This window comes from bacterium (genome assembly GCA_030697645.1).
GTDB lineage: Bacteria > Patescibacteriota > Minisyncoccia > Phycocordibacterales > VMGT01 > JAUYPI01.
This window is the reverse complement of record JAUYPI010000004.1, coordinates 1-55988: the sequence shown is the minus strand read 5'-3', so window position 1 is coordinate 55988 and position 55988 is coordinate 1. Positions and strand designations below refer to the sequence as shown.

Genomic DNA, 55988 nt, shown 5'->3' with positions numbered 1-55988 from the left:
TGTGAGCACTTACTCAACGAACCCTTGCGCTCGAGAATATTGCGTGCTTTACTTTCGACGGACTGAAGATCCCCGACAGAGGACCAATGTCTCACTCTCACACACAAGGAGTTTCGCGATGCACTACAATATGCAAGATCGCCTCCCAGGCGAAGGAACGATAGCGCTCTACCGCTATAGCGAAAAAACAGACTTTGACCACTATCTCGCACTGACCAAGCCGCCCGAGACGCGGCGTTTTCTTGATCCGGTGCACAGTCACAATAGTGTGGTCGAGGAACTCCAATTCCTCCACCGCTCGGCAGACGATCTACACACGATGATCTATACCATCGTGCGGGAAAGTGACCACACCCATGTCGGCTCGGTCATGCTCACCAGCATTGATGCCGGCTACCACCACCGCGCAAAGGTAAGCCGCTTAATCATCGCACCCAGCGAGCGAGGTAAGGGCATCGCGCAGGAGGCGCTCCGGTCGCTCTCGCGCTTTGCCTTTAGGCATCTCCGTCTGCGTTTTCTCTACTGCTACGTCTTCGAGACGAACGTACATGGCCGGAAGCTTTTTTCTAAGTTCGGATTTGAAGAGTACGGCCGTCGCCCCGAGTGGTCATGGGACGGCACGAACTACGTTGACGAGTTCGAAATGCGCCTCACCGCGGAGCGATTCCACGAAATCTACAGATCGGGCGCATAGCGTTTCTCCACCACTTGCACATGCCCCTAACGCCCCGGAAGTTTACCGCTTCCGGGGCAAAAAACTGTCAGGAATCGAATGCGGAACATCAACTGCGGGACATCGGATGTCCCCCGCCGTGAGAAAACCCCAAGCTCCAAAAAACCCGTCTCCAAACAAATCACAATACTCAAAATTCAATCTCCAAACACGACGTGCGTGTTTGGGATTTTGGGGCACGCCCAAACCGAACCCTCCGGCGTTTGACAGACCTGTTCCCCAAGTGGCCTGCCTCCTGTCAAGTCTTGCCGCTCTCGGCACTCTCGAGCACAATGGTGCTGCGATGCCCAAGGTCCTCCCCCTCAACCCGCCCCACGCCAGGAGCTGCGGCCCCATCTGCATCAAAATGGCGGCCGATTACTTCGGCCTGCCTTATTCACTCTCATATATTGACCGCCTCACGCGCGCACGGGAGCGCGGCGGGCTCACGAACGATGAGCTCCTCCGCACGCTCCGCCGCCTCGGGCTCTCGGTGAAGACGCGAAAACGCGCCTCCTGGCAAGACCTCCGACGGCTGAACACCGAGCGGCGGCTCATCATCCTTGCATGGATGCTCGAAGGGCATCGCGGGCACTTCAGTGTGCTCGACCGCGCCACCGCCGAGCACATCTACATCGCAGACCCTGAAGTGAGCAGCGTGCGCCGTCTGCCGAAGCACACGTTCATGCGTCTCTGGTTCGACTACGACAACATCTACTACCCCCGCACGCTCTCAGACATCTCGCTGCGGTGGATGGCAGTCGTATCACAGTCCCCGCGTAAACAAAAATGCTGAACACTATTGAACACTCGGTGTTGCACACAACGACGACTGTACCTGAGTAGTTACATAATGACGAAAAATTAGGAGGCTTCAATGGACTTCAATAGAATGACGGGCATTTGCCGCTCCGTAAGCAGCGCGATAGGATGGGCGTTATGCGACAGAGCGAGGCACTCGACATTCTGAAGTTGGGACACAATGTCTTCCTCACCGGCGCGGCCGGGAGCGGCAAGACGTATGTGCTCAATGCCTACATCTCCTATCTCAAGGAGCACGACGTCGCACTTGGCGTCAGCGCCTCGACCGGCATCGCCGCAACGCATCTCGGCGGGATGACTATTCATAGTTGGTCCGGCATCGGCGTCAGCGATGTGCTCGCCGAAGACGAGCTCGAGCGCATCGCTGAGCGCAGCAGGGCGGGGCCACGAATCCGCGATGCGCGCGTCTTGATCATAGATGAGATCTCGATGCTCCATGCGCACCAGCTCGATCTCGTTGACCGCCTCTCTCGTCATGTGCGCCGGACAGCACTTCCATTCGGGGGCCTCCAGACCGTGCTCTGTGGCGACTTCTTCCAACTGCCGCCGGTGACGCGTGACTCTGCACCGGCGCGCTATGTCTTTTCGGGAGAAGCGTGGCAGAGGGGCAACTTCCTCGTTTGCTATTTGACCGAGCAGCATCGCCAGGGCAATGACCCGCTCCTTTCTGTCTTGAACGATATTCGGAGCGGCACAGCAGGCGAGCACACCAAAGTACCGCTCCGCACACGCTACAGGCGAGAGCCGCACACTGGCGCGGTACCGACGAAACTCTACACGCATAATGTAGACGTTGACGCTCTGAATGCCCACGAGCTCGCGAAAATCGAGGGAAAAAGCGAGCGCTACACCATGAGCACAGCGGGCCGCAAGCGGCTCGTCGAAAGCCTCAAGGCAGGCTGCCTTGCTCCGGAGGAGCTTGAGCTCAAGCGCGGCGCCGCGGTGATGTTTGTAAAAAATAATCCCGAGGCGGGCTATGTGAACGGCACGCTCGGCCGCGTCGAGAGCTTTGAGCAAAAAACAGCGCTGCCGCTCGTGCGCACAAGCGATGGACGGAGCATACTCGTCCTCGAAGAAGAATGGCGACTCGAGGAAGACGGCCGCGTCTTGGCAAAGCTCGAGCAAATTCCCCTGCGACTTGCGTGGGCGATCACGGTACACAAGAGCCAAGGCATGACGCTGGACAGCGCCGAGATTGACCTCTCTCGGGCGTTCACGCCGGGCATGGGCTATGTTGCGCTCTCGCGCGTGCGTTCGCTCTCCGGTCTGAAGCTCATGGGTCTCAACGAAGTCGCGCTCATGATCGCCCCCGACGTGCTCACCTACGACACGACGCTTCGCTCACTCTCCGATGAGGCTCGTCGAGCGATTGCGGAATATAGCGAAGAAAGTAAACGCGCGGAGCAAGAGCGAATTCTCGTTGACGTGCTCGGCGGAAAGAAACGCACTGCGCGAGACACGGGAGATGTCCGCGCCCGCGCAGACCTGCGGCACACGCATGGCGGGCATGGACGCAAAACGCAGAGCCCGGGGTCCACACTCGTTGAAACGCGCAGACTGCTCGAGAAAAAATTTTCGATCAAAAGGATCGCCACAGAGCGCGGCCTTGCCGTCTCGACCATTCTCGCCCATCTCGAGCGCATGAAGACAGGAGACGTACTGCCGGATATCACGCACCTCGCGCCGCCTGCCCTCGATCTTGCCGCGATGACCGCAGTGCTGTCTCAATCAGATGGTATGCGGCTCGCACCTGCTCGCGAGGCGCTCGAGGAAAAGTATTCGTACGAGGAGTTACGGGTTGCACGGCTGTTTTTGTAGCAGCACGCATCAAGCGACAAGCACCGTGTCGTACGCTTGCTGCCTACTGCCTACTGCTCAGTGCTCGCGCCTTCTCCACCGACGCCGCAAACGCTTTTACAAACTTTTGAATGTCACTCGCGCGCGTTCCCCGACCGAGCGAGATGCGGATGGACTCAAATGTCTGCTCCTTTGAAAGGCCGCACGCGAGGAGCACGTGCGAGGGCGTGAGCTTCAGTGCACTGCATCCTGAAGCGACGGAGACTGCAAACCCGCGTTCCTCGAGCGCAAAGAGGAGCGCTTCGCCAGAGACTCCAGGGATCCGCGCGTTGAGGATATGCGGCACGCGCATCTCCATCTCGCCGTTGAACACCACATCGGGAACTACCTGCCGCATCAGCTGGATGAGCCGGTTCGAGAGCTCGAGAACTCGACGACTCTCCCGCTCCCGTGCGCGCTCGGCGATAGCGGCCGCCTCGGCAAAGCCAACGATAGCGGGAACATTTACTGTTGACGAGCGCCTACCGTCTTCGTGTCCCCCTCCGTGGAGGAGCGGCTCGATCTTAATACCACCCCGCACATAGAGGAGTGCCGCGCCTTTTGGCCCGTAAATTTTGTGCGAGGAGCAGGTGAGAAGATCAACACCGAGCTCGCGCACGCGAACCGGTAACCGTCCGAAAGTCTGCACCGCGTCAGAATGAAAAAACGGCGGCGTAAGCCAGTTACGAGTTACGAGTGACCGATCCCTCGTCGTTCGTGACTGTCTATCCAGTGCAGCTGGCTCTCGCCTCGCTCTCTCCTTTTGCACCAGTCTCGCTATCTCTTTAATCGGCTGCATGGTGCCGATTTCGTTGTTCGCGTGCATCACTGAGACGAGAATAGTATCGGAGCGAACCACAGCAGCAACTGCTTCCGCGCTCACGCGCCCGCTCCGGTCCACAGGTACAACGGTGAGCGCAAACCCTTCACGCTCAAGCGCGCGGGCAGCTTCGAGCACGCATGCATGCTCAATCGCCGAGACGACGATGTGCTTGCCGTGCTCGCGGTACGCACGGGCGACCCCCTTCAGCGCAAGATTGTTGCTCTCGGTGGCAGAGCTCGTAAACACAATCTCGTGCGGTTCGGCGCCGAGGATCAGCGCAAGCGAGCTGCGCGCCTGCTCGAGCGCAACTTTCGCCTCGCGTCCGGGCGCGTGGAGTGACGCGGGGTTTGCGAACCGTGCCGCAAAATAGGGTGCCATCTTTTTTAAGACCTCTGTGTCAACTGGCGTCGTGGCCGCGTAGTCAAGGTATACGAACGATGCGCGGCGTGAGTTTTTATTCCGGTGATTTTTCATAAAAAAATCCCGAGTCATCTCGGGGGTTTACATCTGTATGGTGTATGTTGTATCTCGCATTTTCGCAATACAAAATACACGCTACAAAATACACGCTCCTTACAACGCGCTGAACCGCACCATGATCGGACTGCCGGTCTCGTCGGGGAGATGCGCGTCCAGCTTTGCGTCGAACAAATCATCACCATCGTCAGTGTGAATCATGCCATAGTAAACGCCGCCGGATTCCGTGCTCCGCAAGAGCTCGACGGGTACATCTGCGTGTACGCCAGCCAGAAAGCGGCCCGCACCGAGAATCCGTCCCGGTCTCCCCCGCTCGTCTTCGTGGATCACGACCCAACCCCGCTCGCCGAGCACCAATCGCTTGATTGCGACCGTTTCACCTGCTGGCTGACTCTCAATCGTGATCGCGCTCGGACCAGAGACGATCTCGCCGCTCGGCTCTACTGTATCATTCTCTTCTGTGGCGACGCCGTCCGGCGCCGGCAAGCCACGCGTGTCGCTCTCGAGCGGACTCTTGTCAACTCCTGAAGTTAGCTCGCGGGTACGATCGTTCGTCGCGCTGCCGCCCGGTGGCTCGGTAAGGAAAGTTTGCGAGACGGCAAAACCTGCCACAAATCCTAGCACGAAAATAACGATTACTTTTGTCGTCGGATTATTTTTTGGTTCCATGGGCATAGACTGATTCGATGATGGTTGGTAGGAGATGTTTCGCGGCCCACTCTCAAACGGCGGCCGCACTGCGCCCTCTCGTCTTTCAAAATTCCGCTTGTCCCTTTCGTCTGCCATAATAACCATAGTGTAGCAATACAAAACGCGCTGTCAATAGACCTCTTACATAACCCGTTTCGTGGCGAGATTTTTGATTTTTGAGCGAGACGAGGAAGACAAGCAAAATGGTTCGACGGCGTACTTGTTGTACGGCGAGAACCATTTTGCGAAGTCCGACGAAGTCGCAGCCAAAAATCAAAAATCGCAGCAGGAGCGGGTTATGCAAGAGGTCTAATACGCCGTGCGCCATGACGAGCCATGGGCCTATGCCCGGGCGCCAGAAGGACGAGTGAAGAGCAGCATGCCAACAAGCACAAGGACCAAGAGAAATATCGGCAAAAATATGGATGCCGGAATGGGGAGACTCGCGAGAAATGCCGCTGCCGCGTGCGCGAGGCCAGAGAGGGGTGTAAGCGACCCCTCGTCTCGCGAGGTGAGTGCTCCCGATGTCTCGCTTGCTGGTTCCGCGCCCGTAGAGGACAGTGTAGGAAGAATCCGCTCCCGGGCGATACCGCTCTCTCGCACCGCCGCGCGGGCGGCACCTGAATCTTCAAAATCTTCAAACGCCGGAGTGCCACTTGGCGCAGGGAGGGTGGCCCCGAGCAAGGCGGGCGAGAAAGGCGAGAGCGCCGCGGCAATGGGATTCGTCGGCGCTGGCGCTGCTGCGATAGCCGTCGCTCTGAAGGAGGTCGCTCGCGGAGTGGTGGTGGGCGTGCTGCTTGTGGTCGCGCTAGTCGAGCTCGCGGTCTCGTTCTGGGATAGCGGCACGGGTGCCGCGGGTGGCGGTGTTGTGCCCGTCGAATTCGTGTTTGTTGTATTTGTCGTCGTCGTGTTCGCGCCTCCACCTCCCGTACCAGAGGAGCCAGACGAAACCGAAGCGCTGCTGATCTCAACCGTGCTTGTCACCGTCGGAGAATCCGCGGCAGAACCGTAAAATGGATCAAGCGAGGGATGGCCGTCGTAGGCCTTCACGTAGGCGCTGTTCGTGTAGGTTCCGGGAGCGGTATTCAGGCTGAACTCGATCGTATACTTCACCGTCACCTCCTCGCTTGGATAAATCGTCTCAAGTGACCAACTCTCCTCGTGAATCACCGTGCCGTCTTTGTCTTTCAGAACATCGACCAGCACGGCGTGGTACGCCTCGCCGAGGCCGTCATTCTGAATCACTACGGTGTAGTCCACCGAGCTTCCGGCGGGAACCGGTGAGGTCGCGCCGTTGCGCTTTTCTATCTCTAAGTCCGCTGGCGGCGTATAGTAAATGCCGCCACCCCCTCCTCCAGAACCACCTGAAGAGGCGCCCCCGCTGCCGCTTTGACTGCCGCCGCTGCTGCCCCCTGTGCTGCCAGTATTCCCGCCGGAGTTTGTATCGCCTGTGCCAATACCACCGTCACTACCGCCACTGCCTGAACCGCCGCCTGCACTCTCGTCTGACGAGCCCCCGCCTGCACTAACGTCCGAACCGCCACTGCCCGCACCACTTCCACTCTCCCCGGAACCGGAACCCGCGCCGCTGCCGCTCTCGCCGCTGCCGGTACTGCTACCCGTCGCCGGCGCCTCGCCGCCAAATGCAAAGAGCGAGAGTGTCTCCGTGTTGTCGGCGCGGTTCGTCTCCGGCTCGTAGCTTGCGATCGCGAACGTATGGTCAATCGTGTGCCTCCCGAACGGAAGCGGCGTATCGAGATGCCCCGTGAGCGAGAGCTCCCGCACATCGCCGGGCGCGAGCGTACCCAGATAGAAATGCGCGTCGCCGAGCGAATCGGTAAAGCTCCGATCAAACGCAATGAGATCGCCGGTGGCTCGCGCATTGAGCCACACGTTGCTTGCGCGCGCGTCGCCACGGTTTGCGACCGTAAAGTGATACGTGAGCTCGTCGCCGGCCTCTAGGGGACTCCGCGGCGCGTCAACAGTCGTGCCTATCCAGAGGTCCGGCTCGCCGAACGAGAGGTTGCCGCTCCAGTCGCCGAAGATATTGACGAGCGCGAGCATCCAGTTCGCACCGATCACGTTCGTGTTTGCGATGTTGAGGATGTTCGCCGCGGCAAGCGCGTTCCCGCTCGTGATGAGTGAATCGCCAACACTTTGCGCTCGGTTCTCTCCGGTGAGCGCGAGGACTTTCACGTTGTTGGCGATTTCCGCGACGTTTTGGTGAAGAATCTCGGTCGTCGTGGTACCGCGACGCTCCTCGTCCGAGGCGTCGCGCGCTGCGCGGCGCGCCTCGCGGTCACCGCGCGAAACGGTGAGCTCCGAGAGCGGCACGAGAGCGTCTTCGATTACTCCGAGACTGCCCTCCTCTCCCTCGCTGGAGCCGCTGGTACCCGCTCCCACCGCTCCTCCCGCATAATTCGGATCATTCCAAATCGCGACTCCCCCGGGCGTCCTCTCCCAGAGAATCCCCTCGGGGACGTTGAAGAGATTACCCGCCCAGTCGCCATGTATCTGAAGGAGTACAAGCATCGAATTCCCGCCGATGATGTTCTGATTGAGCCGGTTCACCACCTGAGACAGCGCGGCCGAGGAGCCGGTCTCGATTTCGGCGCTCCCGAGAGTCGATGTCGCGGCGTTCCCGCCCGATCGAGCGTCAACGTCGAGTTCATTCTCTACTCCCGCGGTGTTCGTACTTGCGATCGTTGTACTCGCGACGAGTGAGTGCGCTTCGCTGCCTTCTTCGTCCTCCTCGATGTCGCCAGACCCGCGAGCCCCGCCGCCAAAAATTTGTTTGAAAAAATCACCATTCGGGAATACGAGGTCCCCCGCCCAGTCGCCGAAGGCGTTGAGGGCAAGCAGGAGATAGTTTGAATTGACGATATTCGTGTTCGCAACATTGACGACGTTCGCTCCGGCGAGCGCATCGCCGGAATCAATGCGTGCGAGCTCGCCACTCGTCGTTGCCACATTCTGCCCCGCGATCGAGCGTACGATGATGTCGTTTAAGATCCGCGCGGTGCTCGAGGCGTATATCCGCGTCGAAACATCGCCCGCGCAGCCACTGAAGGTGCACGTGCCGATCGAGGGTTCTCGCTCGCCAAAAATGCCGCCCCCGATAAGCGCATCATCTCCTCCGAGCGCGGTCCGGAGATCAAGCGTGCCGAGCGAGCCGAAAAGACTGTTGAAGAAAAGCATGAGGCCGCTTGAGTTCACCAGGTTCACGTTCACCGCGTTGAGTATATTTGCAAATGCGGTTGACGTGCCGGTCGTGACGCTGACCGAGCCGCTTCCACCCGCGCTGTTTAAGCCGCTCGACGCCAGAGTCTCATTCTCGTTTGCAACGGTGATATCGTTTTCAGACTCGATGATGGTCTCAAGCGATGTCGTTGTCGCACTGTCACGTGGCCGTTTATCGAGCACTTTGCTGTCGCGGCGGTCGTCGCGCGTGTGCGCATCAGCATCATCAGCAGCATCATCAGCAGCAGGTGGGGTCTCGGACCCGGAATCTGTGGTGCCTCCACCGCCACCGTTTGCGCTCCCGCTCCCATCAATGTTGCCGCTTCCGTCCTCGCTTAGAGCCTCTGTGTCGGTGCTATTCACGTTCCCTTTGGTCGTTACGTCAGTCACGGCCGTGGCAGCACCAGTCGTGATGCTCGTGTCCCCTTCGCCGCTCGTGCTCTGGTTGCCCGTGTCGCTTGAAGAAGTCCCGTCCGCGCCGTCTGGAGTCTCCTCGGTACCCGTGCCATCCTCGCCGCTCGTCCCGTCTCCAGGGGATGTGCCTTCCGTGCCACTCTCATCCCCGCTCCCATCCTCGCCGCCCTCGCCCGTGCCGCCGTCTTCTCCATCGCTACCATCTCGCGTCCCACGCTCGCCGCGATCGCGACCGTCCGCGCCGTCGGTGCCATCTGTCCCGTCAGTCCCTCTCTCACCTAGAGTGGCCTCGGTCGCGACAACATCCCCGCCTCCGTCCTCGGCAATCACTGAGAGCGGTACCGCGCTCACCATAAGGAGAGCGACAACCATCACGCCCGCGAGCACGCGCCGCACGAACGCCGTATTAAAAAATCCACTTGAAAGAAAAGACATACGCTATAAACTTGAACGCTCTTTTGAATAATGACCTCTGCGCCGCTGATTCCTCATTACTCGCTCCGGCGGCAAAGAGCGAGGTGGTTGCTGCGGACGATGTGGCTGCCGCGGTTCTCGTTGCGGCAATCTGCGCTTCTGCCGTCGCGGTGGCATTCGTCGAGCTCGAAACAGTGGACATCGGCTGTTCCACGGTACTGCGGGACATCCGATGCCCCGCACTTTTCGGATATCCAACACTATTTTCTAGCGACACATGCGTCTCTACCGAGCCATCCTCACTCTCGAACGAATCGTTAAACTGCTGCGTGTGTAGGTCTGCTACCACCGCACTCTCCTCAACGACTTTTCTCGAATCGTAGCTCTCGACAACCGCGCCGTTGACCCGTGTCTCGACAAAGACCTCGCTCTCCGCTTTTCCCTCCACGATCTCGCCCTCCCGTGCCACATTCCCGCCGCTTGAAGAAAAAACCGAGATTATGTTTTGAACGGATACACTTTTCGCATCGGCAACATCTGACACGAACGCCAATCCAAAAATACCGAGAATCGTCAGAGACAATTTTGTATTTTGCATTGGCATTTTAATTTTTGATTTTTCCATTTTGCATTCGCCTTCCACAGCCCTTTTTCAAAAAGGGCTGTGGAAGGCGGGAGTCACAAGCTCCGCGCCTTCGCCTACGAGCCGACGAGAGTCGTCGAGTCGAGGACTTTAAACTTCACCCTTGCGTCAACACTATTTGCGTGTGATGCGGGTGATGTTCTGGTTCACGAGATTAACGACTGCTGCGAAAATGCCCGAGTTGCCCGTGGTGACAGAGCCGCCCATGGCGCCATTGCCACCGGCGCCGCCAGCGCCCGAGTCTCCAGTGTCGCCACCATTGCCACCCTCGGCACCCATGCCACCCTGGCCGGCATCACCGCCATTGCCGCCGGTGTCCTCAGCGCCTACGTCATTCGCATCGCCGCCATCGCCACCGCTGCCTGCCTCGCCACCCTCGCCACCGTTACCACCCTCGCCTGCTGAGTCGCCGCTGTTACCCGTCTCCCCGCCTTCTCCACCTTCACCGCCATCAACGTCGTTGTAACCGGTATCGGCATACACAGCACCCTCAGTCCCCACCTCTGCACCGTTGACGTTCGTAACGTCAATAATGTTTTCTTCCTCAACGGCGTGTGTGGAATAACTCTCGGATGCCGCCTCCCAGTGACGGTCGTCATCTTCGCGCATCTCCCATGAAGAGCTCGCGTCCTCCTCGAACGATGGGTCATCGCAACCGCACTCGTCGGTGATGTCGGTGTCGTTGAAGTTCACATCGTTGAGCACGGTCACATCGGCTGAAGCGTCTCCTGTCGTCACCGAACCGCCGTCACCGCCCATGCCGCCCATCCCACCATTGCCGGTGTCCCCGGTATCGCCACCGTCACCGCCTTCGGCGCCGTCGCCGCCTGTGCCGCCCATGCCACCGTCGCCACCCCAGTCACCATCACCATCGCCGTTCGCATCGCCGCCTGTGCCGCCACTGCCTGCGTCGCCGCCCTCACCGCCGTTACCTGCATCACCGCCGTAGTTGCCGCTCTCCCCGCTGTCACCTGCCTCACCGCCGTCACCGCCCATGGCTGAATTAGAGCCACTGTTGGCAGAGACGTAGAGTCCGGTACCCACCCAGGCAGAGTTCACGTTCGTGACGTGGATCTGCCTCGAGAGGGTTGCGGCATCCGCGCCGGGAACCGGCGCTGCGACCGCTACGACCGCGAGTGCGAGAAGGAATACTCCAAATTTCTTGATCATAGAGAAATTACGTGTTAAAACAATAAAGCCGGAACATCTATTTCCTCCGTCCCATATGGTAAACGGAAGAAACCTCCGGTATCGACCTGTGTGAGCTCCTCGGCAGAGACAACATGACGTCGCAAAACTCCATGTTGTCTCCCGGAGCCCACACGTTGGCGCGTCTCGCTTACATTTTATGAATACCGAGACGCGCCAACGTGTGGGCTCAAAAAACAAACCCGTCACGCGGCAAAGAACCGCGTGACGGGTTTGTTTTTCACCTCCACTCCCTGTGCGCCCAAAAGAAAATCGCGAGAAAAACTGGTCTGCATAGCATTCGTCTGCTATGCACCCCGGTTTCCCCCGCGAGATGCAATTTTAGTAACAGGTAACTGTTACCTCGTCACTCGTAATGTTCATACTACGGACGTGCGCTCTTCTCTGTCAACGCATAACTCATCAAAAATACAGTTACGAAACAAAGCGTACTCGCTGTAAAGCGTCGTTAATGTTTTGTCACTCCGCACACAGCGGTAGACAATCCCATGCCTCTGGCGGCAGCGGCCCCCAGTGTATATCCTGAATGTAGGTCTTCGGCTGATCAATAATCATACCGAGGAAAAAAATAAAGTTCAGGCTGATCGTGGGATGCTCTAAACGAAGGACGTAGCGTCCCAGAGGAAGATTCTGGTAGCTATAGTGGCCGTCCGCATCAACGCTGGTCGTCGCGTATTGGTAAACACGAACGCCGACCGGCGCCGCAAGCAGGGTGGACGACGCGCCGACTGCGGGGATAATCGGATCATCAGGTCTGATTTGGTAGGTCACGGTGCCGCGAAGCTCCGCGAACTCCTCGGGCGAAGGCGGAGGGGGGACGATGAGCAAAGCGAGAATGTCCTCGACGATTTTGTCTTCGCTCGCCGCACTCGCCTTGAGATACGTCTCCTTGAACCCATGGCACTTCCAGTCGTCCTCGCAGGAGAAGTCGGAGCCGTTCGTGAGGTTTGAGGGAAGTGAGAGCGGAATGGCGGCGATCAGCTTGTCTTCATCGAGCGTCGTGTAGGGGCCGCCATCTGCCACGCTCACCGACGGAGTTGCGGCAGCGACGATGTGGAAAGACGCGCGCTCTTCTGGGGTAAGCTTTTCCCATGCTTCGTTCGCATAAAAGTTTCCTTGAGAGTGTGGGACAGCGATCACTTTGCGGCCTACGGTGATTTCGCTGCGATAGGCGGCGAGGTGCTCATCAAGATCGGCGTCGATGAGGTATGCTGGCGGGTCAATAAGGGTGACGGCGTTATAGAGTGTCGCGAGGAACACGTCCGATGCGCCAGCGACTCTACCGAGGAAGAGCCAAAACGTGACCATAAAGTCGTCCACCTCCGCCATCTTCTGCTCCCACGCCTCAACCCAGTCGAGAAAAAGGGGTTCGTTGTGATTGTAGGCGAGACCCACTTGAACGCACTCCGGCGTGACTTCGGCATGTGTGTAAAGATGGTCTGCCAGAACCTTCGTAGATTGCCGCGCTTCCTCACGAGTGTTGCCAATCCCGTTTACGAAAAAGATTGACATTGTCGGTTCAGCGCACGCGGAAGCGTGCGCTGACTGTGCATAGCCGAAAACAAGAAGCAGCGCAACGACGATGGGAAACAATTTCGCCGTCATAAAGCCAAAACTACTGAATCTCAAAGGAGCAGTCGCCTCGTAAAATTTCTTCATTCGTTTCTAACACAGAAACGAGACCGCTCAGTTGTTGATTAAACATGCTCCACTGTCGTGTCCGAGCAACTGTGTTGAACATTTGTGCTGTCAGTATCGAACTAGCGGTGTTGCCCTCCTCGGTGCCGCGTACTGCCCAAAGACAATTCTGCGCTTGATCCAACTCTTCCCCTTCCGCTCTCGCCTGCACTTTGTCTGCGGCGTTCATCAGCCCCTCCTGCGCCGCCCCTGCATATTGGAACAGCGCGTTCCTTGTATTCTCGTGCTCTGGAGTGATGTCGTTATAGGAGAAGACGATGAAGCGCTCGACATCGTCGCGGACGCCGTTTGTGTTCACGTCAATCCCCGCGATCGTCTCCTTCCCTGCTTTACCCGGGTCAGGCGGGACGGGAACGGTCGACACCGTGAGCTCCACCGCAAGGTCGGGCGCAAAAAGGAGCGGCAGACCATCCTCGCCGTAGCGCAGGGTGAGTGTACCCGGGTAGCTCCCAACGACAGCGCCGAGAGGAACGCGCACCGCGAGCCGCACCGGAACACTCGTCCCGCCGCGAAGCGTGTTCCCTGTCTCCGTCGGCAAATCAACCGTGAGCGAGGTTAGGAAGTCCGCCGCCGGACCCGTGAGCGAGGCGGTGAGACTCTCCACTTTCGGCACCGGAAGCGTCGGCGTAAAAATTGCTGTGTAAGTCACCTCCTCCCCCGGCGCAATCGAGCTCGGCGCAAGCCGCTCCGGCTCCCAGGTGAGGAGCCGCACCGGAAGCGCAAACACAGCTTCGCTAAAAATAAAAGCAAACAGCGCGAGCGCGCCGAGCGAAAGAATCAAATGTCTGCGGAGAAAAGAAAGCATAAAGAAAACCTAAATCCGAAGCACGAATATCGAAATCCGAAACAATATCAAAATCCAAATGTCCTAATGTTCAAAATACGGCCGTCGTGTTTCGAGTATTTATATTTTGGTCATTCTGATTTGTTTCGTATTTCGTGCTTCGGATTTCGAATTTCGTGAAATGTTAGACATCCGATGTCTAACATTCGCGGGCAAGTGAACAAATTTTTTCAGACGGTGTCCTTACCTATTTTTAATCAATCATAGGAGGGTACGCAAGGGGCAGAGTAAAAGGAAGGACTATTTTTACAAGCGGAAAGGTCGAGGTCGCTTCCGGTAGAATGTTCATGCAAACGCGGCCAGTGTTGTCAAAGTATGACATTGCGGTGCCCGGATCGCTGTCTACGCCTCCGGTCATATAATACGAGCCGTCAAACTCGGTTACCGTGTAGTCATGGAGCGGTCGCTCAACGACAAATGGCATCCCTGAGCAATCTGATTCACTAAAAACCAAACCGCGAGGCAATAAGTTCGAAGAGACAATAAATGAAGGCGGGTTTACAGATGACTGAAAATCGAACACGGCGTCTAAAGACGGAAAATCAGTACGAAAACCAGTCCCATTTTCGCGAATGTCGTTATCTATATCGAGAAGTACCCCGAGATCTTGCCCGCTTGCGTCAAACAAATGGAGTTGTGACCCTGCCGGTCCACGCTCGCCTTGTAAACCTTGCGGCCCCTGCACGTTCCAATTGAGCTCGGTCTCGCCGCGGCGGCACTCGCCGCTCGCGAGCCAGCGCATGAGGCCGGAGGGGCCGACGCATGCACTGATCTCTTCGCCCCCTGCGCGGCTGAGTGTCCAAATGCCAAACACCGCAGACAAAATACAGAGCGTGGCGAGAGAGATGTAGAACTTTTTCATGATTTCATCCTACGGGTCGCGCCGTGGTTGTCAACCAATAGACTTCTTCGGAAACTCCCTTCTGCTGCAATTTTTGATTTTTGGCTGCGACTTTGTCAAGCTTCGCAAAATGACTCTCATCGTACAACAAGTACGCCGTCGAGTCACTTTGCTCGCTTTCCTCGTCTCGCTCAAAAATCAAAAATTTCGCCACGAAAGGGGTTTCCGAAGAAGTCTAATCTCTATAAGACCCCCCCCTCCCCCGCTTTCCCGGTAGTTCGAACATCGTTCAAGCCCGCATAAAAAACGGGAAACTTGACTTTTTGCCTATAAACATGCACTGTAAAGCCGGGCTTGGTAGTACATTTACGTTGTCGAACGCATTTAGAATGAGAAGGAGAAAAATGTGCGTTTATCTCCCGAAGTGCGCCATCAGATTATGGACAAAGTACTCCTGTTTGGGATTCCTGCATTGATCCTTGTGTCCCTCGGTATGGTGGGGTATTACCTCATCTATGTTCCCAACGATACAGCTGGCGTGTGGATGGTTTGGCTCTTGGGTGCCATACACGGATGCTTACTTCGGCTAGTGCACCGAGTGATGCGCGGAGATTACGAGTAGAGAAATTGGAGGGTGGTTAAAAAAACCACCCTCAATTCATTTCTCATCATACCATGGAGAAGGGCGTATGCGACAAGTTGATTCGAACAGGTTTGAAGAGTTTATTTCCTTGCGTGACGAATTACGGGAACTCCTTGCGCACGGGAGATATATACTGTACGTAACAAGCGTGTTCATTTTTGTAGCGCTTGCGTGGTATCAAGGCGGATCAGAATCTCCTCAAGTCAGTCACGCTGTGTTCGCTCTGTTTCTCTTTGCGGTCCTCGCAGTGTCCAGCTTGGTTTACCTCAACAGTCTAAGCCAAGCACTTCGTATCGGTGGGTACATCGCGGTGTTTTGGGAATCCCGCGATCCCGACAGGCGTCTTAAATGGCACCGCTTCAACCGACGAGGTGCGCGAGGAGGCGTACTTGCTTTTGCGGCGCAACTCACCTATGCCGTTTTAACTCTTTTTGTAGTCGGATTTCTCATGTATTCGTTTCAAAAATCGTCGGTCGAGATTCGAGATGCGATGATACCCGTGATACTGCTTGGTATCGCTCAAATGGCTGCTTTTACCCGACTGAGCCGATATCTTGTAGGCGAACAACGGAGATACGAATACGACTGGCGCGTCATCCGCTCCTCCCGAGAACGACAGGATCGAATACACGATGAATACGAATTAATCCCGACTTCTGAGGCGATGCTGATACGCCTTCCCTCGCCATCATTCATTGAGAGATTGTGGCGACACATACGAAGGTGATCCCGTAAGGAATTACATGCCCGCACGGCACGATGCTGTGCGGGCTTTTCACTTATCCACCTCATCAACGTCTTCAGTTTGTTCCCATCTCGATGACACCTTCAAACACTGCCGCCAGAATACACAAACTCGCAAGGGAAATGGAGAAAAATGAACGTCTACATATTCGCTGCCGCGAACACTATCGCGAGCGCGCCGAGAAAAATAAGATGGGGCCTTTTCATTTTTTTATACTACCACTCTGCCGAAGAACATCGCCGCACGCAACGCTGACAAACATTTTTTTCCGCATGGCGTGATTATGCAGCAAACCCACTAACAATATGGCGCGAGGAGGGTCTGACCCTCCTCTGCTGCCTTACTCAAACTCGCGCCGATCAAAGTCAGCCATCGCCGCTTTGTGCTCTACCCACTCCTCTACTTCCCTCTGACACGCCTGTGCGCTCCCAAAGTAATCGGACAAATAATCACGCTGGGTAACAAAAGGAAACTGTGGCCTCCCCACATAGTCATGATAACTCGTCCAAGGATATTCATTGAGGTACGCGAGCGCTTTGTCGAGATGAAACACCTTGTTCTCCTTCTTCCACAGCGGCTCAATGATCTCTACCGGATTAGTATGCACGTAGGTATAAATCACTGAAAGTTGTGCGTCACTTTTTATCGGTACCGCCTTATAGCGCGACTGAAAAAGCGGACCGACGCGATGATATTGTTTATTAAAATACATGGCGTATCCACCCAGCTTTTTCATAAACGCAGAAATACCCCCTTCGTGAATCTCGCGCAGTATAAGATGAAAGTGGTTTGGCATAAGCACAAAAGCAAGGAGATCGACGAGATGCCATTTTTGCTTCGTGCGCTGCGACGCAAGCCTCTCGCCCACCGACTGTACTCTTGCCCGAGGAGGGTCAGACCCTCCTCGGGCAAGAAGATGCCACAGGTCGGTAGTATCGGATGAGTTGAAAAATTCAAGTCCAAGTATAAAGCGGTGGTAATCTTGCGTCTTGGAAAATATTTTTCTCTTTTCAACTCCTCTATTGAGGACATGGTAAATCCCGCCCTCTTCAAACTGTCTCGTCTGTCGCGGCATTAGCATTATCCTACCACATAGTATGTAAACCGATGGCTCTGCAAACCGAGGAGGGTCTGACCCTCCTCGGCTACCTCCTCGGCTATTTAAATCCCGTTTCTCCGCGACGGCACTCGCCGCTCGCGAGAGAGCGCATGAGGCCAGAGGTGCCGACGCATGCACTGATCTCTTCGCTACCCGCGCGGCTCGCTGTCCAAATACCAAACACCGCCGACAAAATACAGAGGGTGGCGAGAGAGATGTAGAACTTTTTTATGTTTTCAGTCTACGGCTCGCGCCGTGGTTGTCAACGCTGCAATGTCCGACGTCCGATGACACACAACTGCTGTGTGTGACATCGGATGACTGACACGGCCAGCTATAATGTTAGACATCCTTATGACCAACACATCGGCCAGTCCCGCGGAGCTTGACATTTCCATAGATATAAAGCAGCGTGGGATGAGTCCGAGGAAGATGTTCGTTGTTAAAAATCAGGGGAGGTAGCGAATGGCAGAAGTCATCATATCGCCGTATGTATTCACTCGCAGCCGCCGGGCAATTCTGGCAGAGCTGCATTTGCCGAAACGGGTCATATACCAGAGCGAAATTTATGCTGCGCTGAAGGAAGGGTTGGATGAGGATCTTGTAAAGGCATATATAAGCCATCCGGATAGGACCGAAGCCATCATGGAGGAGATGCGCGAATACCCGCAGCTTTTTGACCCGAGGCACTATGAACGCACACGACCGCCGAGACGAGTGACTTTTTCGGTGGAAGAGGCCAGGCAGCGGATTGACGTGTACGAGTCACACTTCAAGGGGTGGTCTATGTACGAAGTAGATGGGGTATATTTGAACGAGACGCCCGAAAAAAAGCACCTACCTATCCTTGAACGAATAGATGACGAGCGGACACAGATCCTGAAGCTCATCTTCCGCATGGAAAGCGCACGCGAGACAGAAGCGAAAGCGTCTGGATGTTATGATGTGTTGCAGGCGATCATTCGCTGGGTCATGGCGGAACACGGACGGCTCGATCATGTGTATCCATGGCGGCGGGGAGAGCTGCAGCGGTTTTTGAGAGTACATGGCTCATGGCCGAGGCACAAAAAAGCGTTCGTTGACAATCATTACGAATTCATCACCAAGGAGGTGGAGAAATGGGTTGACGACACCGGCATGTTCGTCTTTTGTTTCCTCATACGGAAATTCTGGGAGAATGTGATCGCGACGAAAAGCAGAGAGGTTGAAATTTGGACAGCAAACTTCTTTAACATGAACCTCAACATTGTTAAAGAGACGCGATCAGAAACTACGGAGAGCGCATAAAGGGAAATGCAATGGAAATATCTCGAGAGGTATTGCAGGATTTGATGGAGAGAGTTCATGCCCGCCACTCAGCGAAATTCAGGCAAAAAGCAAAAGAAGAGCCTGAAGTATACTTAGTGGCGCTGCTTCTACAGGTCGCGGATGAGGTAGACGACCCGAGAAAGTCAACACACGCTCCAGAAATGGTCGGTAAATCCACAAACCAAAGCCGTGTTCAACAAGCCCGCGAGTTCCTTACACAGTTGAGCGAAACCGCACCCTGCCCCTGATGTTCTTTCCCTTCCACAAAAGTCAACAGCCCAACCACCGCGTTGGGCTGTTTTTCATGTGGGACTCATGTGGGACATCGTCATGTGGGACATCGGATGTCCACTTTTTGTCCACTTTCGATGTCCACTTTTTTAGCACCGAGCATTAGTACTCCCGCATCGCGATCTGCGCGTCGAGTTTTCGGGCGAGGTCGAGGACGACCTGCACGACGATGATGACGGCGGTCCCGCCGATCGCAAGAGAAGCGATGCCCGTTATAGCCCGCATCAGAAGAGGGAGCACCGCAACGACGCCGAGAAAAAGCGCGCCGACGAGAGTAATCCGCGTTACGACCTTGCCGAGGTGCGCTGCAGTCGGCGGCCCGGGCCGCACCCCCGGTATGAACGCGCCGCCTTTCTGTAAGTTCTGTGCGATCGCCTCCGGCTCGAAGGTAATCGCGGTGTAGAAGAAGGTAAAGAGAAAGACGAGAATGAAGTACATCACCCCGTAGAGCACCGGCTGCGCAAGCGCATCGACGATAAACCGCGAGATCGTCTGTACGAGCGGCTGATCCACCTGCGAGAGGAAGTTTGCAATCATCTGCGGGAAGAGGAGGATCGAGAGCGCGAAGATGATCGGGATAACCCCGGCCTGATTGAGCCGCAGAGGAAGATACGTCGAAACACCCCCGTAGATTTTCGCGCCGCGCACTCTTTTCGCATAGGTAATCGGCACCGGCCGCTCAGCCTCGGTCACCGCGATGATGCCTGCGATGATCGCGAGCGCCGCAACGAGCGACCCCGCATAGAGCGGCAGCTGTGATGGCTCGAAGGTGAAGATCAGCTGTGAGCCGACTGCGGGGATCCGCGAGATGATACCGGCAAAGATGATAAGCGAGACGCCGTTTCCGATCCCGAACTCGGTAATAAGCTCTCCGATCCACATGAGGAGCATCGAGCCCGCGGCAATCAGGATCACGTTTGAGATGAGCTCGAACGTGCCGAGCGCTGTGACAACGCCCTGGCGCTCAAGGAGGATGAGGAAGCCGAAGCCCTGGAGGAGCGCGAGCGGCACCGTGATGAGCCGCGAGTACTGGCTGAAGCGCCGCCTCCCGGCCTCACCCTCCTCGTGGTAGAGGGCCTTCAAGCGCGGCGACATCATGGTGAGAAGCTGCATGATGATCGAGGCGGTGATGTAGGGGCCGACGCCGAGCATCACGATCGAGAGGTTGTCGAGACCGCCGCCGGTGAAGATGTTGATGAGGCCAAAAAACTGATTCTGCGAGAAGAAACGCTCGAGCGCGATCGAGTCAATGCCCGGGATCGGGATGATTGCGAACAGTCGGAACAACGCGAGCATCGCGAGCGTGAAGATGATCCGGCGCCGGAGCGTCGCGTCGTTAATGATGAGTTTGAGTTTTGCGAGGAATGTTTGCATGATCGAACGTATAGACATCTTGCATAACCCGCTCCTGCTGCGATTTTTGATTTTTGGCTGCGACTTCGTCAGACTTCACAAAATGGTTCTCGCCGTACAACCGAGTAACGCCGTCGAACCATTTTGCTTGTCTTCCTCGTCTCGCTCAAAAATCAAAAATCTCGCCACGAAACGGGTTATGCAAGAAGTCTAATGCAAAATGTACACATCAAAATACACCATGCGTATGCCGAACGCAAGGGGAGTCTTCTGCTTTCCACTCTTCACCTTCTACTCTCCATCCATTCGCTTGTGCGAAAAATCTTTGCGGAGTTTGTCGATATACTCTGACGCCGCTTGCTGGCCGCCGAGGCCGAAAGAGAGTCCGACCGCAAGTGAGAGCGCGATCACCACTCCGGTAAAGAGCGTCTGCACGAACGGCTGCGCGACGCCGAGCTGAAAGAGCGCGGTGAGGATCGCAAACACCCAGATTGCCCAGCGCGTGACGCTCCCGAGAAAATGTGCGTGGGTCACGCTCGCAGCCTTCGCCGCACCAACGACCACGTTCTGCATGGCCTCAGCTATCACCGCTGCGACGAGAAGGATCAGCACCGCGATAATCACCTGCGGCAGATAGAGCAGCACGACCTGCTGGAGAAACGCGTTCACCTGGGTAAGCCCCAAAACATCAAGCGCGGCGACCAAAAAGACGATAATCAAAAACCACTTGACGAGTCCGCCAACGAACGCGCCTGAATCAAGCGCAAACCCGGCGCGCCGCAGACCCTCCTCGACCCCCGCGCTCCGAAGCGCATTATCAACCTTCAGCGCCCGAACGAGCTGGGCAACGGCCTTGCCCAAAACAACACCGACCACCCAGCCGACGATAAAGACAACCAGCGCCACAACGAGCACCGGCAAGAACTTAATAACCCCGCTCGAGAGATCCTGAAAAGAGCGGGTCAGTACCGTACTCCACGATTCGAGTATCATAAATTTGATTGGAATAGACCTCTTCGGAAATTCCTTTCGTGGCGAAATTTCTGATTTTTGAGCGAGACGAGGAAAGTGAGCGAAATGATTCGACGGCGTACTTGTTGTACGACGAGAATCATTTTGCGATACTTTCCGAAGTCGCAGCCAGAAATCAGAAATTGCAGCAGAAAGGAATTTCCGAAGAGGTCTAATAAATAAAGATGAATAATGTGACCTATTGATTAATCAGATTCATAATACCATAAGGGGTATGTCAAATAGCGAATCCTCCCTGTGGATAAAGCGAGCGCAATTTCGAGCGGCTAACTCCTGATTTCCGATTTCCATGAATCCGAAATTAGAGATTAGAAATTCGGAATTGCGCCAGCTTGCATCAACTACGCTTGTCGGCAAGCCCAAGACGGTCGAGCACTATTTCATGCGGGTAGTCCAAGAGGTCGCGCACGAGACGATCGTACATTCCGAGCCGATACTTGAATTGCGACGTATTAAACGACGCGTACCGAAGCTCGCGTCCGATATCCGCCTCAAGAAAATGTATGGCGCTCTCGAGCATCCCGCCCCTGAGTCCATCCCCCACGACGAGGAGATCGAGCCTGCTGTCGTGGTCCTGGAGAAACACGCCCGCCGTGACGATGAGCTTAAGCCGTCCGGCGCGGCTCAATCGGCGGACGATTTCCTCCCGCGCGAGCGGCACCATGCCGAGGAAAAGCGCCTCAAGCGCCGGGCGGTGCGGGAAGCGCTCATCGAGTATCCAGCCACGCATGCGGCGTCTCGCGTGGGAGCCGCGACTCTCGGCCCGGCGCGCTTCAGCATACGTTCGGCTCCGCAGAAAACCAATACTCTCGAGGGTACTAATCTCACGGCGCGCGGTCAAAGGCGGCACTTTCGTGCGCTCCGCAATTGCCGCCATATCGAACACTCCCGAAGGGTTGAGAAGAAAAAGGCGCAGTATGCGCACCTTCGCCGCGCTGCCGAAAAGTTTTGCAAATACATCCATCGGACAATTGTAGCCCCAATCGTGTGTTTGCTCAAGGCCGAGCACGCGCAGTACGTCTCGTGTCACCTGATATCCGACAACACTTAAGACTATCCATGAACTATTATCGTCGCCAACAAACAAGACACGGCACTACTTTAAAGTTACTTTCGCCCCCGCAGCTTCAATCTTTGCCTTCAGTTTCTCCGCATCTTCTTTCTTCACGTCTTTCTTAAGCTCGGAAGGCGCTCCCTCCACCAAGTCTTTCGCCTCCTTGAGACCAAGGCCGAGTGCCTCCTTCACCGCTTTGATCACAGCGATCTTCTGGCCACCCGCCTCCGTGAGCTCAACCGTAAAGATGCTCTTTTGTTCGACTGCCTCGCCCTCGAGAGATCCGGCACCCGAAGCCGCGACAGCTACTGCCGCAGCGGAGACGCCGAAAACCCCTTCGAGCGTCTTCACGAGTTCGTGAAGCTCGAGGACGGACAGGCCTTTTATTTGATCGACGAACCCCTGGAATTTCACAGGGACTTCTGTTGTATTTTGTTCTTCTGGCATAATAATGCAGCATTCAAATTTTCAATTTTCAATTTTCAATTTTCAATACATTTTCAATGAGACAATTTTCAAACGACGGACGTCGTGGTCGTGTTTGAAATTAGAACATTGGTCATTGATTGAAAATTGAAAATTCTTACGCCTGTTTATGTACTGATCTCTAATAAATTTTATAGAGCGGTAAAAAGTACTGCTGATAAATTTATTCTCTACTCTTTGCTATCTGATCAACCACGACCGCAAGCCGCGAGAGCGGTGAATTGATGAGCTGTACGACCTGCGCGATCAGCGTTTCTCGAGATGGAATTGTCGCAAGTTCAAGCGCCGCCGCACGATCGATGTATCGCCCTTCGAACACGCCGCCGAGGATCGTAAGCGCGTCCTTGAACTTCCTAGAGAAAGCGTGCACCTCCCGCGCGGATGCCAGTGCGTCCTCGGCATACGCGATGGCAACCTCCCCGGGAAGCTCGGGGGATACGCCGTGAACTTCACGTCCGCGAAGTGCGCGGTGCATCAGCGTCTTTTTCGCAACGTGAAAGCCGACACCCTTCTCACGCAGCGTCCGCCGCATTGAAGTCGTATCTGCGAGCGAGAGACCATGGAACCTCACGAACACGAGCGCCGTGGCGCTTGTGAGTATCCCATCAAGCTCGCTTACAATGCGCTGTTTCTTTTCTCGCGTCAAAACCATATCAAACGCTACAAGACAAAAAATAAATCGACCGCACGGGCCGATCGGTACGGGCACGCAAAAAATCCGCGATGCCTGTGCCTCCGCAGAATTTATGACTGCATCTCGCTGAGCTCGACACAGCGGGAATTTTCAATTTCCAATTTTCAATTTTCAATACATTTTCAATGAGGCAATTTTCAAACGACGGACGGCGACGTCGTGTTTGGAAATTGGAACATTGGCCATTGATTGAAAATTGAAAATTGAAAATTGAAAATTTCGCGCCGAGCACGGCGCGCTGCGGCCTATCTGCTTCTTCGGCCTCTATCTTATGATAAAGACCCTACACGAGCCGCGAATAAATGTCAACGTCTGCTTTCGAGTTCGGATGCGGCACGTGCGGCCGTTTCTTTATCTGCTGCCTGTCTTCCGGCAAACACCATCAAAGCGAAACTCAGCGCGATGACAGCGCTAAAACCCACGATAAAGCCGAGCGCGGTGCGGTTGAAGAGCATGGGCTCATGCTACCACGAGAAATGCGCAAATGCCTTGTTCGCCTCGGCCATTCGGTGCACGTTCTCGCGCTTCTTTGCGGCCTCGCCTTCATTGCGCGAGGCAGCGAGGAGTTCATCCGCGAGCTTCTCCGACATGGGGCGGCCTTTACCGGAACGCGCTGCCTGCACAATCCAGCGGAGCGCGAGCTGCAGCCGACGATTCGGCCGCACCTCGCGCGGTACCTGATAGTTCGCGCCGCCGACACGGCGCGAGCGCACCTCAACCGTCGGTCCCACATTGCGCACCGCAGTCTCAAATGCCTCCAGGGGGTTCTCAGCCTTGCCGCGCTCTTTCATGCGCGCGAAGGCGTCATAGACAACCCGCCGCGCGGTATTTTTCTTCCCGCACTCCATCACCACGTTGATGAGCTTCGCTACCTTCTCCGATTTATACTCAAGGTCGGGCACCAGCGCATGTTTCTTTTTGAGTTTGCGTCTCATATTTTAAATCAGAAACCAGAAGATCGAAATCCGAAACAAATTCGAATGACCAAAATCCAAATGCCAGAAAACACGACGACCGTGTTTTGAACATTGGAACATTTAGATTTCGATATTGTTTCGAATTTCGATATTCGAATTTCGGATTTCGTCACGTTCGTGCTTCGATATTCGAATTTAACTTATTTCGGTCTTTTCGCCCCATACCTGCTCCTCCCCTGCCTGCGGGTCTCGACCGCCTCGCTATCAAGCACGCCGCGCACGATCGTATAGCGCACGTTGATGTCTTTCACGCGTCCGCCGCGCACCACCACCACCGAGTGCTCCTGGAGCTTGTGCCCGATGCCGGGGATATAGGCGGTAATCTCCTGGCCGTTCGTGAGCCGCACGCGCGCGATCTTCCTAACCGCCGAGTTCGGCTTGCGCGGATTCGTCGTCGTCACCTTGACGCACACCCCGCGCTTGAATGGTGCCGAGTAAAATGTAGGGCGATTCTTAAGCGTATTAAACCCACGGCCGAGCGCCGGAGTCTTTACCTTCCTAATCGGGCGCGACCTTCCGTGCCGCACGAGCTGATTGAGCGTTGCCATAGCGATGCAAGAAAAAAACACGCGTGTCCGCGTGGCATTTACTCTACTATACGAACCGAAACGGCGCAAGCAGCCGGGCCTGTTTAACGTCCGATGCCACGCCAGACAATCATTTTCTACATTTCCATGCAAAAATTTAGCCCTGTCACGACGGATCGGGACAGGGCTAAGTGCTCATCACAAACCAACAGAAAAAACTGCAGCTGAGAGAGCCTCAGTTTTGTGAACCAATGTGCTCGCCCACCATAGCTTAAGCGGAGGTGGACGACTTGGCGAACGCGAGCCCGCTATCACGAGACCGCCCGGCGTCGGGCCAGTCCTCGAGGGCACCGAGCCACCGACCACCGTGGCCGAGACTGCTCGAGATAAGGAGTCTCAACAAATCATCATCGGAATCCTTAATGGGTTCGTGCATAGCCATGATCAAACAAAGGCCCATGGCTTCAATCTCTTTGTCCGGGAACATCTCGCGGATCAGGCAGGCCACTTCGGCGTTCGGCTTCTCGAGATTCCTCCTTCTGGCCTCGGCGCGAATCTTCGAAGTGATCCGACTCGGGGAATCAAAGAGGATACCCTTGAGAACCTCGATCTCGGTCGTCACGCCGGAGGTCGGCTTGAAATCCAGAGAGCGGAGCACATTCTTGGCGTGATCTCCAATATGGAAACCATTTTTTTCCAGGCGTGGAATCCACCGGGGACCGGTCGTGCCGTCGCTCATCACTGTGAAGGATATGACGCCGTTCTCCTCTCGCCAACGACGCGCCGGTTCGGAAACCGAGAGTTCGCCACGGAGGAAGCGATCCACGCCTTCTTCGCCACCGAGCTTATTCCACACCGCTTCAATCCGTCCAAGAGTTTTTGGATATTTGGCCATCACGCGATCCTTTCTTGGCTTCTAGCCAAAAAATTTCTCACTGCCCGTGAGTTGAGGGGCCTGACTATAGTAGTCATAGCCAGAAAGTGTCGACGCGCGGCACCTTTTGACTATGACCACCACCTCGCCGCACAGCTGAACTCAAAGAAAACCAGAATTTTCAACTGCGTTCCAGTATAGTATGCACAAGTTTTTATTCTGTCAAATTTTTTGCTGCGTATGACACCGTATGTCGGGAGCGTCTGCTTGTCGCATGTTGCGTACTGCCCGTTAGAATGGCAACGCCAGCACGTAGAGGCCGAGCGAGTAACCCGTGATGAGGGAAAACACGGCGTTCACCGCCGGCACGATGATAAAGCCAGCGAATAAAAAAACGGGGATGAGGAAGAGGTACCAGTACTGCTCGAGCAGACGCTCAATGTGCGACAAATGATACGGCAAGAGCGAAAAAAGCACTTTCGAGCCGTCAAGCGGCGGCACGGGGATCAGGTTGAAGACGCCGAGCACCATGTTGAGACCAGTGATTATGATTGCAGCGCGGAAAAATGTTGAAGCAAGCAGCTGCTCCGGGCCGAGGCCAGAGAAACGCACGAGGAGCCCGAATACGAGCGCGAGGAAAAAATTCGCGAGAACGCCCGCGCCGCCGACGAGAAGCGTCCCCCACCGCTGGTTACGGAGGTTGTATGGATTGTACGGCACCGGTTTCGCCCAGCCGAAGAGGAAACCCGCGTTCGTCGTGATGAGGAGCAGCGGGATAATGATCGAACCCATGGGGTCGATGTGCAAGAGCGGGTTTAGCGTGAGACGCCCCGAGAGCCGTGCTGTGGGATCGCCGAGCATGTTCGCCGCATGGCCGTGCGCCACCTCGTGCACGACAACAGACATAATGAGTACCACGACAAAAAAAATGGTGTCTACCGCGTGCATAGGGTACCTCGCATGCTACCATGTGAAAGCGCTTGTTCAAAATACGAAAACGCTCGCTCCCCCAACGTGGCCCACATGAACCACCTGCGCTGATACCATATAAAATTTACAATAATTCACGATCGTAAATTATTGTAAATTTCCCGATCCTGCATTGTTGGGGGATTTGCAATAATTATGCGACCGCATCATTATTGCAAATTCTCCAGTTTGTTTGCGGTCACTGCTCACACCCGTCTTTGCGAGCGACCGAAAGGAGCGAAGCAATCCAGGAGGTTTGTGTTACTCGCTCTGGATTGCTTCGTCGCTCCGCTCCTCGCAAAGACGGCTCTGTTACGTAGTATTGTGATCAGCGTGAGCAGTTACTGTTTACGTGTGGCTAAAAAGGCTCTTTGGGCAGCTTCTCATGGGCAGGTGCATTTCTGCTCTCGCTCGAGTATAGTGACCTCATGCTCCACTCCCGCATCAAAGACGAGATCAAGACGGCTTTGAGAGCGCGCGAGGCGCTGCGGCTCTCGGTGCTGCGTAGTATGCTCGCCGCGTTCGTAAACGAGCTCGTCGCAACGAAGCGCACGCCGCAGGGCGAACTCACCGACGAGGAGGCGCTTGCGGTGATAGCACGCCTCGCGCGGCAACGCAAAGATTCAATCGAGCAATTTCGTGCCGGAGGACGCGAGGACCTCGTTACGATAGAAGAGGCCGAGCTTCGCGTACTCGAGACCTATCTCCCGCAGCAAATGCCGCGCGAGGAAATTGAGCGCATCACGCGCGAGAAAATGGCTGGACTCAACATCGCGACGAAAGAAAACGCCGGCACCCTCATGAAAGCGCTCATGGCCGAGCTCAAAGGCCGCGCCGACGGCGCAGTCGTCAAAGGAGTCGTCGACGCATTGCTTGCGTAACGCACAACAAGAGCGCTCCGAGATAGACTGAAAACGGCAAAAGCGCCGTCATCTGCGCAATTGGACTCAGGCCGACGCGAAGCAGCGGCACGATCGGCATCGCGGCTGCATACTCCCAGCGGCCGAGCGCGAGCGCTTTGTACTCGACGAGCGCGGCGATCAAAAAGCCGAGCACCGCAAGGCCGACAAAGTCAGACATCCTCGCCTGCGCTATCCAGCGCAGGCCGCTTCTTTTAAAAAGACTCACGAGAGCGAACGCAAGGAGCGTGTAGAACACGTCGCCGAGCGCGGCCCAGAGCGGTAAAGGCAACAGCGTGTTCAACTCCTCGTAACCGCGGTAGAGCGGGAGGTGAAGCATCTCCCAGACGAGGTGCAATACGAATGCCGTAACAGAAACAAACAACACGTTCATGACATAAAGCGTACCGCCAAAATCCGAATATAGAAGCACGAAATTCGAATCACGACATTTAACATGTGACATTTGACCTTTGACACGGCGACAGCGGGTTCGAAGCCAGGCGTCAAATGTCACTGGTCAAATGTTCGGTTCGGATTTCGATATTCGTGCTTCGAATTTCAAACCTTAATACCACCATCATCTGCCTCGCCTCCGCCCTCGCGCCCTTTCCTTCGACCGCACTTCTCCTTCGTCCATCCCGAAATGGTGCGCGACTTCGTGCCAGAGGGTCTCGGCGATCACGCGTCGCACTTCCTCGGGACTCTCGTCCGCCTCATCCTCGATCGGAAGCTGGTAGAGCGTGATCGTGTCCGGCAGGGTCATGCCGACGCCGTAGTCGCTCCCGCGCTCCGCAAGTGGAATGCCGTGGTAATAGCCCAAAAGTGTCTCGTCCTCCGCAAGCTCCTCCTTCCCTCGCACTTCAGCATTCGGCTCATCTTCAACGAGAATCGCGACGTTTGAAATCCGCTCCCGGATACGCTCCGGCAGCAGCGCAAAGCTCTCATCAATCAATTTCTCAAACGCCGCGCGCTGCATAAGACTGCGAAAAAATTAGACCTCTTGCATAACCCGTTTCGTGGCGAGATTTTTGATTTTTGAGCGAGACGAGGAAGACAAGCAAAATGGTTCGACGGCGTACTTGTTGTACGGCGAGAACCATTTTGCGACGGCTGACGAAGTCGCAGCCAAAAATCAAAAATCGCAGCAGGAGCGGGTTATGCAAGAGGTCTATTGTGTGCCGCGGGGGTGAATCGAACACCCGACGCCTTGCTCTTCCAAAATGGAACTCAAGTCACCTTGAGGATTGGACTATATCACTCTCCCCGCCATTGCTGATCAGGGGAGATCGGGTGCTTCCGAGATATATCGTAACGACGAACTTCCTAAGATTCGCCCGTGACGTCATACATCCAGTACTCCAAAAAAGGATAGTCTCTGACCTTGCCGTAAAGTTTCCTTATGGGACTTTACGGCGGGGTGCTGATTGCCCTCGACTGCGACGTTAGGGTTTCCAGCATTTCGCCCGATTTTCATTTCCGCATTACTGCGAAACGGCCCGAAGATTTCAGGCAAGCGCTCTACCACTGAGCTACCGCGGCATTAGTATTAAACTGTAACGAACTGTTTTATTCCGTCGATCCATCCCATAATCCGATAAAAATTTTTGGTATCGCATGCCCTAATCTGAACAACACCGTAAGGCAACCGATTAAAGGGTCGCTTCCGAAGACTCGACACGCTAGTGACAACCGTAGGTTTAAGGGCGCTCTCTTCTGGGAGTCCGGACGCTTCCAGCCAGTATCGTAATGCGTCATCCTCATTGATATGTGGGAACAGTCGCACGTGGAAACGTATTTTTGATTGAGGCAGATGGATAATTTCCGTCAAAAAACGAACAAAGAGCCGAACCATCGCCGGGTCTGTGTTAGTAAAACTAATCGCATGGAATGTACGCTCTTTACCATTTTTGATAACAGATTTCTTATAACCCTCTGCCCAATATAATGCAACTCCTATGAGCAGCAACTCGCGCTCTGAAAGTTTGCCCACCTCACCCGCAGAAAGCTCGCGGGTTTCTCTCGCTCGCCGTCGCGCCAAATGCGTCTGAAGTTTATTGCGTCTCACTAATCCATTTACAAGCCCTTGATTCACTCTCTGATTTATCCTTCTTTGTGCTGACCGTGAGAGTAGCAGCCCAGAAAACCAAGACGAAAGGGTCGACTTTGGGACTCCAAGAGTCTGGTGAATTTCTTGATAACTGTAACCGCCGATACGCATCTTACGTGCGCGTTCTTGATCTGACCGCATGCATATAGCATAGCACAGAGAGTTCAATTTTAGCACGCAACCTGTGGATAACCTCACCCGCCGCCCTTGAGAATCGTGCCTCCTACGTTCTCGACGCCGCCGCGGACGTTTCCGTAGATCGAAAGCAGCTTGTCGAGGTATGGTTGGATGAAGTAGTAAGCGCCAAGCGAAATCGCAAGCACCGCGAGCCAGTAGAGCGCGGAGACGAGACGGCGCATCTTCTCAGCCCGGAGGAGCTTGCGGAGAATCACCGTGTTCTCTTCGACAAGCAGAGCGACGTGCTTGAGCAACTGCCGGTCATTTGGGTCCATGAGCAAAGTGTAGCAAAGTCGCTCGAATGAGACAATCAGGCCAGCAGGGTTCCGTGCCCCTGCCTGCCGTCAAGCAGGGGCAGGCAGACACGCCGCGTTCGATTCCTGCCGGGTGCATATTCGCTTCGCTTGTATGCCCCCGGCAGGAATCGAACCCACATCGAGCCCTTAGGACGGGCCAGTTCTATCCATTGAACTACGGGGGCGCCCGGGACGTAGCTAGGAGACGCCGAGGAGCTCCGAGAGCCGCGCTTCATCGAAGCCGACGACTACTTCGGGCTCTGTTGCGCCGTCTTTCGTGATGAGAATCACTGGGACTCCCATCTGGCCGCTCTTTGCGATCATCTCCTCGCGGTGCGCAAGGTCGGTCGCGACGTTATACTCCTCATAGGAGACATTGTGCTCCTTAAAAAAATCCTTCGCCGCCCGACAATACACGCACGTCGGCGTCGTGTAAATAGAAACTTTTGGCATACTCACAAAATAATTAACACGTTGCTAATGTGTCCAGTATATCACACCTATGCTAGAGTGCATCCGAGGGCAAGTGGCGGAAATGGCATACGCGCAGCGCTTAGGACGCTGTCCCGCAAGGGTTGAGGGTTCGACTCCCTCCTTGCCCATGGATACGAAAAACCGTGCCGACCAAAACGGGACGTTTTTCGTCCATGGGCAAGAGCACGGTGCCTGCGCACCGTGCGTGAGGGAGTCGAAGGCCGCAGCGATGTGCGAGTTTGTCTGAGCGGAGCGAGGACAAGGCGAGCACCGCGAGGCGGGGTCGCGAAAAATTTCCGTCAGGAAATTTATTCGTGACCGACTCCCTCCTTGCCCATGGATACGAAAAACCGCCCACCAATATCAAGCATGCGCAAAGTCGCCATTTTCGACATTGACGGCACCGTATTTCGCTCGAGCATATTTGTTGAACTCGTGGAAGCGTTGATTCGCGAGGGCGTGTTCCCCGAGCGCGCACGGCGGGGGTATGAGCGCGAATACCACGCATGGCTCAATCGTCGGGGCGATTACGAAACGTACATCACGGCGATGGTCGCGATCTTTTATCGGCATATCAAAGGTGTCTACTACGGCGACCTGAAAGAGGTCGGCAAGAAGGTAATCCGCGAACAAGAACAGCATCTCTACCGCTTCACGCGCGATCTTATCCGCGACCTAAAACGCCGCCGCTACTTTCTCCTTGCGGTCTCGCAATCGCCAAAGGCCGTACTTGATCCCTTCTGTAAGCGGCTCGGCTTTGACAAAGTCTACGGGAGAATCTACGCGCTCGGTCCCACAGGTCGCTTCACCGGCGAGGTGGAGGAACTCCACGTGATCGCAAACAAAGGCGCGGTCCTCCGCCGCGCGCTCGAGAAAGAGGGGCTCACGCTCGCACACTCGATCGGCGTTGGGGACACCGAGGACGACGCGGCATTCCTCGACCTCGTCGAGGAACCGATCTGCTTCAATCCGAACCACCGCCTCTACCGCATCGCCCGAAGCCGCGGCTGGAGAGTCGTCGTGGAGCGAAAGGATGTGGTGTACGAAATCTGCAGCGAGGCAAAGAGGCGCTAGGCATTAGAAAAAATGGAACGGGTGACACGCACGTGTGTCACCCGTTTTTGTGTCTGCCTTCACTGGGCTAAGGTCCGAAAGGCCCGATCGTCGAGTGTGATAGACTGCACATGCGCCGCAAGATTGTCAGGAATTCGTGCGGGGATGACCTCAGCCCAGCCTTCGGTTGTCTGCGAGCTGCTGTTCAGATGGTCACTCGTTTTCGTCCGATCCTCAACCTGAGCACCGAAGGCCTGCTCGTACGCCTCCTTGCTGCAATGTCCCGTAATAAACATTCCCCGTGAGGCCCGAAATTTACACGGTATGGGCTCGGTCCCCGGCAGGAGCACTTCAAGTTCGCAAAGTACATGCTCCCACATCGCGACGTCGGCATCTGCAACGAGTTCTATCAGGAATGCCACTTCAGTCATCGTTCTACCACCTTACTCCGTTAGGATGTAGCGCATGTCGAAACACAAATCCGAACTGTCTAACCGACACTATAATATGCGTCTGCTGACCGCGCAACATTGAAAAAACAAAAAACACCCACTACAGAAACGACGCGCAGAATATCCGATCGGACAGAGTGTGCGTCGTCTGCCTCTCACAAAATCGCTCACGCCTTACAATTTCACGCATAGCGAGAGGTGTTTAGGAAATGGCGAGCCGAGTAGAAAAATGCAGCTGTCTGAGGCCGACCAGCAGGGAGGCCGAGTTCTGCATTTTTCGTAAGCGAGGCGACACCATTTCCAAACACCGAAGCTCGAGCGTGAAATTGTAAGACGTGGGCGATTCCCTCTATTTTTTTACGGCACCTTGCCGGAGCGGATTTGGCGGATGAGCTCCTCACCCCTGTCTTTTTGATCCGGCCGCAGCTTGATCGCATGCTCGATCTCGGCGATTGCAGCCTGACGGTCGCCGATTTGGGCGTATGATACGCCAAGCGAGGCGTGGAGCTGCGCGTTCTCCGGATCCTGCTCGACGCGCTTCTGCCAGATCGCGACGACTCGATCGTGATTGCCCGTGTCAAAATAGGCCTTGAGCACGCGATTGTCATCGAGGATCGGCGAACCGAACCGTTTAGTGAAAACCTCGTCGGCGAGCTCGAGCTCTCCGCTATAGATTGCCGTGAGCCCGTAGAGCATAAGCGCCTCCGAGTACTCCGGCGCATCCTCGTAGGCGGTCTTCAGCACCGCAAGCGCCTTGTCAAACTCGCTTGCATCGAGGTGCGTGAGGCCGAGCTCGAACCGGAGCTGCTGCTTGTGCTCCGAGAGTTCGAGCGCCTCGGTAAGCATCTTCACGGCATCCTCGTGACGGCCCAAGCGGCGGTAAAACACGCCGAGGAAAAAGCGGTGGCGCGCGGAGCGCGGTATCGTCTCGAGCATCGCGAGCATCTCTTGCTCTGCGGTGCGTGCGATCTCCTCCTTAAGCTCCGGCGGTATCTTCTCCGCCCCTGCTGCCTCGAGCGCGAATTGGACGAGCTGCTCGCGCGCTTCCATCCGGCCGATCGGGCTTGCGGCGATCGCGCGGCGGAAGAGCGCGAGATTCTCGGTGACGCCCTTCTCCTGCGGAGAAATCGCCTGTATGAGAAGACGTGAGGCGTTGATGCCCTTGATATTCAGCGCATAGAGCACAACAACGAGTCCAATCAGAACGAGGGGGATCGCGATACGGTCCGCAGGAAGAACTCCGGCGCTGCCACCGCGCGGAGCGAGCCGCGCTTGATCGCGCTCGGCAAACAGCGGGCGAGCATTGCTACTCTCCCGCGAGTGGATGAACGCAAGCACGCTAAAGAAAAGCAGGTAGCTCGTGATATTATCGAAGACGAAAATGTTGTGGAACAGATAGGCGGCGAGGAGGCCGGTGAGGAGTGATTTATCCACGACGGAGAATACACCGGCCCGGTCTCTCCAGAGGAGCGTGAGCGTTGCGGCAAAAAGGGCAAAGTAGCCAAGGAGGCCGAAGACGCCGGCGGTGATCAGCCAGTCAAAGACGATGTCATGCGCGCGGTCGAACCACGGCTCCTGCGTATACATCCGCGGATCGTAGTATTTATTGAACACCACATCGAAATTGCCCTGCCCCCAGCCGAGGAGCGGCCGTTCCTTGAAGCCCTGAAGTCCCATGTTCCACACATAGAAGCGCACCCGGCCCTCGGAGAGCGAGAGCGAGGCGAAACGCCCGAGCACTTCGCTCTGGCGCACGAAGTCGCTATTCCGCAGGGCAAAAAACGCGCCGATGAGAATGAGCAGGCCAGCGAGTACACCGAGCGAAGCGCGCCGCAGCACGCGGTGCTCCCGCCCAAAAATCGCGATTAACACTGTCGCGAGGAGCGCACCGCCGAGGAACCCGAGAAGTGCGCCACGAGTGGCCGTATGATAGAGCGTATAGAGCTGGAGCGCGATTAAGAGCCCGTAGAGCCCTTTCAGAAGTTTGCCGCTGCTCTGACGCAGAGAATAGAAGGCGGCGATAAATGCGTGAAAGACCATGTAGATTGCAAAATAGGTGGCGTTGCCGAGTGTCGCGTCAAGCCGCGCGCCGCCCTGATTGATCTCCTTCACGCCTGCAAGCTGGAGCAGACCGTAGAACCCGAGATAGGCGCTGACGAAAAGCGAGACGTGCCAGAAGCGTTTCCAAAGTTTTTCCGTTGTGAGGAGCGATCCCGCGACGAGAAAGTAGGCGCCGAGGTGGAGGAGCGTAAAAAGACCCTCCATGCGCTCAAAGTTGCTCCAGAGGCTCTGGAAGAGATTGACGCCGGTAAAGTCGGTAATGAGAATGATACCGAGGAGAACCGCGAGCACAGAGAGAATGGTCGAGCGTCGTGGACGATACGCGCGGTCGCGGACGCAGAGCAGGAGCCATGCGGCAAACACAATTTCGACGATGATACGAAACGCAAAATTTTTCCCGGTGATGAACGGAAAAAACATACTCCGCGCAACGTAGATCGGAATGAGCGGCAGGAGGAAAATTCCGGCGAGCGCTATCAAACGGAGGGTTTTGTTGAGTAGCATAATCGAATTTCCAAGTTCCAAATAAGCTCCAATTTCCAACCAACAAGTTCCAAACAAATTTCAAATTCCAATGCACCAAATCTCAAACACGCACGTCGTGTTTGGAGATTGGATTTTGAGTATTGTGATTTGTTTGGAGCTTGTTTTTTGGAATTTGGAAATTTAAGATTTTATACACTATACCTCGTCCATGATTACAAAGCAAAAGCACAAAATTGTGGTCATTGTCGGCCCGACGGCGGTGGGCAAGAGCGCGCTTGCGGTCGAGCTCGCGCGGCTCTTTCGCGGCGAGGTTGTATCTGCGGACTCACGGCAGATTTACCGCGGGCTCGATATTGGCACGGGAAAGGTAACGGCGCGCGAGATGCGGGGCATCCCACACCACCTGCTCGACGTCGCCTCGCCGAGGAGGCAGTGGAGCGCGGCGCAGTACGCGCGGCACGCGGAGCGCGCGATTCAGGGTATCATCCGCCGCGGCAAGCTCCCTGTTATCGTCGGCGGCACCGGGTTCTACATTGATGCGCTTCTCGGAGACACACTCCTCCCCGACGTACCCGCGGACCCGGCGCTGCGACGAGAGCTCGGGAAACGCTCGCCGCACGAGCTCCTCGAGGAGCTCGTGCGGCTCGACCCCCGACGCGCAAAAACAATCGAGCCGCACAATCAACGTCGCCTCATCCGCGCGATTGAGATCGCGCGCGCGCTCGGGAGCGTCCCGAAGATTCAATCGCGCGAAAAGTACGACGTGCTCTATATCGGCCTCGCACTCCCCGACAATGAGCTTCGCGGGCGCATTGCCGTGCGCCTCAAAGTGCGCCTGCGGCGCGGCCTCATCGCCGAGGTCGCGCGCTTGCACGAGAAAGACAAGCTCTCATGGCAGCGGCTCGACTCATTCGGGCTCGAGTACCGCTATGTCTCTCGATTCATACGTGGCATGCTCACACGCAACGAACTCGAGCGCATACTCGAACAAAAAATCTGGCAATACGCCCGCCGCCAAAAAACCTGGTTCAAACGAAACCAAAACATCCTTTGGCTCCCCGTTGTGGAACGGTCAAACATAGAGCAAACTGTGGACAGATTCGTGCATCAAAAAACGACAAGGACAGATCGAATCCGGATTGAGCACGAGTAAGTACCCGGCGTAACACATACAATCATGACTCGGCTTGCGCCGAGTCATGATTTGTACGTTTTCGATCTAATAGACCTCTTACATATGAGACCCAGAGACCTCACGGGGCGGTTTGAAGCGCAGCTTTTAGATCGGTGCGCGCTTTTTCCATTGCCGCCTTGAAGTCGTCAAACGCTTTCTCCACCGCCTGTCTTCGGCTGACGTGAAGCGATTCAACAGAATCTCTTAACTTCTCGGTTGCCTGTACGTCGCTCTTAAATTTATCCCGTGCCGCCCGCATGCTCATTCGGAATGTCTCGCGTGCTGTTCGGGGGGCAACACCAGCCGCACAATCCGCTTTTGCCTTATCAGCGGCCACAATTCGTGCGCTCTTGAATGCGCTTATTGCCGCGTCCATCCCTAATTTCCGCGATGCAATCGCTGAATCAACACCCTGCTTAAATGAACTTATTGCCGCGTCAACGGCGGTTTTGCGCGCGCTTATCGCCGCTTCAACTGCACTCTTAAACGCCGCAACCGCCTGCTTTTGCGCATCGGTGGTTGCTCGCGCTTCTAATTGAGCGTAGTGCTCCTCGCGGTTTACATCCCGCCGAGCGCGATTTTCCGACATCCGCGCATCTCTCTCACTCCTTCGCTTCGCAAGGTTGTCTGATCGTTCTTGGCGCCGTGCTGAAATTTGTCCTTCCCGATCAGCGATTCGTTGGTCAAGCCGCGAAGCGACTTCAGCAATTCTTGTACAAAATCCTGCAGCAGTCGGAGTTGTTTGAGCAAATAGCGGGATAGGCGAAAAAAGATTTATCACCGTTGCCGCTGCAAGAGCACCAATAAAGAATTTCTTAGATGTCTTTTTCATTATAGGATTGACCAAAATCACTGATCGCTTGACTATCAGCGTCAATCAATGCGGCGTCTTTTTCCGCCTCCGCAAAGAGGGACTGATCGTCGGAAATGCTCGCAAGGATTGCGTTCACCGCGTCATCAACATTGCCGGTAGCTGGTGCGATCGCAGCCGGTTGTGCTTGGCTTTCTTCTCTCACAACCGGCGCTTGCCGCGGTTCTCCAGTAACGGGCGCTTGAGGCACTTCGGACTTCGAGAAGCCGATTGCGACAAGCGCTACCAACACGATGATACCGAGCGGCGCCCAGATTTTCCAATTTATAGTCATAGGATCACGATTTTTTTGATTTTTAATTATTGTTGCAAAGGGCCGACCTCTGTGCCAAACATAACCGTCTGGCTTTTGCCCACCTTTGTGTAAATAAGGGTAACAAAAGTATCGTGCATGCTCAAGCGCCTGAGGATGTTTTCTTTAGCGCTCTTGCATCTTCAGTGCACGAATAAGCCGGGTCATGCCGATGCCGCCGCCGAAGCGAGGGAAGAAATTAAATGACAGAAAGCCATCAAATTCGCGCTCCACGCGCTCGCGGCCGAATTTTTCATGAAGCAACCCCGCGTACCGCCCGCCGCTTATGGCGTAAAACTGCTCACGCATCTCCGCTGAATCAGAACTCCGCTCTGCCGAACCTATCGTCTCCATACCGTGAAGAATAACGTCTATCTTGCGGGCGTAGTCGCCGTCTTTACGCATGTTCCAGAACGGCGAGGTACGGACCGGAAACTGCCCAAGGAAAAACACCGGCCCGAAATCGTCCGCAATGCGAAGCTCTTCCCTGCTCGTGATATCGTCCGTGCCGTAGTGCGCTGTAGCGGCCTCGTATGATTGATGAACGAAGCTCTCTCGCAAGCCGAACCCGAGGTGCTCGCAGAGCTCAACCTCAAGCTCTCGGAGATCGTCAATACCACCTCGAGATTCAAACTCAAACATAGGGAAGATGATCTCGTGCCTGCCCGGCACGGGGTTCTTCTCGGCTCGATAGCTCGTACTCACACAAAAAACGCCTGGCAGCGCCGGGTTTTTCAAAAGCTCATACTCGAGCCACATCTGGCCTGTTTGCGGCAGTGGCCAGCGCTCGCCTGCATACTCAAAGGTGGCGACCGTAGTCGGATCCTCGCACGCGGCAAGGATGCTCAAACGATCCTGTGTGTGCACTTCAACAAAATTTTTGTTAAGAAAGAAGCGCCGCAGCGACCTAACCGCGCTGCTATAGAGAACGATGTCTTTCGTCGCGATGTAGTTATTGATCATGGTGTAATAGAAACTTTATTGTTGATAAAAAAAGACCCCCGAAAAGGGGGTTTAGAAAACAGCGAGCACTACGTCTTCGTCGAGACGACTGCGCCTCCACTCTACTCTTGTTGTGTTTTCATCGACCATACGATACACAAATTGAAGTAAAGATACGGCACGCGCGTAAAAAAGGCAAACAAAGTTATCCACAGCTCCGCCTCAAAACCTTGAAGTCAGTTTATGGTGTGTTGACTTCGCATGCCACGAAGTATACGCTGCGAGCATGAGAAGAAAAAATACAAAAAGCGCACATGCCCGAATAATGCACAAAGTCTTGAGTAGTCCGCGCTACAGAGGCAAGCACGTTATCGTCGTGGCGAACAAGATACTGACCGCGAAAACGGGGGACGGTGCTGCAAAGATTCTGCGCGATGCTGACAAAAAATATCCACATGAAACTGCAGCGGTAACGTATATTCCCGATGCCGACACGCTCATCTTATGACTGTAGAGTTTCCGTTTGAGAAATCGCACTCGCCTGTTCTCGGCGACGTATGGAGACCTGTTGCGCAGGTCTTTTTTCGAGCACGAAATGCCGATCTGTGGCGTGAGGTGTGGATGATCGTAGATTCCGGAGCAGACTATACGCTGCTCCCGCGGTATATGGCGGAACATCTGGGAGTAAACGTTGAGCATGACTGTAAAATTTTCTACACGTCGGGCATTGGCGGCACTGAAAAAGTGTACTTCTTGCCGAAGATAGATGCGCAGCTCGGCGACTTCGAGAGGACGGTCCCTGTTGGATTCATTGATCGCAATGAAGTGCCGCCTCTCTTGGGTAGACACTTGTTTATGGAGACACTTGAGACGTACTTCTCTTCAAAGCACCGCACGCATTTCTCCGATAAGCCGCTTAGAGTCTAATCTCTCGCTGTAGGCGTCATAAGCCATTGAAAAAATGTGAGCGCCCACCCCGCGAGGGGTGGATGCGTGCTAAAAAAAAGCTGTTGCTTCAAAATTTACTGTCACCGGAGCGTCTCCGGTGTCAGAAGAAGCGTGGTGCCTGGACGGAGCTCTCCGGCGATTAGCTTGCGGGCGATGGGTTCCTCAATGTGCTCTTGAAGCGCGCGGCGCATGGGGCGGGCACCGAATTTAGGGTCAAAACCTTTCTCTGCGAGGAACGCGACGATTTCTTCTGTGATCTCAAGAGTCACGCCTTTCTCGGTAAGCTCGCGCGCGAGACCCGCAAGAAGAATCCGCGCGATGCCGCGGAGCTCCTCGGGGCCGAGCGGGCGGAAGACGATGACGCCGTCGAAGCGGTTCAGAAGTTCGGGTTTGAAGATCCTCTGCTCAATGAGTTTACTTACGAGCTCATCCGTGCGTGTGGATGGATCCTCTCCACGTTCGACTGCCTCAAAAATAAAATCACTCCCTGCGTTCGATGTCGCGATTATGATCACGTTTTGCGCCGAAACCTTCCTCCCCGCGCCGTCGGTAAAAAAGCCCTCGTCGAGCACTGAGAGAAAAATATTGAGCGCGTTCGGATGCATTTTCTCAAACTCATCGAGGAGAAGCACCCCATAGGGCTGATCGCGGAGGATCGTCGCGAGGGCCCCTGACTCTGCGCCGTCGGGTGAGCCGATCAGACGTTCCACCGCATCTGCGGTATTAAACTCGGACATGTCGAGGCGCGAGAGGCGCTTTTCGTCTTCAAAGAGTGCAGCCGCGAGCGCCTTCGATGTCTCGGTCTTCCCGACTCCGGTGGGGCCAAGGAAGAGGAATGACCCCATGGGCTTCTCGCCCTTCGTAAGCCCTGCTCGTGCGCGACGCAGAGCCTCGGCAACGGCGCGCAGAGCCTCAGGCTGTCCCAGAACGCGGCGGCCGAGCAGCTTCTCGAGCGAGAGGAGCCGCTCCCGCTCGCGAGCTCCCATCTCGCCCACAGGAATGCCGGTCTTCTCTTTAACGAGCGCGTCGAGGTCGGCGCGGCGGATGAGGCGGCTCTCGCGCTCGCCTGCCGCGCGTGCCCCGTTAGAAGCACCCTCGATGCTTCTAACGGGGCGTGCCGCAAGCTCATCGAGGAGGTCAAACGCGTTGTCGAGAGGCGAGCCATAGGGGAAATACTGCCGCGCACTCTCCGCAGTGGCAAAAATCGTCGGAAATGAGAAGAAGACGCCACGACGCCGCTCAAGCTCCTCGGCGCGGGCAAGCAAGAGCGACGCGAGTACGCTCGAGTCCGCAGGCTCAATCTCAACCTCCTCAAAACGCTCGGCGAGACGCTGCTCCGCTCCCATGCTTTTGTGGAACGCGCCGCGATGCGCGGTCGCGACGACATGAATGCTGCTCCCGCGAAGATACGGATCAATAAGCTCAAGAAAATCCACACCGAGCTTCTGCATGCTCACGAGCGCCTGTGGGAGCGAGGGGATGACAAGTGTAATGTTACCTGCAGCGACAGCATCCTCAAAAACGCGCACGCACTCGCCTTCAAAGGCCGCCTTTGATCCCGTCGCGGCAAGGAGCGCTGCAAGATCAAGTGAAAAGAATTCGCTATGCCGCAGCGCCTCCGCCACCTCGCCTGAGGCGATACGCGCAGCAAGGCGGGAGAGGATCACATCGATCCCGATTGTATCGTCGCCGACGAGAAGCGCATTCGCCTCACTCGTCCTTGAGAGGACGCTCTCGAGCGCGTGCGCTTCCGCCGTGCCATACGACGTGAGGTCACTAATTACTGCGTGCGAAATCGACTTTGCAAACCGGCGCAGACGGTACGCGCCGCCATAAGACCATACGTCACCGACAACGCCCACCGCCTTGAGCCGCTCAAGCGACCACCACCGCTCCCGCTCGTGCGCTCGCTCTCGGCGCTCCGCGACCCACGCCGCAGCGCCGAGAAAAAGCTCGTTCGTAATTTCGTGCGAGAGGAGCCCGATGCGAACGCCCTCGTCAGCCCAGACAAACTGTTCGGCAACGGAGCGCAGCGTGAATTCTTGCGGCACAGCGCTCGTATCCTCCTCGGGCGTGCTCTCAGACGATAGAGCAGCGTCTTTCGTGCCAGCCGCCGCGGCGAGCGCAGCGATATTTTCGCTCGCGAGCTCAAGGCGCCTTAATACCTCGGTGCCGTGGCGCGAGGCGAGGAACGAGCGCGCGAGGAGCTCTCCGCGCGCGTACACATCATAAAGCGACTCGGCGGCCTCGAACGTGATCCGTGGTTCTGCCGTCACCTCATCACCTGCGCCCTTGGCGTCGCTTGTAGCGCCGAGTGCTCCGCGCGCGCGAAAATAATGGGAGTAGTAAAACGCCTCGAGCATCACAAGCGTGAGCGAGAGCGCGGCCGCGATGAGGCCAAGGCCGATAAGACGAGGCAGCGCTCCGGCATAAACTAAAAAAAACACCTGACGTGCTCCAAGCGCAGGAACCATGGAAGGAAACCGCACCCGAAGTGTCGCGAGCAGGATTCCGACACCGACAAGCACCAGCGCAACGCAAAAAATCGCAACAGAAAAATGACGTACTGCTCTTCGCCGCGCGTGCGAAATCACACGCTCAGTGCGGAGCACCGGGACTAAAGAACGAATGGCGAGGGCGAGATGTGTAGGGAGCATGAAAGTCGAACGCGGATTAAAAAGTAACGCCGCGGTCTGTCGTGTTTTAGATTTGAAAATTTGGAAATTGGAACTTGCTTGGAAATTGGAAATTCGTCGCACGCAGATGATGGAAAGCTTCAGGATGTCGAACTCTAATGGATTATCCCACAACAAGCATCCATGTCCCGATAACAGCAAACACCGGCACCAAGGCTGGCGCAGCGAGCCAGACGATAAAACCGACGGCGCCGCCGAGCAAAACAAAAACGAGCGCGAGCACGCCGAACGTAAAGACGGCCATACGCACCACAAAGCCGACGAGGCGCATGAGAAGATTCACGACCAGCACTTCGCCCCACGCGCCAAGATCGAGCTGTCGCGGATACTTTTCATCGAGCCGCCGCCACGGCGAAAAGAGCGTCGCGAGAAGAAACGGCATCGAGAATACATGCACGACAAACCAGAGCATCCGCGCCCACAGGTAAGCATACTCCCGAGGAGAGCGCGAATAGTGCCAGGTAAGATATGAAGGGAGCACAAGAAGCAATTCGCTCATGCAATAATACTATCACGCGCAAACGCGAAACGGGAGCGCGGAAGGCCATATTTGCAAACTACCCGCAAGAAAACTCCTACGCTACGAGGGGGAGTTTTCTTGCGGCGTAGGAGAACGTACACTGGTATCAATATGCAGCGCTGGCACATCATCCTCATTCTCATCCTCGTTGGGACAGCACTGTACGCGCCCACCATGAACAACCCGCTATTCTGGGATGATGACGACTGGATCGTGAACAATCCGGCCGTACATGAACTTTCCTGGTCTCATGCGAAGTTCCTATTCAGCCACGATGTGCTTGCTGGAGTCGGCGCACGGTCGAACTACTACCGTCCGGTGCTCATGCTCTCCTTTGCGATCAACTGGGCGCTCGGCGGCCGAACACCCTGGGGGTACCACCTTGTCTCAAACGGCCTGCACATCGCCAATGCCGTCCTGATCTTCCTGCTACTCGACGCCCTCTTGAAAAACAGACGGCAAGCCGCCCTCGCCGCTCTCCTGTGGCTCGTGCACCCACTCCAAACCGAGGCCATCGCCTACATTGCTGGCAGAGGCGACCCGCTCTCGGTTTTCTTTATGCTGTCTGCCATTCTCCTGTGGCTGCGTACCGATCGTTTTCGCTACTGGGCACTGCCCTGTGCCGTGCTCGCCACGCTCTCGCGCGAGACAGCGGTGTTATTGCCGGGCTATATGGTCGTCGTGTTGCTAGCCTCTCTGTACCGGGCTGAACCTCTCTCGCGAGCTTTCGGGAAAGCACTTAAGGCGACGTGGCCGTTCGTCGCCATTGCCGCGACCTACACGCTCCTGCGGCTCACCATCCTCGATTTCCAAAACACGCTCAATTGGTATCAGTACGCCAACGTATACACCGAGCATATAACGGTTCGCACGTGGACGTTCCTCCAGGCGCTCTGGACCTATCTACGATTAACAATCGTCCCGCTTGATCTGCACATGGAACGAACTATCCCGGTGCTGACTACGCCGTGGTACTGGTCGGTGGCAGGCGGCTCGGCGCTGCTCCTCTCACTCGCCGCGTTGATCTGGCGGGACTCGCTCCGTGGCAGGCGGCTGTGGTTCTTCGGGGCGGCGATGTTCCTTCTGCCTCTCGTGCCATCGTCTGGCATCATCGCGCCCATCAATGCGCTCATATACGAACACTGGCTCTACCTGTCACTCCTCGGTTTCGCTGCGATCGTCGCCGTGTACGGCATCCGTCTCTATGACTGGCTATACGTCCGCAGGCGCGCCCTCGCGTACCTTGTGTGTGCGCTCGGCGTGGCCTACGTCGGATTCTTTAATGTGCAAACCGTGAGGCGCACGATCCTCTGGGGGAGCCCTGAGCAGTTCTATCTTCAGATCATCTCATACGTACCTGACAATGCCCGCGTACTGAATAACCTCGCCAACATCTACGCCGCGCGCGGCGACGAAAAAGCAACCGAATACTATCTACGACGGGCAATGGAAGCCGATCCGTCTCAACCGGCACCATACCACAACCTGGGAAATCTCATTCGCGATCGCGGGCGCGACCAAGAAGCGGCTGGCCTATACAGACAGGCCATTTCCGTGGACCCGTTGTTTCATTACGCGTACCGCAACCTGGCAGCGCTGCTGCTCTCGCATGGTGACACGGCCGGCGCACTAAAAATCGTTGCGGCTCTGCGCGAGCGGATACCGCAGGACACAGGAGTTCAGACGCTATACGAGCAAGTGCGCCAGTATATGCCACAAAAAAAGTGAGGTCTCTCCTACGCTCCGCGCGCTATGTGTGGAGCGCGCCCAAAGCTCAACACTTCCCTTGCTTCTCGGCCCCGGGTGAGCATCCCCCTCCGCCGCTCTGCGAGGTAAAATACTCGGCAAGACCCGCGTACATTGCTTAGGCTTCGGCGGCTACACGAGAGCGGCTGCCGAGGAAAGCGATAAAAAATACTTTCTTCATACTCGACGCACTACATGTATCTACTTTGATTTTAATCTCACTATGTAGTATATAAACGTAAGAACAGTAAAGCAAGGTGAGATAGGTTCTTGAGGAGGTTACTATGTGTACATGGTTAGACCCGATTAATGCGATCCTGCCTGAGGTGCTTAAGCTTACGTGTCCGAACTCGCCAAATTTCTGGGAAGAGATCAGTCGCCGACCATGGTCAGACCCGGTACCGGCGCTGCTTTTTATATACTTCCCATTATTGGCTATATTTTCGCTATATATTAGGCGTTTGATTAAATTTTTTGTATAGCGGACGCGGACGTTACGGAGGGTAATCCTCATCCTCGCATCCTGCCAAGTAGGCACATAAGCCGAACGGCAGGATTTCTTTTTTCACGACCATTTCAAATACGAAATGGGGGCACGGACATTCTTATTGACGGTCAATGGTCAAATGTTACAGGTCAAATGTCGTAGCGCTTATGTTTGCGCCTCAACGAACATTCCGGTATACTCATCGATATTGTTTTAGAAAGCCTCCCCGCCTCAACGCAACTCAAGGCCGGGGTCCAAAAAGGCACATTATTAGCCAAAGTGTTTATCATGGATCAGAAACCTACTGGGGGTACCGAACCCCAGCGCGATACGAGAGCTGACTTCACTCTTCTGCCGCACGACGAGAGCACCGAAGCGGGTGAACAGGGGTATCGGCCACACGTTCTCGAAGCGCCCGACGCCTCCCTCGGCGGGACAGACGAGTCGTCGACGGAAGAGGCCACCGAACGCGTACGGCCAGAGCGGAGCGCGAAACGCCTCCCGAAAAAACACGAAAGCCCGATGGCGGCCCTCATTCTGCGCGCCGGGACACCGCCCGTCGGTGGAGACCTCGTCCACGGCAACGTAGTTGCGATCGGTCGCATGGCAGTCTACGTCGATCTCTCGCCGTTCGGCACCGGCACGATCTACGGCCGCGAATATCAGAGCGCGCGCGACCTTCTGCGCAAAGTCAATATCGGCGATGAGATTGCCGCCAAGGTCGTGGCATCGGAAAACGAGGACGGTTATATCGAACTCTCCCTGAAGGAAGCACGACAAGCGCTCGTCTGGAGCGAGGCGGAACGTCTCGCGCGCGCACGTACAACAATCGAGCTTGTGGTCAAAGACGCAAATAAGGGCGGCCTCATTCTCGAGTGGCAGGGGGTTTCAGGATTTCTTCCCGCCTCGCAGCTCACGGCCGAGCATTATCCACACGTTGCAGGCGGCGACAAGGACCAGATTCTCGAGGCGCTCCGCGCGCTCGTCGGCGAGCACATCTTAGTCTCCGTCCTCTCGGTACTGCCAAAGGAAGGCAAACTTATCTTTACCGAGAAGTATGGCGTCCACCGAGAGAAGCAAGCGCTCGTCGACAAATATAACGTCGGCGATGAGCTCGACGGCGAGGTAACTGGCACGGTTGACTTCGGCGCATTTGTGAAGCTCGAAGACAGCCTCGAAGGGCTCGTCCATCTCTCCGAGATCGACTGGGGACTCGTCGACAACCCACGGGCGTTTGTATCGACGGGCGATCGGGTGCGCGTAAAAATCATCGACATAAAGGATGACAAAATCTCGCTCTCCATGAAAGCGCTGAAGCCCAATCCGTGGAAAGAGGCTGGCACGCGCTACCACCGCGGCGAGCGGGTTCAGGGCGTCATCATTAAGTACAACCGCCACGGCGCGCTCGCAAGCATCGAGGAGGGCATCGCGGGGCTCGTGCACATCTCCGAATTCGGCGGATCGGAATCGGAGCTGCACGCCACGCTTGAGTTGGGGAAATCGTACCCCTTCCTGATCACACACTTCGATCCTTCCGAGCAGCGCATGGCACTCTCCTACACGCAGGCGCTCATAGAAACGGCATCAAAGGAATCGGCGTAAGATCTAAAGCGGGCGAACCGGATTCTAAGCGCCCGTGAGTTACCTAAAAATCCGATTTTATCGCAGGCGTGCACATTCGATGAGCGCGGCCACGAAAAGGCTCTCTGCCCATGCAAGGGGAATGTTTTCATTTGGTGTCGTTGCGTTTGAGTGGTAGAGCTCCGGGAGCATGCCGTTCGTCGTGAGGACGGCTCGCGCACGGTCGAGATACTCGGCGGCGCGCTCTCGCGCGCCGCGACGCGCGTGTACAATCGCAAGCCACGGAAAACCCATCGTCCACTCCGCCTCCTCGCTCCATCCATCGGCATTCTTATTATAGTAGCGGTCGGTCTTGTAACGAACCACGCCGCGCTCGCGCGAAAGGTGGTACTCGAGGTTGTTGAGGATTTCGTCCGCCACAGCGCCTTCAAGGAGATTATACGGGTAGAAAAGCGAGAGTAGCGCAAGATCGCAAAACTTACTCGCGGATTCGCGCGGAAGAAGCGCGCGCAGCGCCTCCCCGCCGCGCTCGATCGTACCCTGTGGCACCGTGATGAACGGAAACGCCTCGCGCACTTTGCGGAGTCCCGCGACGCAAGCGCCGATTGAGGACGCATGCACCTCCTCCTGCTCCTCCCACATACCGTTGTCCGGATCGTGCCAATACTCGATCGATACAAGGTAGTCTACGAGCTTCTGTACGATGCGCCGGTCATCTGCAGTCGCGACGACACCTCTTCCCTGCCGCTTGAGGTCGCCGAGCTTAAAAAGCACGGCTCCAACCGCGTCATTTTGCTTATTCCCCCATTCATCCCAAAATTCCTCGAATGTCTCGGGGTGGTAGCGCGCATGGATGTACTGGTAGCTTGCGTGCGGCCGCTCACGAGCCGCCCAGCTGATCTTCTCTTCGTGTTTGAGGAAAATATCGAGCACCGCGCGAGAGCATCGCGCGACGGTCTCCCATTCCTCGGCTGCCTCAAACGCAAGCGAGGTGTAAAAGTTGTCGCGAAGCCACGCCTTGTCGTAGCCAGTCGAGACCCCTTTTGCCGAGGCGAAAAACAGCCCGCTCGGCGTCTCGAGGGAGCGGAGAATACCGAGATGCGCGGCGATCTCTGTTTTGGTATGTGTGGTATCGGTGATCTCACTCATGTCTGTTCCGCGGCACCCTGCCAGGCGGCGTACATCGCCCGCGCCTCGCTTACGAGAGCCGCGAGGTAGCGCTTACGCTCCTCGATGGCGGCGGCCAGTTCGGGATAATCGCTCTCGAGCTCGGCAAGGCGCGAGAGAAATTGCACCTCAAGGCCGAGAAACGTCGCGAGCTTCGCTGTAGCCTTCTCTCTCCAATAATCGCCATCGCGGCGAGAAGTATCGAGCAGCGTCTGCATCTCCGAACGCTCGCTCTCTGCGCGCGCGATAAGAAAGTCGAGTTCGTTTTTGATCGGGTAGGATTTCATTAGACTTCTTGCATAACCCGCTTCGTCGCGAGATTTCTAATTTTTGAGCGAGACGAGGAGAGTGAGCAAAATGATTCGACGGCGTACTTGTTGTACGACGAGAATCATTTTGCGAAACTCGACGAAGTCGCAGCCAAAAATCAGAAATTGTAGCAGGAGCGGGTTATGCAAGAGGTCTATTGGTACGATAGAGAGTGGAGGGTAGAAAGTGGAGAGTGGGACGAGGAATTATACCGGCTCTCGCGCCTCGACACGCCGAAACACTGGCTCCGCGCGCACGCGCTCGTCCGCGCGCGCGATGAGCGCGCGATATTCTTCTCCGAGAGTTCGCGCCGCTTCACGTTCCAGTTGCTCGCGTGGCGATTCGACACGCTGCGCTGCCGTCCCTTCGGGTGACTCACTCATACAGCAACTATACCATGTCCACGTGCGCGAAAAAACTTGTACCCCGCCATAGCAATGGCGGGGTACTCAAGGTCAGGCTACCGTCGTTCACTCGATATGAACGATGAGCGGAAGGTGGTCGGATACGGCAACCTTCGGCACTTCAAACGACGTGACACGCACGTCTTCGCTTACAAGCGCATAATCCGCAAAGGGACTTCGATCGCGCTCCAGGTACAATACACTCCTCGTCGTCCCAATGCCATACTCGAACACGAGATTGCGGAACCCTCCCGCCTCCTCGATCATCTCAAGGCTCACGGTCTCCAGATTGAGATTAAAATCGCCGACGAAAATTTTTTTATAGGACCGGTGGTGCTCGAGTAGTTCGCGTATGCGCTGACTCTGCTTGAGCCGCTCGTCCGTGTCGACTTTCGGCCCCCCGTTCCACAGACCGTGAAAGTTATACACGAGATACGGCTCGCCGCCGTACTCGACCGCCACATATTGCAGGGTACGTGGCGGAGCGAGTATAAACGGGTGCGGCCGAAGCTGTGTCCGGTATTTGTTCTCCATCCGCACCGGCTTGTTATACTCGCCAAATACAAATACATTCTCGGGTGGCGAGAGTAGTGGGAGCGTGCGCCGGATAAACATCGCAAGACCAACCTGAAATGCAAACTCGACGTGGATCCCGTCGGCGGCGACGCCGAGGAGCTGACAGACTGGTGCAAAATAACCTTCAAAGTTTGCAAGTGCAGCCCGAAAATCTTGCAAGAGATTCACACTTTGATCGGTCCGGTCTGCGGCAATGACCGTATCGGTACTAGACATCTCCTGCAAACAAAAGATGTCCACTTCGGCGCTCTGCCGAGAGAGATACTCCAGAAGCTCATCGTGTCGTCTGCCGTTCCAAACATTGAGCGAAAGAACGGTGAGTCCCATTCCCGTACCCCTTAAGTATATGTGGATGTTCAAACCGCGCTCAAAAATAGCACGTTTGCGTCAGTGTAGCAAGCGCACGACGTCGTTGTACGTCACCGCGAGCATGAGGAGGATAAGAAGGACGAAGCCCACGGTGTTCGCAGTGTTCGCGATCCGCGGGCTGATGGGGCTGCGCTTCAGCGCCTCGATCCCGACAAAAAGCAGCCGCCCGCCGTCGAGCGCCGGGAACGGCAGAAGGTTGATCACCGCGAGATTGAGCGATATGAAAGCGGTGAATGAGAGGAGCGAGACGAACCCAAACTGAGCCGCCTCGCCAACGAGCCCCACGATCCCGACCGGCCCGGCGACTTCGGAGAAGTCCGCGGTGCCGCGAATTGCCCCGGCGATAAGCTCGCCGAGGCCGACCGCGATGCGCCCCGGAAGCTCAAAGGAAAGACGGCCGCTCGCAACTGCTGCGAGGTGGAGCGGCAGCGCCACCTCGCCGATCATGTCCATCGTGATGCCGATAACTGGTCGAGCGGCAGCTCCACTCGCCTCGAGCGTCTCAAACGCTAAAACTGCCGGTGTCACCGACGCCTGCTCGACTGCTCCGTCGCGCTCGTAGGTAAGAAGAAGTGGCTCCCCGCCACGCGCGGCAATAAACTGCTGTATGGCCTCGACGCTCACCGCGCCAACGACGCCGTCCTTGGCGTCAACCGCACGAATGATGTCGCCGCTCTCGAGTCCCGCGCGCTCCGCGCTCGAGCCAGGGAGCACGCTCGTAATTATGACGCGCTCGTTCGTGACCGGCAATCCCTCAGCGAACCCGACTGATGCAGGCATTCCGGAAGTAAATGCCGCCGTGAGGAGAAGCCACGCGAAAAGGAGATTGAACACGACACCGGCACCGAGCACCGCCGCCTGCGTCGCCCTCGGGCGGTTAATAAAACTTCGCGCGGCATCCGGGCCGTTCCGCGCCTCCTCAGAAGGGTCCTCGCCAAAAATTTTCACAAAACCGCCAAACGGAATCGCATTGATCGAGTACATGGTCTCGCCCTTCCTTCGACCAAAGAGACGCGGCGGAAAGCCGAGGCCAAACTCATCCACACGAATCCCCGCTTGCTTCGCAAGCAAAAAATGCCCGAACTCGTGGACGAGGATCAGGACGGCGAGAATAACTAAAAAAATAACAATACTCATGGAGACTGAAAAAGAAAACTTCCAAGTGAATGCCAGATGCCAACAAAATTTTCAATTTTCAATCAATTTTTCAATGAAGCAATTTTCAAACACGAACGACGTCGTCGTCATTGAGTCATTGACACATTGAAAATTATTTGAAAATTGCAAAATTGAAAATTGTAAATTTTTGCATGTGACATTTTCGAGTCAACTTTGCGCTTTGGGTTCTAACACGTGGCTCTTGTCTCACGTGCCGATTTCCCTCTCCTTCTTCCCGAAACACGCCTCCAGCGCGCGGTTGCCCTCTTGCACCAGCTTCTCCATCTCCTCCTTCGCGCGGAACTTATCGTCCTCGCCCATCTCGCCGTCTCGCTCCCGCTTCTGTATGTCGCTCCAGGCGCTGTCGCGCGCACTGCGAGAACGAATGCGCGCCTCCTCAAGCTTCCCGCGCGAGAGTTTCATGAGGAGCGTGCGGCGCTCCGCGGTGAGCTCCGGAAACGCAACGCGCACGCCGCGCTCGTCCGCGATCACCGAGACGCCAAGGTTTGCTGCTCTAATAGCACGCTCGATCGCTCTCACGGTAGAAACATCATACGGCGCAACGCAGAGCGTCCGTGCGTCCTCGGTGGTCGTGCTCGCAAGGTCGCGAAGCGACATTTTTGCACCATAGGCCTCGACAATCACCGAGTCAAGCAGCGCCGGCGCCGCCCGCCCCGTGCGTATCCCCCCAAACTCGCGCACCAGCCACTCCTCCGCCTCGCGAAGACTATCTTTAAGTTCTTTGAAATCGTACGACATACTCCAGTGCCACCATCATACCAAATAAAAACGCAGACACAACTGCAAAAGAAAATCGCCACTACTCCCACGGCAACTACGAACCGCAACAACTGCCAACTTAGGCCCCCATCCATAAATAATTTCCCCATCTCGCACTCACTGCACGCCCTTATGCGGCTCGTGCTCAATCGCGAAATCCTCACCGTATCTCGATACGGCTTGGATTCGCTCATTCCGCGCCAAGCTGCATCAGGCCATGCTATTCAGCACGAATTAGAGGAACTTATTTATGGATGGGGCCTTAGCACCCTCACTCGCCGCAAAACTCATCGTCATAATAACAATGCGGCCGCATTGTTATTATGACGGCATAGCGCCAAACGCAAACCCCCGCCGCAGAGACTTGGTCTCTGCGGCGGGACAATGTTTCTACTCTCTACCCTCTACCTTCCCAACAACTCCAGGAACGCCCGCGCGGCGTTCGCGATCATGCGGGAGAGGAAAAAGCCGGTTGGGGCTGTGGAGTCTATGTGCTGCTCGGTGCCCTCGGGTGGGGGGTACTGATATTCCGGCGGTGTGAAATTTTGTTGCTGCTGGTCGTATTGTTGTTGGTACTGCTGATTATACTGCTGCTGATACTGTTGATCAGATTGTTGTTGGTACTGCTCGTGGTATTGGTTCTCGGTCTCACGGCGTCGCATCTCTTCAATCTGCGCGCGGAGTTCGTCTGTGAGGAACTCCGGCGGGATGTTGCTCCCGTCGAACTGGAAGCCTTCGGGGAGGCCGACCGAACGCGGGTCAAACCCTTGCGGAATTCCCCCAACTCCCGGGGGCTGGACTGGTACAGTGCCCGCTCCCGGCAACGATCCCTGGGGCGGCGCAGTTGGAGTGCCGTACGCTTCGTTCTGCGAGAGCGTGCGTTCAGTGGTGTTCCCCGCGCAGTCGGTGTAAGTAAGCGTGTACGGGAACGAGCCGCTGAGGCGCACGGTGGTTGATTCATGCCGACGCGGGCAGTTCGGCACATCCCCGCCGTAGCGTGAGCCCTCGGCGGGATCGAGCGCAAAGCTCGCGATACCGTCCGAGTCCTCGATGCGAAGCGTGAAGAGACCGGAGTCGTTTGTCTTCAGACTGATGTGCGAGATGCCGCCGCTTGTCCGTTGCACGCTCGTCTCACCTCCCTGCTGCGGAAATCCTTGAAAACCGCCCTCGCCAGAACCCCCGCCGAAACCACCCGGAGGCATTCCACCCTGCGGTGCTCCGAATCCACCGGGAAACTGCCCGTGCTCGCCGCCTTCCCCGCCAAACTGTTGCCGAAACTCCCCAAAGCGTCCGGCACGCGCCCGGAACTCTTCTTCAAACCGCTGCCGGTATTCACCTTGAAACCCCTGCTCAAACTGCGCCTTGAACTGCTCCCGTGCTTCCGGGGGCACGCCCTCCGGCAGTTCAAAATCTTCAAAATGCTCAAACGGCGGTGGCTCGCCGAGCTCGCCGAAACCCTCAAATCCCGGCGGGGCCGTGACACCCTCCGGCCCACCACCTCGAAAATTCTCGACATTAATAAATTGCTTCAGCATCTTTTCCGCATCCTCGGGAGAGAAGAGCCCCGCCTCGACGGCAAACGCGGCACACTCGTCAAAATGCGCGGAGTCGGAGCAATACTGATGGCATTCTTCCTCTGCTCTGCACCCGCCGGGTCCACCCGCTGACTCGACGCGTGCTTCAATTGCTTTGAACTTTTCAATGTGCGCCCGCTCCTCCTCGGGGATGAGATCCTTAAACGCCTCGAAGCACTGGTCGCGATGCGCCGGGTCTTCGCAATAGCGCTCGCACTCGCGGCCGCGGCAGCCGAGCCCGCGCTCTTCGCCGCGGCGCATGAAGCCACGAACGCGCTCTGCCTCCGTGGGATCAATCAAACCGAGTCCCTCCGCGTGCTCAATACACTCAAGCTCGTGGCCTGGCGCTTCACAATACTGCTCGCATGCCCTTCCGCGACATCCCCCGGGGCCTGTTGAATCCATGAGCCGCCGCATCCGCGCGGCCTCGTCGCCCGCGATGAGATCATGCTCGAGCGCAAATTGCATGCACGTCTCGCCGTTCTCGGGAGCATTACAAAATTGCTCGCACGCATCAAACGTGCTGCAGCCGCCGGGTCCCCCTTCGGTCTCGAGGATTTGCCGCGCCTTCTCCTCGTCAATCTTCGGCTCGCGCACCTCGATCCGAGGGCCGCGCGGGCCGCGCCCACGTCTCTCATCAAACCGCTCAATCTTGCCGCGGATACGCTCGCCCACTTCGCCTTGCACGCGCTCGCCTGCCTCTCGAGCGCGATTTCGCGCTTCAGCACCAATCGTATGCGCGCGTTCAATCTGTGAAAGTATTCGCGCCGCCTCCTCCGGGCTCAAGTTGCCGTTTTTAAGGCCAAATGCAACGCACTCTCTCGTGTGTTCAGGGTTACGACAGTACGACTGACACTCATCTTCGGAATGGCAGCCGCCAGGCCCGATCCGTTCCTCCTCGTGCGTATCAAAACCGTGCTCGCGCGCAAATGCACGGCACTCATCGTGGTGCGCCTCTTCTGAACAATACACATCGCACTCCTCGGGGCTGCTGCAGCCGCCGGGACCAGTCGTCCGCTCGAGCGTCTCTCGTGCGTGTTCGATACGTTCTTCATCCCCTCCTGCCTCGCCACTGCGCTCTTGATCACCGTCCTCCCGACGACCGCCAGATCCAAAACCATTCGCCCGCGCCCACTCACTGCAGGCGCGAGCGTTCTCCGGCTCATCACAATAGAGCTTGCATCCCTCAACCGAGGCGCAGTCGCCAAGCCCGGCGATCGGAAATTGCAGCGCGTCAAAGGGATTCTGCGCGCCAACGGACAACGCAAAAAAGAGGAGGAATACGGGTGACCCCGCACGCAAAAAAATACGCGTTCTGTGGTTCATCATGTTCAATATCCGATGCAACACAAGTACGAAGCTCGAAATCAGAATCATGACATTTGACATGTAACATTTGACCTTTGACGACTGCGACAGTCGTTCGAAGTCAAATGTCAATGGTCAAATGTCCAGTTCGGATTTCGTAACTGCTACTGTGCAAACGGATTCACTGTCCCGGCCTCAAAAGGATTCTGATACGCTCCCTCAAAGGGATTTGCCGCAGCCTGGTTCTCGGCCGCAAAGGGGTTCGCCGCCTCGACGAGCGCTGCTTCAGCCTCTGCTGCGGCCTTCTCACGCTCTGCTGCTTGCTCCGCAAGCAGCACCTGCCTCCCCTGCCCGACGCCCAGAAGATAGCCGCCGACGGTGCCAATGACTAATGCGCCGACCCCAATACCAGTAAGCACCAAAAAATTTTTCAACGCTGCTTGTTCCATGTGTATAGTATAGAACGTACGAAGGTACGCTTGCTAGAGCGAGTTATCCACAGCATGCGTTTCATAACGCGGCAGCACGGCTACGATGTACTCGAGAATCATTTTCACCGACGGCGAGCGGTCGCGGAGGTAGCTACGGCAGCGCGCAAGGGTTTCAAAATAAAAGACGTTTTCGTGGGTGATCATCTCGCCGGAGCGCGCGTGAAGCGCACGCTCGATACTCGCGAGAAATCGGGCGGCACAGGGTGCGTCTTTTGCGGTAATGAGTGATTTCAGTATCTCGAGACGTCGCCCGGGCAAGGACTCAAGGAACGCCTCGGGCGGGATTTCATCGGCGTACGCATCGGAAGCTGCCGCGCCGATCTCGCGCGCGTCAAACAGGGCGGCGCGGGAGCGGAGCGTCGGCAAGAGCACCTCTGCCGTCGGAACAACCAAGAAAAAATGTGTTCCAACGCCAGGCTCTTCAAAAAGTTTGAGGAGCGCGTTCTGCGCCTCGCGCGTGAGCCCCGAGACGCCGATCACAAATACCTGCCGCCCGCCCGCGACCGGCCGACGCGACGCGCGCTCGGCAAGTTCCCGTGCCTCGTCAATGCCGAACACTGCATGCTCGAGAATAAAAAAATCGGGGTTCCCCGCCGCGCTCAAACCAAACGCCTCTTCAAGACGCCGCACCAGCGGCTCGCGTAGAGCTTCAAACACGCCTTCAAGAATATAGGCATGATGTGACTCAAGATCGAAGACCATATTTCTTAGGACTTACGCGTTTGGCGCATTTCTTTGTTGCCTTCGTCGCTCAAACGCGTAAGTCCTATTTCTTATGATAGGAGTATAGCATGTCTTATCCACACCCCGCCGCTCGCCTTCTCCTCACCAAAGAGAATATAATGAATACGCCATGAAGGGCTCACCCCTCACCATCGTCATCATTGCCACGGTGGTGATTATAGGCGGGAGTATTGTCACCTACCTCCTGATTGAGAACGCGCCGCAAGAGGGCGGTTTTGATGCAACCAATCCTCAGGGCCGACGAACACCGGAAAAGCGCGTGCCGAGACCAAACGTCTACGAGGACACCGAGCCGCTCGCCCTTCCCTCGCTTGCAGACCCTGAAGGTGGATCATCGTACGCTAGCGGTCAAAGCGCAACCTCCTCATCGCAGAACTCCAGCCAAGAGGCTTCGCAAAAAACAAAACCTGTCCAAATGCCACAAACGACGCAGACCACTGGTGGGGAAATCATAAAACCACTCCCGTCGCTTCAGGATCCAGACTAAAAGTTTTGCTCACACTGCCCCGCGACACAGGCAAGGGTGACAGGGGGCAAATAGCGTGGCTGCGCAACGAGTGTGTAGAAATTGCAAAAACCCTTGCGTCAAGCATCCTCACCTTAAAAGGCAAAAGGTGAGCAACGGCTATGCGGCACATTTTACATTTTACATTGTCATTTTCCATTTTGATTTTTTCATTTTACTCTCTCGCGCTCCCCGAGAGCGTGAGAGCCGCCTGGGTCGGCCCGTCCGAGCCGCCGCCGGGAAACAACGCCCCCTCGCCGATCAACATCGGCGCGAATAACCAAATCAAAGTTGGGGAACTCCAAACTGCGGCAAGGTTCCGTCTCTTCCGAGGCGGCGTTGGCGCTGGTGCCTTCTCCGCAAACGGCGCAGGCACCGTCTTCGGTCTCCTGCGTGAGACACTACCGATCGGCACCTTTGGCCTCGTCGTCGAAAATGCAACCGGCAACGTCGGCATTGGGACGACGGTGCCGGGGACGAATCTTGATGTCACAGGAGGTATCTGGACCTCGGCAGCAGGCAGTGGGCGCAATGTATTTTACGATTTGTCTGGAGAGAGGGTTGCAGCCGGAAGCAGTATTTACTCCTATGGGTCTATCTGTACTGGTAATATTAGTGGCGCG

Annotated in this window: 57 protein-coding genes and 2 tRNA genes; 19 read left to right on the top strand and 40 right to left on the bottom strand. The window is 56.1% G+C overall.

Annotated elements, in window-relative coordinates; translation table 11 throughout:
* Positions 1 to 130: 130 nt before the first annotated feature.
* From Q8R39_01025 to Q8R39_01015, 3 genes are all read left to right on the top strand, one after another.
* Positions 131 to 694: a GNAT family protein gene (locus Q8R39_01025; GenBank protein MDP3734992.1), complete on the top strand. Its 564-nt coding sequence runs from the start codon at positions 131 to 133 to the stop codon at positions 692 to 694.
* A gap of 322 nt (positions 695 to 1016) precedes the next feature.
* The gene (locus tag Q8R39_01020) at positions 1017 to 1508 is read left to right on the top strand and encodes a cysteine peptidase family C39 domain-containing protein (protein MDP3734991.1); all 492 of its coding nucleotides are present in this window, start codon (positions 1017 to 1019) and stop codon (positions 1506 to 1508) included.
* Between the two features lie 143 nt (positions 1509 to 1651).
* Positions 1652 to 3352 carry an AAA family ATPase gene (locus Q8R39_01015; GenBank protein ID MDP3734990.1) on the top strand — a complete coding sequence of 567 codons (1701 nt, stop codon included), beginning with the start codon at positions 1652 to 1654 and terminating at the stop codon, positions 3350 to 3352.
* Between the two features lie 43 nt (positions 3353 to 3395).
* Here the strand turns inward: Q8R39_01015 and Q8R39_01010 are convergent, their stop codons facing one another.
* The 8 genes from Q8R39_01010 to Q8R39_00975 form a co-directional block, all read right to left on the bottom strand.
* Entirely contained in the window at positions 3396 to 4685 is a 1290-nt protein-coding gene (locus Q8R39_01010) for a cysteine desulfurase family protein (protein MDP3734989.1), read from the bottom strand.
* An 81-nt stretch (positions 4686 to 4766) separates the two neighbouring features.
* A complete protein-coding gene (locus Q8R39_01005) occupies positions 4767 to 5456 on the bottom strand; it encodes a hypothetical protein (GenBank protein MDP3734988.1) in 690 nt (229 codons plus the stop codon).
* A 246-nt stretch (positions 5457 to 5702) separates the two neighbouring features.
* On the bottom strand, positions 5703 to 9449 hold the full coding sequence (locus tag Q8R39_01000) for a hypothetical protein (GenBank protein ID MDP3734987.1): 3747 nt from the start codon (positions 9447 to 9449) through the stop codon (positions 5703 to 5705).
* Entirely contained in the window at positions 9421 to 10026 is a 606-nt protein-coding gene (locus Q8R39_00995; GenBank protein MDP3734986.1) for a hypothetical protein, read from the bottom strand. Before Q8R39_00995 ends, Q8R39_01000 begins: the two co-directional genes overlap by 29 nt.
* Before the next feature lie 159 nt (positions 10027 to 10185).
* Positions 10186 to 11241 (bottom strand): hypothetical protein, encoded by a 1056-nt coding sequence (locus Q8R39_00990; GenBank protein MDP3734985.1) that lies wholly within the window; start codon positions 11239 to 11241, stop codon positions 10186 to 10188.
* 498 nt (positions 11242 to 11739) lie between these two features.
* Positions 11740 to 12885 (bottom strand): carboxypeptidase-like regulatory domain-containing protein, encoded by a 1146-nt coding sequence (locus Q8R39_00985; GenBank protein ID MDP3734984.1) that lies wholly within the window; start codon positions 12883 to 12885, stop codon positions 11740 to 11742.
* A gap of 10 nt (positions 12886 to 12895) precedes the next feature.
* A complete protein-coding gene (locus Q8R39_00980) occupies positions 12896 to 13783 on the bottom strand; it encodes a hypothetical protein (GenBank protein MDP3734983.1) in 888 nt (295 codons plus the stop codon).
* 232 nt (positions 13784 to 14015) lie between these two features.
* Positions 14016 to 14684, bottom strand: a complete 669-nt coding sequence (locus Q8R39_00975; GenBank protein ID MDP3734982.1) for a hypothetical protein — start codon at positions 14682 to 14684, stop codon at positions 14016 to 14018.
* 668 nt (positions 14685 to 15352) lie between these two features.
* Here Q8R39_00975 and Q8R39_00970 point away from each other — a divergent pair.
* Positions 15353 to 16033, top strand: a complete 681-nt coding sequence (locus Q8R39_00970) for a hypothetical protein (GenBank protein ID MDP3734981.1) — start codon at positions 15353 to 15355, stop codon at positions 16031 to 16033.
* 358 nt (positions 16034 to 16391) lie between these two features.
* Here Q8R39_00970 and Q8R39_00965 read toward each other — a convergent pair whose 3' ends face one another.
* A complete protein-coding gene (locus Q8R39_00965) occupies positions 16392 to 17132 on the bottom strand; it encodes a transposase (GenBank protein MDP3734980.1) in 741 nt (246 codons plus the stop codon).
* A gap of 26 nt (positions 17133 to 17158) precedes the next feature.
* On the opposite strand from Q8R39_00965, the gene Q8R39_00960 reads away from it, so the two are divergent.
* The 3 genes from Q8R39_00960 to Q8R39_00950 all read left to right on the top strand — a co-directional run bounded on the left by Q8R39_00960 (position 17159) and on the right by Q8R39_00950 (position 18706).
* Complete coding sequence (locus Q8R39_00960) at positions 17159 to 17371, top strand: hypothetical protein (protein ID MDP3734979.1); 213 nt, start codon at positions 17159 to 17161, stop codon at positions 17369 to 17371.
* 244 nt (positions 17372 to 17615) lie between these two features.
* Positions 17616 to 18437, top strand: a complete 822-nt coding sequence (locus Q8R39_00955; GenBank protein MDP3734978.1) for a hypothetical protein — start codon at positions 17616 to 17618, stop codon at positions 18435 to 18437.
* A gap of 11 nt (positions 18438 to 18448) precedes the next feature.
* Positions 18449 to 18706 carry a hypothetical protein gene (locus Q8R39_00950; protein ID MDP3734977.1) on the top strand — a complete coding sequence of 86 codons (258 nt, stop codon included), beginning with the start codon at positions 18449 to 18451 and terminating at the stop codon, positions 18704 to 18706.
* A 145-nt stretch (positions 18707 to 18851) separates the two neighbouring features.
* Here the strand turns inward: Q8R39_00950 and secY are convergent, their stop codons facing one another.
* The 10 genes from secY to Q8R39_00900 all read right to left on the bottom strand — a co-directional run bounded on the left by secY (position 18852) and on the right by Q8R39_00900 (position 26694).
* A complete protein-coding gene (gene secY / locus Q8R39_00945) occupies positions 18852 to 20123 on the bottom strand; it encodes a preprotein translocase subunit SecY (GenBank protein ID MDP3734976.1) in 1272 nt (423 codons plus the stop codon).
* A 270-nt stretch (positions 20124 to 20393) separates the two neighbouring features.
* Positions 20394 to 21095: a hypothetical protein gene (locus Q8R39_00940; GenBank protein MDP3734975.1), complete on the bottom strand. Its 702-nt coding sequence runs from the start codon at positions 21093 to 21095 to the stop codon at positions 20394 to 20396.
* Positions 21096 to 21471: 376 nt separating this feature from the next.
* Positions 21472 to 22221 (bottom strand): hypothetical protein, encoded by a 750-nt coding sequence (locus Q8R39_00935; protein MDP3734974.1) that lies wholly within the window; start codon positions 22219 to 22221, stop codon positions 21472 to 21474.
* 9 nt (positions 22222 to 22230) lie between these two features.
* Positions 22231 to 22635, bottom strand: coding sequence for a 50S ribosomal protein L7/L12 (rplL, locus tag Q8R39_00930; protein ID MDP3734973.1), 405 nt, complete (start codon positions 22633 to 22635; stop codon positions 22231 to 22233).
* Positions 22636 to 22837: 202 nt separating this feature from the next.
* The gene (rplJ, locus tag Q8R39_00925) at positions 22838 to 23326 is read right to left on the bottom strand and encodes a 50S ribosomal protein L10 (GenBank protein MDP3734972.1); all 489 of its coding nucleotides are present in this window, start codon (positions 23324 to 23326) and stop codon (positions 22838 to 22840) included.
* Between the two features lie 347 nt (positions 23327 to 23673).
* On the bottom strand, positions 23674 to 23823 hold the full coding sequence (locus tag Q8R39_00920) for a hypothetical protein (protein MDP3734971.1): 150 nt from the start codon (positions 23821 to 23823) through the stop codon (positions 23674 to 23676).
* Between the two features lie 9 nt (positions 23824 to 23832).
* Positions 23833 to 24303: a 30S ribosomal protein S7 gene (rpsG, locus tag Q8R39_00915; GenBank protein ID MDP3734970.1), complete on the bottom strand. Its 471-nt coding sequence runs from the start codon at positions 24301 to 24303 to the stop codon at positions 23833 to 23835.
* A gap of 182 nt (positions 24304 to 24485) precedes the next feature.
* Positions 24486 to 24893: a 30S ribosomal protein S12 gene (gene rpsL, locus Q8R39_00910; protein MDP3734969.1), complete on the bottom strand. Its 408-nt coding sequence runs from the start codon at positions 24891 to 24893 to the stop codon at positions 24486 to 24488.
* Between the two features lie 250 nt (positions 24894 to 25143).
* Positions 25144 to 25767, bottom strand: a complete 624-nt coding sequence (locus tag Q8R39_00905) for a hypothetical protein (protein ID MDP3734968.1) — start codon at positions 25765 to 25767, stop codon at positions 25144 to 25146.
* 270 nt (positions 25768 to 26037) lie between these two features.
* Entirely contained in the window at positions 26038 to 26694 is a 657-nt protein-coding gene (locus Q8R39_00900; protein ID MDP3734967.1) for a site-2 protease family protein, read from the bottom strand.
* A 392-nt stretch (positions 26695 to 27086) separates the two neighbouring features.
* Between Q8R39_00900 and Q8R39_00895 the strand changes: the two genes are divergently transcribed.
* The gene (locus tag Q8R39_00895; GenBank protein MDP3734966.1) at positions 27087 to 27596 is read left to right on the top strand and encodes a GatB/YqeY domain-containing protein; all 510 of its coding nucleotides are present in this window, start codon (positions 27087 to 27089) and stop codon (positions 27594 to 27596) included.
* On the opposite strand, the gene Q8R39_00890 is transcribed toward Q8R39_00895, so the two are convergent.
* Positions 27565 to 28008, bottom strand: coding sequence for a hypothetical protein (locus Q8R39_00890; GenBank protein MDP3734965.1), 444 nt, complete (start codon positions 28006 to 28008; stop codon positions 27565 to 27567). The two genes, Q8R39_00895 and Q8R39_00890, sit on opposite strands and share 32 nt — an antisense overlap.
* A gap of 186 nt (positions 28009 to 28194) precedes the next feature.
* The gene (locus tag Q8R39_00885) at positions 28195 to 28593 is read right to left on the bottom strand and encodes a metallopeptidase family protein (GenBank protein ID MDP3734964.1); all 399 of its coding nucleotides are present in this window, start codon (positions 28591 to 28593) and stop codon (positions 28195 to 28197) included.
* Positions 28594 to 29016: 423 nt separating this feature from the next.
* Here Q8R39_00885 and Q8R39_00880 point away from each other — a divergent pair, with 423 nt between their 5' ends.
* Positions 29017 to 29145 carry a hypothetical protein gene (locus tag Q8R39_00880; protein MDP3734963.1) on the top strand — a complete coding sequence of 43 codons (129 nt, stop codon included), beginning with the start codon at positions 29017 to 29019 and terminating at the stop codon, positions 29143 to 29145.
* 18 nt (positions 29146 to 29163) lie between these two features.
* Here Q8R39_00880 and Q8R39_00875 read toward each other — a convergent pair whose 3' ends face one another.
* The 4 genes from Q8R39_00875 to Q8R39_00860 all read right to left on the bottom strand — a co-directional run bounded on the left by Q8R39_00875 (position 29164) and on the right by Q8R39_00860 (position 30650).
* Positions 29164 to 29709: a hypothetical protein gene (locus tag Q8R39_00875; protein MDP3734962.1), complete on the bottom strand. Its 546-nt coding sequence runs from the start codon at positions 29707 to 29709 to the stop codon at positions 29164 to 29166.
* 209 nt (positions 29710 to 29918) lie between these two features.
* On the bottom strand, positions 29919 to 30176 hold the full coding sequence (locus Q8R39_00870) for a hypothetical protein (protein ID MDP3734961.1): 258 nt from the start codon (positions 30174 to 30176) through the stop codon (positions 29919 to 29921).
* 134 nt (positions 30177 to 30310) lie between these two features.
* Positions 30311 to 30382, bottom strand: a tRNA-Arg gene (locus tag Q8R39_00865).
* A gap of 13 nt (positions 30383 to 30395) precedes the next feature.
* A complete protein-coding gene (locus Q8R39_00860) occupies positions 30396 to 30650 on the bottom strand; it encodes a glutaredoxin domain-containing protein (protein ID MDP3734960.1) in 255 nt (84 codons plus the stop codon).
* 67 nt (positions 30651 to 30717) lie between these two features.
* Between Q8R39_00860 and Q8R39_00855 the strand changes: the two genes are divergently transcribed.
* Both Q8R39_00855 and Q8R39_00850 read left to right on the top strand, forming a co-directional pair.
* A tRNA-Leu gene (locus Q8R39_00855) sits at positions 30718 to 30799 on the top strand.
* A gap of 241 nt (positions 30800 to 31040) precedes the next feature.
* The gene (locus Q8R39_00850) at positions 31041 to 31745 is read left to right on the top strand and encodes an HAD-IB family phosphatase (protein MDP3734959.1); all 705 of its coding nucleotides are present in this window, start codon (positions 31041 to 31043) and stop codon (positions 31743 to 31745) included.
* Positions 31746 to 31804: 59 nt separating this feature from the next.
* Here the strand turns inward: Q8R39_00850 and Q8R39_00845 are convergent, their stop codons facing one another.
* Both Q8R39_00845 and Q8R39_00840 read right to left on the bottom strand, forming a co-directional pair.
* The gene (locus tag Q8R39_00845) at positions 31805 to 32155 is read right to left on the bottom strand and encodes a hypothetical protein (protein MDP3734958.1); all 351 of its coding nucleotides are present in this window, start codon (positions 32153 to 32155) and stop codon (positions 31805 to 31807) included.
* A gap of 378 nt (positions 32156 to 32533) precedes the next feature.
* Positions 32534 to 34741 carry an O-antigen ligase family protein gene (locus tag Q8R39_00840; protein ID MDP3734957.1) on the bottom strand — a complete coding sequence of 736 codons (2208 nt, stop codon included), beginning with the start codon at positions 34739 to 34741 and terminating at the stop codon, positions 32534 to 32536.
* A 190-nt stretch (positions 34742 to 34931) separates the two neighbouring features.
* Between Q8R39_00840 and miaA the strand changes: the two genes are divergently transcribed.
* Positions 34932 to 35876, top strand: a complete 945-nt coding sequence (miaA, locus tag Q8R39_00835; protein ID MDP3734956.1) for a tRNA (adenosine(37)-N6)-dimethylallyltransferase MiaA — start codon at positions 34932 to 34934, stop codon at positions 35874 to 35876.
* A 100-nt stretch (positions 35877 to 35976) separates the two neighbouring features.
* Here the strand turns inward: miaA and Q8R39_00830 are convergent, their stop codons facing one another.
* The 3 genes from Q8R39_00830 to Q8R39_00820 all read right to left on the bottom strand — a co-directional run bounded on the left by Q8R39_00830 (position 35977) and on the right by Q8R39_00820 (position 38023).
* Positions 35977 to 36729 (bottom strand): hypothetical protein, encoded by a 753-nt coding sequence (locus Q8R39_00830; GenBank protein ID MDP3734955.1) that lies wholly within the window; start codon positions 36727 to 36729, stop codon positions 35977 to 35979.
* Positions 36713 to 37042 (bottom strand): hypothetical protein, encoded by a 330-nt coding sequence (locus Q8R39_00825; protein ID MDP3734954.1) that lies wholly within the window; start codon positions 37040 to 37042, stop codon positions 36713 to 36715. The genes Q8R39_00830 and Q8R39_00825 overlap by 17 nt, the downstream gene beginning before the upstream one ends.
* 144 nt (positions 37043 to 37186) lie before the next feature.
* Positions 37187 to 38023, bottom strand: coding sequence for an amino acid--tRNA ligase-related protein (locus Q8R39_00820; GenBank protein MDP3734953.1), 837 nt, complete (start codon positions 38021 to 38023; stop codon positions 37187 to 37189).
* Positions 38024 to 38327: 304 nt separating this feature from the next.
* On the opposite strand from Q8R39_00820, the gene Q8R39_00815 reads away from it, so the two are divergent.
* Complete coding sequence (locus Q8R39_00815) at positions 38328 to 38510, top strand: DUF5678 domain-containing protein (GenBank protein ID MDP3734952.1); 183 nt, start codon at positions 38328 to 38330, stop codon at positions 38508 to 38510.
* A complete protein-coding gene (locus tag Q8R39_00810; GenBank protein MDP3734951.1) occupies positions 38507 to 38929 on the top strand; it encodes a retropepsin-like aspartic protease in 423 nt (140 codons plus the stop codon). The genes Q8R39_00815 and Q8R39_00810 overlap by 4 nt, the downstream gene beginning before the upstream one ends.
* A 101-nt stretch (positions 38930 to 39030) precedes the next feature.
* On the opposite strand, the gene Q8R39_00805 is transcribed toward Q8R39_00810, so the two are convergent.
* Both Q8R39_00805 and Q8R39_00800 read right to left on the bottom strand, forming a co-directional pair.
* Entirely contained in the window at positions 39031 to 41607 is a 2577-nt protein-coding gene (locus Q8R39_00805; protein MDP3734950.1) for an AAA family ATPase, read from the bottom strand.
* Between the two features lie 142 nt (positions 41608 to 41749).
* Positions 41750 to 42145 carry a hypothetical protein gene (locus Q8R39_00800; protein MDP3734949.1) on the bottom strand — a complete coding sequence of 132 codons (396 nt, stop codon included), beginning with the start codon at positions 42143 to 42145 and terminating at the stop codon, positions 41750 to 41752.
* A 132-nt stretch (positions 42146 to 42277) separates the two neighbouring features.
* On the opposite strand from Q8R39_00800, the gene Q8R39_00795 reads away from it, so the two are divergent.
* A complete protein-coding gene (locus Q8R39_00795) occupies positions 42278 to 43894 on the top strand; it encodes a tetratricopeptide repeat protein (GenBank protein ID MDP3734948.1) in 1617 nt (538 codons plus the stop codon).
* A gap of 793 nt (positions 43895 to 44687) precedes the next feature.
* Positions 44688 to 46001, top strand: a complete 1314-nt coding sequence (locus Q8R39_00790) for a S1 RNA-binding domain-containing protein (GenBank protein ID MDP3734947.1) — start codon at positions 44688 to 44690, stop codon at positions 45999 to 46001.
* Between the two features lie 57 nt (positions 46002 to 46058).
* On the opposite strand, the gene Q8R39_00785 is transcribed toward Q8R39_00790, so the two are convergent.
* Both Q8R39_00785 and Q8R39_00780 read right to left on the bottom strand, forming a co-directional pair.
* The gene (locus tag Q8R39_00785; protein ID MDP3734946.1) at positions 46059 to 47129 is read right to left on the bottom strand and encodes a glycoside hydrolase family 15 protein; all 1071 of its coding nucleotides are present in this window, start codon (positions 47127 to 47129) and stop codon (positions 46059 to 46061) included.
* Complete coding sequence (locus Q8R39_00780; GenBank protein ID MDP3734945.1) at positions 47126 to 47434, bottom strand: hypothetical protein; 309 nt, start codon at positions 47432 to 47434, stop codon at positions 47126 to 47128. The genes Q8R39_00785 and Q8R39_00780 overlap by 4 nt, the downstream gene beginning before the upstream one ends.
* A gap of 165 nt (positions 47435 to 47599) precedes the next feature.
* On the opposite strand from Q8R39_00780, the gene Q8R39_00775 reads away from it, so the two are divergent.
* Entirely contained in the window at positions 47600 to 47830 is a 231-nt protein-coding gene (locus tag Q8R39_00775) for a hypothetical protein (GenBank protein ID MDP3734944.1), read from the top strand.
* 96 nt (positions 47831 to 47926) lie between these two features.
* On the opposite strand, the gene Q8R39_00770 is transcribed toward Q8R39_00775, so the two are convergent.
* The 6 genes from Q8R39_00770 to Q8R39_00745 form a co-directional block, all read right to left on the bottom strand.
* A complete protein-coding gene (locus tag Q8R39_00770) occupies positions 47927 to 48763 on the bottom strand; it encodes an endonuclease/exonuclease/phosphatase family protein (protein MDP3734943.1) in 837 nt (278 codons plus the stop codon).
* A gap of 60 nt (positions 48764 to 48823) precedes the next feature.
* On the bottom strand, positions 48824 to 49942 hold the full coding sequence (locus Q8R39_00765) for a site-2 protease family protein (GenBank protein MDP3734942.1): 1119 nt from the start codon (positions 49940 to 49942) through the stop codon (positions 48824 to 48826).
* A 228-nt stretch (positions 49943 to 50170) separates the two neighbouring features.
* Entirely contained in the window at positions 50171 to 50722 is a 552-nt protein-coding gene (locus tag Q8R39_00760; GenBank protein ID MDP3734941.1) for a ribosome-recycling factor, read from the bottom strand.
* 425 nt (positions 50723 to 51147) lie between these two features.
* Positions 51148 to 53643, bottom strand: coding sequence for a hypothetical protein (locus Q8R39_00755; GenBank protein ID MDP3734940.1), 2496 nt, complete (start codon positions 53641 to 53643; stop codon positions 51148 to 51150).
* Positions 53644 to 53789: 146 nt separating this feature from the next.
* Entirely contained in the window at positions 53790 to 54074 is a 285-nt protein-coding gene (locus tag Q8R39_00750; GenBank protein ID MDP3734939.1) for a hypothetical protein, read from the bottom strand.
* A 33-nt stretch (positions 54075 to 54107) separates the two neighbouring features.
* The gene (locus Q8R39_00745; GenBank protein MDP3734938.1) at positions 54108 to 54818 is read right to left on the bottom strand and encodes a hypothetical protein; all 711 of its coding nucleotides are present in this window, start codon (positions 54816 to 54818) and stop codon (positions 54108 to 54110) included.
* A 151-nt stretch (positions 54819 to 54969) separates the two neighbouring features.
* On the opposite strand from Q8R39_00745, the gene Q8R39_00740 reads away from it, so the two are divergent.
* Together Q8R39_00740 and Q8R39_00735 are read left to right on the top strand one after the other, a co-directional pair.
* On the top strand, positions 54970 to 55347 hold the full coding sequence (locus Q8R39_00740; GenBank protein ID MDP3734937.1) for a hypothetical protein: 378 nt from the start codon (positions 54970 to 54972) through the stop codon (positions 55345 to 55347).
* A gap of 179 nt (positions 55348 to 55526) precedes the next feature.
* A partial coding sequence (locus tag Q8R39_00735) for a hypothetical protein (GenBank protein ID MDP3734936.1) occupies positions 55527 to 55988 on the top strand: 462 nt, incomplete at its 3' end.

Bases quoted from the DNA above. Each gene is read 5' to 3' on its own strand.
- Q8R39_01025 (MDP3734992.1), top strand. From the start codon at position 131: ATGCAAGATCGCCTCCCAGGCGAAGGAACGATAGCGCTCTACCGCTAT.
- Q8R39_01020 (MDP3734991.1), top strand. From the start codon at position 1,017: ATGCCCAAGGTCCTCCCCCTCAACCCGCCCCACGCCAGGAGCTGCGGC.
- Q8R39_01015 (MDP3734990.1), top strand. From the start codon at position 1,652: ATGCGACAGAGCGAGGCACTCGACATTCTGAAGTTGGGACACAATGTC.
- Q8R39_01010 (MDP3734989.1), bottom strand. From the start codon at position 4,685: ATGACTCGGGATTTTTTTATGAAAAATCACCGGAATAAAAACTCACGC.
- Q8R39_01005 (MDP3734988.1), bottom strand. From the start codon at position 5,456: ATGGCAGACGAAAGGGACAAGCGGAATTTTGAAAGACGAGAGGGCGCA.
- Q8R39_01000 (MDP3734987.1), bottom strand. From the start codon at position 9,449: ATGTCTTTTCTTTCAAGTGGATTTTTTAATACGGCGTTCGTGCGGCGC.
- Q8R39_00995 (MDP3734986.1), bottom strand. From the start codon at position 10,026: ATGCAAAATACAAAATTGTCTCTGACGATTCTCGGTATTTTTGGATTG.
- Q8R39_00990 (MDP3734985.1), bottom strand. From the start codon at position 11,241: ATGATCAAGAAATTTGGAGTATTCCTTCTCGCACTCGCGGTCGTAGCG.
- Q8R39_00985 (MDP3734984.1), bottom strand. From the start codon at position 12,885: ATGACGGCGAAATTGTTTCCCATCGTCGTTGCGCTGCTTCTTGTTTTC.
- Q8R39_00980 (MDP3734983.1), bottom strand. From the start codon at position 13,783: ATGCTTTCTTTTCTCCGCAGACATTTGATTCTTTCGCTCGGCGCGCTC.
- Q8R39_00975 (MDP3734982.1), bottom strand. From the start codon at position 14,684: ATGAAAAAGTTCTACATCTCTCTCGCCACGCTCTGTATTTTGTCTGCG.
- Q8R39_00970 (MDP3734981.1), top strand. From the start codon at position 15,353: ATGCGACAAGTTGATTCGAACAGGTTTGAAGAGTTTATTTCCTTGCGT.
- Q8R39_00965 (MDP3734980.1), bottom strand. From the start codon at position 17,132: ATGCTAATGCCGCGACAGACGAGACAGTTTGAAGAGGGCGGGATTTAC.
- Q8R39_00960 (MDP3734979.1), top strand. From the start codon at position 17,159: ATGGCTCTGCAAACCGAGGAGGGTCTGACCCTCCTCGGCTACCTCCTC.
- Q8R39_00955 (MDP3734978.1), top strand. From the start codon at position 17,616: ATGGCAGAAGTCATCATATCGCCGTATGTATTCACTCGCAGCCGCCGG.
- Q8R39_00950 (MDP3734977.1), top strand. From the start codon at position 18,449: ATGGAAATATCTCGAGAGGTATTGCAGGATTTGATGGAGAGAGTTCAT.
- secY (MDP3734976.1), bottom strand. From the start codon at position 20,123: ATGCAAACATTCCTCGCAAAACTCAAACTCATCATTAACGACGCGACG.
- Q8R39_00940 (MDP3734975.1), bottom strand. From the start codon at position 21,095: ATGATACTCGAATCGTGGAGTACGGTACTGACCCGCTCTTTTCAGGAT.
- rplL (MDP3734973.1), bottom strand. From the start codon at position 22,635: ATGCCAGAAGAACAAAATACAACAGAAGTCCCTGTGAAATTCCAGGGG.
- rplJ (MDP3734972.1), bottom strand. From the start codon at position 23,326: ATGGTTTTGACGCGAGAAAAGAAACAGCGCATTGTAAGCGAGCTTGAT.
- Q8R39_00920 (MDP3734971.1), bottom strand. From the start codon at position 23,823: ATGCTCTTCAACCGCACCGCGCTCGGCTTTATCGTGGGTTTTAGCGCT.
- rpsG (MDP3734970.1), bottom strand. From the start codon at position 24,303: ATGAGACGCAAACTCAAAAAGAAACATGCGCTGGTGCCCGACCTTGAG.
- rpsL (MDP3734969.1), bottom strand. From the start codon at position 24,893: ATGGCAACGCTCAATCAGCTCGTGCGGCACGGAAGGTCGCGCCCGATT.
- Q8R39_00905 (MDP3734968.1), bottom strand. From the start codon at position 25,767: ATGGCCAAATATCCAAAAACTCTTGGACGGATTGAAGCGGTGTGGAAT.
- Q8R39_00900 (MDP3734967.1), bottom strand. From the start codon at position 26,694: ATGCACGCGGTAGACACCATTTTTTTTGTCGTGGTACTCATTATGTCT.
- Q8R39_00890 (MDP3734965.1), bottom strand. From the start codon at position 28,008: ATGAACGTGTTGTTTGTTTCTGTTACGGCATTCGTATTGCACCTCGTC.
- Q8R39_00885 (MDP3734964.1), bottom strand. From the start codon at position 28,593: ATGCAGCGCGCGGCGTTTGAGAAATTGATTGATGAGAGCTTTGCGCTG.
- Q8R39_00880 (MDP3734963.1), top strand. From the start codon at position 29,017: ATGGGACTTTACGGCGGGGTGCTGATTGCCCTCGACTGCGACGTTAGG.
- Q8R39_00870 (MDP3734961.1), bottom strand. From the start codon at position 30,176: ATGGACCCAAATGACCGGCAGTTGCTCAAGCACGTCGCTCTGCTTGTC.
- Q8R39_00860 (MDP3734960.1), bottom strand. From the start codon at position 30,650: ATGCCAAAAGTTTCTATTTACACGACGCCGACGTGCGTGTATTGTCGG.
- Q8R39_00850 (MDP3734959.1), top strand. From the start codon at position 31,041: ATGCGCAAAGTCGCCATTTTCGACATTGACGGCACCGTATTTCGCTCG.
- Q8R39_00845 (MDP3734958.1), bottom strand. From the start codon at position 32,155: ATGACTGAAGTGGCATTCCTGATAGAACTCGTTGCAGATGCCGACGTC.
- Q8R39_00840 (MDP3734957.1), bottom strand. From the start codon at position 34,741: ATGCTACTCAACAAAACCCTCCGTTTGATAGCGCTCGCCGGAATTTTC.
- miaA (MDP3734956.1), top strand. From the start codon at position 34,932: ATGATTACAAAGCAAAAGCACAAAATTGTGGTCATTGTCGGCCCGACG.
- Q8R39_00830 (MDP3734955.1), bottom strand. From the start codon at position 36,729: ATGAAAAAGACATCTAAGAAATTCTTTATTGGTGCTCTTGCAGCGGCA.
- Q8R39_00825 (MDP3734954.1), bottom strand. From the start codon at position 37,042: ATGACTATAAATTGGAAAATCTGGGCGCCGCTCGGTATCATCGTGTTG.
- Q8R39_00820 (MDP3734953.1), bottom strand. From the start codon at position 38,023: ATGATCAATAACTACATCGCGACGAAAGACATCGTTCTCTATAGCAGC.
- Q8R39_00815 (MDP3734952.1), top strand. From the start codon at position 38,328: ATGCACAAAGTCTTGAGTAGTCCGCGCTACAGAGGCAAGCACGTTATC.
- Q8R39_00810 (MDP3734951.1), top strand. From the start codon at position 38,507: ATGACTGTAGAGTTTCCGTTTGAGAAATCGCACTCGCCTGTTCTCGGC.
- Q8R39_00805 (MDP3734950.1), bottom strand. From the start codon at position 41,607: ATGCTCCCTACACATCTCGCCCTCGCCATTCGTTCTTTAGTCCCGGTG.
- Q8R39_00800 (MDP3734949.1), bottom strand. From the start codon at position 42,145: ATGAGCGAATTGCTTCTTGTGCTCCCTTCATATCTTACCTGGCACTAT.
- Q8R39_00795 (MDP3734948.1), top strand. From the start codon at position 42,278: ATGCAGCGCTGGCACATCATCCTCATTCTCATCCTCGTTGGGACAGCA.
- Q8R39_00790 (MDP3734947.1), top strand. From the start codon at position 44,688: ATGGATCAGAAACCTACTGGGGGTACCGAACCCCAGCGCGATACGAGA.
- Q8R39_00785 (MDP3734946.1), bottom strand. From the start codon at position 47,129: ATGAGTGAGATCACCGATACCACACATACCAAAACAGAGATCGCCGCG.
- Q8R39_00780 (MDP3734945.1), bottom strand. From the start codon at position 47,434: ATGAAATCCTACCCGATCAAAAACGAACTCGACTTTCTTATCGCGCGC.
- Q8R39_00775 (MDP3734944.1), top strand. From the start codon at position 47,600: ATGCAAGAGGTCTATTGGTACGATAGAGAGTGGAGGGTAGAAAGTGGA.
- Q8R39_00770 (MDP3734943.1), bottom strand. From the start codon at position 48,763: ATGGGACTCACCGTTCTTTCGCTCAATGTTTGGAACGGCAGACGACAC.
- Q8R39_00765 (MDP3734942.1), bottom strand. From the start codon at position 49,942: ATGAGTATTGTTATTTTTTTAGTTATTCTCGCCGTCCTGATCCTCGTC.
- Q8R39_00760 (MDP3734941.1), bottom strand. From the start codon at position 50,722: ATGTCGTACGATTTCAAAGAACTTAAAGATAGTCTTCGCGAGGCGGAG.
- Q8R39_00755 (MDP3734940.1), bottom strand. From the start codon at position 53,643: ATGAACCACAGAACGCGTATTTTTTTGCGTGCGGGGTCACCCGTATTC.
- Q8R39_00750 (MDP3734939.1), bottom strand. From the start codon at position 54,074: ATGGAACAAGCAGCGTTGAAAAATTTTTTGGTGCTTACTGGTATTGGG.
- Q8R39_00745 (MDP3734938.1), bottom strand. From the start codon at position 54,818: ATGGTCTTCGATCTTGAGTCACATCATGCCTATATTCTTGAAGGCGTG.
- Q8R39_00740 (MDP3734937.1), top strand. From the start codon at position 54,970: ATGAAGGGCTCACCCCTCACCATCGTCATCATTGCCACGGTGGTGATT.